The following is a 44,132-nucleotide window of genomic DNA, read 5'->3' as shown; positions in this document are numbered from 1 at the left end:
ATGTTACTCAAACAATAACTGTCGACGACACCACAGATCCTACTGCCAGTAATCCTGCAGGCATAAATGTGCAGTGCTCGGCTGATATTCCTAACCCAGACATTTCAGTAGTTACAGACGAAGCGGATAACTGTACTGCAAATCCTACCGTGACTTTCGTTTCTGATTCAAGCAATGGACAATCCAATCCAGAAGTCATTACAAGAACCTATAGCGTCAAAGATCAGGCAGGAAATTCAATTGATGTTGTCCAAACTATAACTGTTGACGACAATATAAAACCTGTCATAACTGCTGGTGCAGATATCACTATTTCTAACATAACCGGCCAATGCTATGCAGGAGTTTCCGGAGTACAAGCTACTGCTACAGATAATTGTAGTGTTGGAAATCCTGTTGGAGTGAGAAGTGATGGCCAGCCTCTAAACGCCACATATCCCGTAGGCATAACTACAGTTGAGTGGACAGTAAGCGACGCTGCTGGAAATGCTGCAGATCCTGTTGTTCAAACAATCACTGTAGAAGATAACGAAGCTCCCAATGTTCCCCAGCTAGAGGATATCCTTTGGGGGTGTGAATATACAGTTGAGGCTCCTACGACCATTGACAACTGTGATAACCAGATAACTGCAACTACTACGCAGTCGACCACCTTTACAACATCCGGAGAAATCACCTGGATTTTTACAGATATGGCAGGAAACAAAACAGAGGTTGCACAAAGTGTTACAATTGACCCGGTAAAAATTGAACCTTTAAATGTCACCCATGTTTTGTGTAACGGAAATGCAACCGGGGCTATAACTGTAGAAGCTTCAGGAGGAGTTGCTCCCTTCAGTTATGACTGGGGAAGTTTAGGTGCCGGAGACACTAAAACGGATCTTCCTGCAGGAAATTATTCTGTAAGGGCATCTGATGCCAACGGCTGTGAAACTGAAACAATAGAAATTACCATAACCGAACCAGATGCTTTTGTTGAAATTGTAAACCCGAAAACCACTTCTGGCTGTTTTGGGGAAAACAATGGCACTGCCTACGCAGAAGCAATTGGAGGAACACCCGGTTACACCTTTAGATGGAGTAACGGACAAACAACTCAAACGGCTACAGGACTTTCACCGGGCACTCATACTTTAACAGTAACAGACGCCAATGGTTGTGTAGCGGAAAGAAATGTAACAGTGTCCCAACCGACCGAACTCAATATTAATGGATTTCTCACCACTGAAACCACTTCTTATGGTTCAGCCACAGGTACTGCAACGGTTCAAATCATTGGAGGAACACCAAATTATACATATCAATGGAATGATTCCAACAATCAAACCGGCCAAACAGCAACTAATCTTTTGGCAGGGACATATTCAGTTACTGTTACCGATGCTAACGGATGTTCCGCCACGGGTACAGTGGAAGTAGTGGATGCACTATTTGCAAATATAATTCCTGTCTCTATTTGTGAAGATGATAATACTATCCGTACCTCATATTTTGAAGTAGAAGGGAAAAATGCCATAGGAGGTACTGCCCCCTATACCTATAGCTGGGAGTTCGGAGAAAACGCTAACCCGGCCACAGCTACTGGACCTGGAACTCACAGAGTTACCTACGGAAACATTGGGGACAAACTTATTACCTTAAAAGTAAAAGATGCCAAAGGAAGAGAATTTCAGCAATCTTTAATTCAGTATGTTGGAGGATGTTTTTCTGACGATTGTGGTTCAAGTGATCTCGGCTTGGACAGCTATTTTATTGGAGGAGCAGAAATTGACAACAATGGAAATCCCGAGAAAATAACTTCTGAAAATTGCACTACTATTGGTCAAAAGTATATTTACATTAATTTCCCTACCGAACCTCAACGTTATAGTCTTCAAATTGAACTGATTTATTCGGTAGAGAACATACAAACCAATACAATTACAAATTACAGAGTTAAGGATTGTTTCTATGATGAGGAATATATTCCCGATGTCGCTCAAACATTTGCCATAGACTATAATTGCGGAGACATTGTCAAAGTTGAAGGAATTTATCTGACCTTTCAGGTTAATAAAAACCGGAAATGTGGAACAACCCAGGGAATTGGTAATAATCCGAAATGTTACTCTACAAATAATGAAGCAACAGTTACTTCTCCTTTGTTTGGAGTAGCATTTCCAAATGCTCTTCTATGTTATGGGGGAGAGAATGGAATTATTAATTCGAGAGCTTCAGGAGGAACCGGTAATTATACATATAAACTTATTTCGGCTGTTAATGGTAACACGATAAAACAATTTCAAGATTCCAGTACTTTTACTGAACTTCTTGCCGGTAGATATAAAGTGGTTATATCTGACGGTGAGACCATTTATACCACAACAGAAATTGAAATTCTTCAGCCGCAGGATCCGCTTGAAATTGATTTGTACTCATCCACTAATGTAACATGTTTCGGTGGAACGGATGGATCTGCGACAGTAATAGCCACAGGAGGAACAGAGGCTTCTACAAATGAAAAATATATTTATGTTTGGGATAATGGACAAACTACATCTACCGCAACTAATTTAGAAGCAGGAGATCATGTAGTTACTGTAAGGGACGCAAATGGCTGTGAAGAATCTCTAACGGTTACCATCACTCAACCTGCAGAACTAATTGCCAACGCAGGACCCGATCAGATTTTGGAATGTGGAAACTTCAGAACTTATCTGGCCGCAGTCTTTAATCCTGAAGTTGCAGAAGGAGAACCGACTCCCGTAGGATCCTGGACCATTGTAAACGGTCCATCTGGTGGTGAAATTACTGATGTAAATAACCCTCATTCGGCCTTTTCGGGAAGCACAGGAACTTATACACTCAGATGGTCTGTTCCTTGCGGCACATCAGATGATGTTAAAATTTCTTTTACAAACTGTAGCACTCTGGACTTTGATGGTGTGAATGACCATGTAGTAATTGGGGACAAATTTAATTTACCTTCCTCTTTTACAATAGAATCATGGGTAAAACAGGATGCAAATAAAACTGCGGGTAAAAAGACAGTGTTCTCAAAAAGGGATAATTCTTCAATTAATTCAGGAGGATTTGACCTCATTGTGGAAAACGATATCCCGAAATTCCGCTGGAACGGAAATTCTATTTCTTCCCAACATCCCATTGGAACCGACAGGTGGTACCACATTGCAGTAATAACAGGAGGTGATAATGAAGGCCTATATGTTGATGGAATAAAGGTGGCATCAGGCATCCCTGGTACTCCATCGGCATCCACCTTCCCATTTATTATTGGCGCTGCCTATAATTCGGCAAATGCACAGCCCGAAAATTACTTTCATGGATGGATAGAGGAAGTAAGAATTTGGAAAAAAGCGCTGACTAAAGATCAGGTTCGATTCCTTATGAACCAGAGACTAAAGGTTGGAAGCATTCCTTTGGAGGGTACTGCTTTGCCACTGGCAGCTCCAGGGACCTTGAATTATACACAGGATATCCTCGCTTATTATCCTCTTATTACAAGTGAAATAACTAACGGAACCACCAAAGACAAAGGTCCGGGTGCATATGATGGGAAAATGGTAAATATTACCACCCTTCAGCAAAACACCGCACCCCTACCCTATCTTTCAGCAAGAAACGGCGTATGGACTGCAGATGACACCTGGTTAAGACCTGCTGTTTGGGACTACCCTAATAGTACAGGAATTGATGGAGATACCTTTATAGACTGGAATATCGTGGTAACCAATCACAATATAACTTCACATGCTAAAGACATAACGGTTTTAGGTCTGCGATCTGAAGCAGGAAGATTGACGATAGCCAATCCTTCAGGTCCTCAAAATGAATCGAATTCGGGTCAGAGTCTTACCGTTACTCATTACCTCAAATTGAATGGAGTAATTGACCTGGTTGGAGAATCTCAGCTGCTCCAAACAGAGGGAAGTATCCTAGCTTCTTCAAGTTCAGGATATCTCGAAAGAGATCAACAGGGAACGGCAAGTAGTTTCACCTATAACTATTGGACCTCCCCTGTAAGTGCCGGGCTTAATTCTAATTTCACTGTAAAAGGCACAATGAAGGACGGTACCATTACCACTTTTAGAGACCTTACCTTCGGCAGTCAATACCACTTTGCCGATGGACCTTTTACCAATCCGCGTAGAGTAAGCAATTACTGGTTGCATAAATTCAATGGAACTGCAGGTAAATATTCTTCCTGGCAACATGTTGGCAGCACTGGTAGTCTGGCAGTTGGCGAAGGTTATAGCATGAAAGGAACATCAGGTCATGCGAGCAATGATGCACTTCAAAATTATACTTTTGTTGGCCTTCCAAATAATGGAACGATTGAACTTCAAATCAATGAGACTTCAGAAGGAGAGAACTATTTAATAGGTAACCCTTATCCTTCGTCCATTGATGCCGATACTTTTATTACTGACAACATAGTTTCGGGTAACAACGCCAGCAGCTCCTTTAATGGAACCCTTTATTTTTGGGATCACTTCGCCAAAACAGATCATTATCTCCAGCATTACATTGGCGGATATGCAGTTTATAATCTCTCTGGTTCCATTGAACCTGCTTCGTCAGTGGACAGTCGCATTGATAATAGCGACCCCTCCAGGACAGGAAGTGCCCGGCCAGGAGATTATATTCCTGTAGGACAAGGATTTTTTATAAATACAGTAATAGAAAATAATGGAGACGAAATTATTTCCACAGGCGGAGACAAAATTACTTTCAGTAATCAACAGCGCATTTATAAAAGAGAAGGAATTGATCAAACTGACGGAAGGGATGACGTTGTTTTCTTTTCTGCTAACAAGAAGACATTAAATAGTTCTTCCTCTACTAAAAATAAAGAAGAACAGCAGAGAAAGATCTGGATCAAATTTCAATCTCCAGCAGAATATCACAGACAAATTCTGGTTACTGCCGATAGCCGTTCCACTGAAGGGTTTGATCTTGGTTTTGATGCTCCACTTATCGATAACATTTCCGAAGATATGTATTGGCTTATGGGAGATTCTAAACTTGTTATTCAGGGGGTGCCCGATTTTAATTCAGATCGTATTCTACCACTAGGAATTAAAACAGCCGAAGGCGGCAAATTCATAATACGTATTGACGACCTTGAAAATATCGATGGGGATTTCAAGATTTTTGTGAAGGATATTAAGGAGGATACTTATCATAACCTACAGGAATCGGTTTTTACTGCAAAGGTAGAAAAAGGTGATATCCATGACCGTTATGCCATTGTGTTTAGCAATAACGAAGAACCTGTAGATCCAGGAGCTGGTGATGGGGACGGAGATGTTGTAATTGAAGAGCCAGAAGAGCCTTTACCCATCCCTCCCGGTTTTGATTTGCAGTACTCCTCGAAGAACAAAGAAATAGTGCTAAGGAATCCGGAGTTAGTACCTGTAAAAAATATAATCCTATACAATTCTTTTGGACAGGAAATTCATTCTTATAACAATTCAGAAGTTAAAGCTGTAACCGAACTTCCCGTTTCAGTCACAAGTAAGGGCATGTATTTCCTAAGGGTGACTACAGAAGAATCAACATTAACAATGAAGTTTCTGGTAGACTAAAAAAACGGTCACGAATAAGCAGGCTCAAAAATGCCATTTTTGAGCCTGCTTATTTTTTATATTTCAGCGGTAAATAGACCACCTTCTTGGTTTCATAAAATTCCTCTTCAAAGAAATCCTGCAGATCATAAATTACAGCCGTTCTGTAATCAGCAAGCTCTTCAGAAAGATCACCTCCTTTCAGGTAAAGAATTCCATTTTTCAGTTCGTGCCTGCTTTCTTTAGCTATTTTCCCTTTTATCCAGTGCATAAATGTTGGCATCACAGCCACAGCACGGCTCACGATAAAATCGTAATGCCCGGGAACCTCTTCCACTCTGGCATTCGTGGTATGAACATTTTTTAAACCAAGTCCTTCAACCACTTCATTAACCACCTTGATCTTTTTGCCAATGCTGTCCACCAGGTGAAAATTTGTCTCAGGGTATAGAATCGCTAAGGGAATTCCCGGAAAACCTCCACCGGTACCTACATCAAGGATGGAAGCTCCGGGCAGGAAGTTTTGCACTTTTGCTATACCAAGGGAATGGAGCACATGGCGCAGGTACAGCTCATCAATATCCTTTCTGGAAACTACATTTATTTTCAAATTCCAATCGTGGTACAATTCCTGCAGTTTAAAAAACTTATTCTTCTGATCTTCTGATAGATTGGGAAAATATTTTTCGACTAGCTCCAAACTTCTTATTTTTCAGCAAAAGTAATTAATTTAAAACAGTTATTTGTGAGCAGGTATACTCACAAAGAATAATAATCTTATACCTTTGTCATTTACATATATATTTTTTAATGAATACACCTACAGTACGATTTTCCCGGACAGATTCAGCAAAATTCTTCCGAACCCTTAATAGCAGGGTAAACGCTTATTTTAAAGAGAACAACCTTTCAAAAACCGGAAATTGGAAGCTTCACCTTAAAGCTATCGTCATGTTTTCCCTTTTCTTAACCCCATATTTTCTTATTCTTACTCTTGATATCTCCCAGTGGTGGATGTTACTACTAACGGTAGTGATGGGAGTTGGGATGGCTGGGGTAGGAATGAATATCATGCACGATGGGAATCACGGTTCCTACTCCTCCAAAAAATGGGTCAATAATCTCATGGGCGGCACCATATATGTCCTCGCAGGAAATGTTTACAACTGGCAGGTACAGCACAATGTGCTGCATCACACTTACACCAATATTCACGGCCACGATGAAGATCTCGATGCCGGAAGGATTATTCGCTTCAGTAAACATTCAAAATGGCAAAGCTTCCACAGGTTTCAGCAGTATTACTCCATATTTTTGTACGGACTCCTTACTTTTAACTGGGCTCTTACTACCGATTTTAAACAGACTAAAAATTATTTATCAAGACAGCTCTCCTATGGCAAAATGCCCAATCCGGTGAAGCAATGGAGTATATTGGCCGTTACTAAATTAATTTATGTGTCCATCTGGATCGTTATTCCTATGTTGATCCTTTCGATCGCCTGGTGGAAGATTCTCATAGGCTTCTTTATTATGCATTACACTGCAGGTCTCATTCTTAGTGTGGTATTCCAACTTGCCCACGTAGTTGAAAAGACAGATATGCCTTTGCCAGATGATACAGGTTCCATGAAAAACACCTGGGCAATCCATCAACTGTTTACTACTGTTAACTTCGCAACCAGGAACAGAATTATTAACTGGTTTACCGGCGGGCTGAACCACCAGGTAGAACATCATATTTTTCCAAATATAAGCCACATTCATTACAATAAGCTGTCGAAAATTGTGAAGGAAACAGCAAAAGAATGTGAGCTTCCGTATAACGAGTACAAAACAACCAGAGCTGCAATTGCCGCACATTTCCGTCACCTGAAGGAAATGGGAATGAAGCCCGCAGTTTCAGCATAAAAATCAACCTCTTTCGCATGTACCAATTATCTGACCGCATTAACAACATGTCCACCTCTCAAACCCTGGCCATGGCAGCCAAGACCAGAGAGTTAAAGGCAGAAGGAAAAGACATTATAGGCCTAAGCCTGGGAGAACCCGATTTTAATACTCCCGATTTTATAAAGGAAGCCGCAATACAGGCTATTAATGATAATTATAACTCCTATACTCCGGTTGACGGTTACGTGGAACTTAAGGATGCTATTATCAACAAATTCAAGAGAGATAACGGCTTAACTTACGACAGGTCTCAAATAGTTGTTTCTACAGGGGCAAAGCAGTCCTTGGCCAATGTGGCCATGGTCATGCTTAATCCCGGCGATGAGGTGATCCTCCCCTGCCCATATTGGGTAAGTTATGCCGAAATTGTAAAGCTGGCTGAAGGAGTTCCGGTAGAAGTACCTACTTCAGTAGAATCAGATTTTAAAATGACACCTCAACAGTTGGAAGCTGCTATTACTCCTAAGACTAAGATGCTTTGGTACAGCTCTCCTTCCAATCCAAGCGGAATGGTATATAGCAAAGATGAACTCCGGGCTTTGGCAGATGTTCTGGTAAAACATCCAAATATCATTGTTGTGAGTGATGAGATCTACGAGCATATTAATTTTGTGGGAGAACATGCTTCCATGGCTCAGTTCGAAGACATGTATGACCGCGTTGTTACGGTTAATGGTGTGTCAAAAGCTTTTGCAATGACAGGGTGGAGAATTGGTTATATAGGTGCTCCTGCAGAAATTGCAAGGGCATGTAACAAAATGCAGGGCCAAATCACCAGCGGAGCCAACTGTATTGCTCAACGAGCCGTTATTACTGCTTTGGAAGCTCCTGTGAGCAAGATCCAGTATATGATCGACAGGTTTAAAAGTCGCAGAAAATTGATCATTGACCTGCTTTCAGATATTCCCGGCTTTACAATTACAGAGCCCGAAGGTGCATTTTATGTATTTCCCGATGTCTCCTATTTCTTCGGAAAAACCCTCAATGACTATGAAATAAAAGATGCGACAGATTTTTCTATGTTCCTTCTGGAAAGGGCTCTAGTGGCTACGGTTACAGGAGATGCCTTCGGAAGCCCAAATTGTATAAGACTTTCCTATGCTGCCAGTGAAACTGAAATAGAAGAAGCAATGAAGCGCATCAAAAATGCCCTTTCTGAAGCATAATTGATTAAAAAAAATTTATGGAAAATCCCTACTTAAGAAGTGGGGATTTTTTTTATAACAAAATCACCTTATTATAAATCCTGTAAATATCACTTTTAAAAAGTTTTTTGGGCCTTCGGGAAATGACTATCCAGACAACCATTTACCCTCCAGACCTCTCACTAAAATCGGGTAAAATCAACCTGAAAACTAAACCCTGGGCACTGATCACTGATCACTAAAATTACCTGTTTCTCCAGAAGAAAGGTGTGAGTAAAATAAGTACCGTAAACAGTTCAAGCCTTCCTATCAACATGAGAAAAGCACACCACCATTTACCCTGCGGAGGTAAGGAATCAAAATTATTTACAGGACCGAGATCCCCAAAAGCGGGACCAATATTTCCTAAGGAAGAAGCTGCTCCCCCAATGGCAGTTTCAAAATCCAGCCCCATTGCGGCCAGAACAACAGCTCCAATAATAAAAGATAGCATGTAAAGAATGAAGAAGCCCAAAATATTAAATACGATTTTTTTACTAATGCTTTTGCCATTGTAATGAACAGGCAGTACCGCATTAGGGTGCAGGGTTCTCTTAAACTCAATAAGTCCATTCCTAATCATGATCACATGTCGCATCACCTTCACACCCCCCGCTGTAGAACCCGCTGATCCTCCCAGGAAGAACATTCCGAAGAAAAAGACGGTTAGGAAAGTGGTCCACATGGTGTAATCTGCGGTTACAAATCCTGTAGTTGTGACGATTGCAAGAACCTGAAACAAGGCATGCCTAAAGGCACTCTCAAATTCACCAAGGACCATTGGATGTTCCACCGATGAAATTGAAGGATCGGCTTTAAAAAAGATAATAAGGGCAGCGATTATTGTGAAACCCAGCACAAAATAAGAATACCATTTAAATTCTTCATCCCGAAAGACTTTCCCAAAATTACCTTTGAACCCAAAATAGCTAATCACAAAATTCGTCCCTGCGAGGAACATGAAGAGGCTAACAATGTATTGCACCAGAGGGTTATCATTCCAGTATGCAAGACTTGCATTTTTGGTTGAAAATCCACCTGTAGACAATGTGCTCAAAGAATGGTTTACAGCATCAAAGAGCCCCATCCCGGCAATGTAAAGGAGAACAGTTTCAGCTAAGGTAAGCCCAACATATATGAACCAGAGTCTTTTTGCAGTATCTGTGATTCTAGGCTTGAGCTTATCGGCACTTGGGCCGGGAGCTTCCGCAGCAAATAACTGCATCCCTCCAATTCCCAGGAGCGGCAGGATAGCAATAGCCAAAACAATAATTCCCATCCCCCCTATCCAGTGCGTGAGACTCCGCCAGAAAAGCAAACCTTCGGGAACAGATTCAATATCGTTAAGAATGGACGCTCCCGTCGTGGTATAACCAGACATAGTCTCAAAAAAGGCATTTGTAAAGGAGGGTATCCCGCCACTCAGCACGTAAGGCAAAGTTCCGCTAAGCGCCATGAAGATCCAGCCAAGAGTCACAATTAAGTAACCATCTCTTTTTTTGACTTCCCGGGTATGTCCCCGGGTAAGCAACATGGCTAGGCCTCCTACGCCCATAGTTAAAAGAGCTGCTATAAAGATTTCCAGGGCAACTCCATCTTCATAATAAAAACTCACTCCCGAGGCAGTAAGCATAAAGCCCCCGTTACAAACCAGGAGCACACCCATAATATGAGTAATAATAGGCTTATTAAGTCTTGGCATTACAAGAAAAGTTTTTCAACCTTTTGGATGGCATGAGGTAAGCAACAAATTACAATTCGGTCCCCGGGTAGAATTTTAAAGTTCCCCAGTGCAATTACTCCAATTCCATCCCTTATCACTCCTCCAATAATTGCCGATCTTGGAAAATCAAGGTCAACAATCTTTTTGTTGGAGACTTTTGAGGTTGGCTTTACTATAAATTCAAGAAGCTCGGCATCCATATTGCTAAGTCGCGTCATGGCTACAACCTCTCCTTTTCTAATATATCGAAAAATATTACTGGCTGCCAAAAGCTTTTTATTTATCAGGGTATCAATACCTATAGAATGGCTTAGCTGGAAGTAATCCATATTTTCAACCAAAGCTATTGTTCGCTTTACATTTTTTGACTTAGCCACCAGGCACGTCATAATATTTGTTTCAGAATTTCCTGTTACTGCGATAAATGCATCCATATCCTGAATACTTTCTTCTTCAAGTAATTCAACATTACGCCCATCTCCATGTATGATCAATGCCTTTGGAAGTTCATCGGCAAGATCAAAAGCTGTGTCCTTATCACTCTCTATGAGTTTAACGTTCATCTTCTTTTTACACAGGTCCATTGAAGCTTTACGGCCAATTTTACTTCCCCCCAGGATCATGACATTTTTCATGTTCTGTCGTTTTTTCCCGGTAAGTTTGTAGAGATCATTTACTCCTCCCTTTGTAGTAACAAAATAGACCTGGTCTCCTTCTCTAAATGTCGTGTTACCACGAGGAATGTGTGTTTCAATAGTATCCCTCCTACGCAGGGCAATAGGCATAAAATGAATTCCCGGAAATATATTGGCAGTCTCCTTCACCGATTTTCCTATAAAAGCGGCACTTTCCGGCAGGGTGAGTCCAACCATGGTTAGAGCTCCGTCTTCAAATTCGTAGCTGTCGTTAAAAGCAGACTGGTTAAGCAATAGTTCTATTTCCTTTACAGCCAGAGCTTCGGGAGAAATTAGCTCATCAATTCCAAATTGAGTAAACCCAATTTCCTCTTTATTTTCCAGGAACTCCTGATTGGCGATCCTGGCAATGGTACGTTTAGCACCCATTTGCTTCGCAAGAACACAAACAGTGATATTGGTAGTTTCGCTGCTTGTAACCCCTATAAGCAGGTCCACATCTTTGACTTGTGCATCCTTAAGGACAGAAATTGATGTGGCATCCCCCCTAAGAGTACGAATATCGAGATGAGCATCGGCATAAATAAGATTTTCACGATTAACATCGATAAGAGTGATGTCCTGTGACTCATATGATAACAATTTCGCTAAATGGAATCCTACCTCACCGGCACCGGCAATGATTATTTTCATAAGGAACGAATAAGTTCAAGAGGCACAAAGCTAAGGTATTTCACTCAACCAAAATAAAATACCACTCAAGTATTTGGTTTACAGCCTCAGCATTTGGTAGATAAACTCGTATCTTTGGCGAAAATTTTTCCGAATGAGCAAGAATGTGACACCATATAAAGATTCCAATCTCAACAAAAAGAAACAGGTAGAGCAAATGTTTGATACCATCTCTACAAACTATGATGGTCTCAACAGGGTGATCTCTTTTGGAATTGATGTAAAGTGGCGCAAAAAGGTAATCGAAATGGTTTCTGCAACCAATCCCGAATCTGTACTAGACATTGCTACAGGGACCGGGGATCTTGCAATAAGCCTTGCAAAAACCGGCGCTAAAAGAATTGTAGGTCTTGATCTTTCTGAAGGAATGCTAGCTGTGGGAAGGGAAAAGATAGCAGACGAGAAGCTAACAGGAAAAATTGAAATGATACAGGGAGATTCTGAAGCCCTGCCCTTTGAAGATAACAGCTTTGATGCAATAACAGTCGCCTTTGGAGTAAGGAACTTTGAAAATCTTGAAAAAGGCTTATCCGAAATTTTTCGGGTTCTGAAAAAAGGAGGAATATTTGTCATTTTAGAGACCTCTGTTCCTACTAAATTCCCATTTAAACAGGGATATAATTTTTATACGAAGAACTTACTTCCTTTAATAGGAAAAATGTTTTCCAAAGACAAGGTAGCCTACAGCTACCTGAGTGAAAGTGCTGCAGCTTTCCCTTATGGTGAAAAACTCAACAATATTTTGAGAGAAACCGGGTTTATAGATGTACGGCATCATCCCCAAACTATGGGAGTGGCGACAATTTATTCGGCATCAAAATAAGCTTATGAAGAAGTATTTAATCCTGGCCCTTATTGTATTTGGCGCTTTGCCTGCCCGCGCACAGATCTTTTCGGGAGAAGACGTTATCAATAACCCCAATTTTGATAAGCAGCGTTTCTCCTATGGATATTTCCTGGGGTTCAACACCTATGATTTTGATTTTGATTATAAAAATTATATAGAAGGTGCCTCTCTTGGAAAAGATTATTCTGTTGACAGGACTATAGGTTTTAATGTGGGTTTGATTGGAAATATGAGGCTAAGCGACCATCTTGACTTACGTCTCGAGCCGGGAGTTTCTTTTAATAGAATCAACTTCCAATTAACAAAAGCAGATGCGGGAACTTTTAGAGAAATTAATTCCACCTTTGTTCATATTCCGCTTTTGCTGAAGTTCTCTACAACCCGAATCAACAACTTCAAACCTTTTGTGGTAGGAGGAGTTTCTACATCAATTAACCTGTCCAGCAACGAAAATAATCCAGAAGACAACGAGGATGGACAATTTCGAATGACCACCAATAATTTTTACTATGAAATAGGTTTGGGAATTGATCTTTACCTTTATTATTTCAAATTCACTCCTTCCATTAGAGGTGTTTTTGCCATAAATGATGAATTGGTAAGAGATGACAACCCCAACAGTTTATACACCCGTAACGTAGAAAAAATGTCTTCGCGAGCTATCTTTATCAACTTTACTTTCCAGTAATTTTTCTTCGGCTGAATTCACTTAAAAAGATCGCAGCCGCTGTGGCGACGTTAAGGCTTTCTGTTTTCTGAGAATTTCCGAACTTCGGAATAAGAAGTTTTTTGGAAATAAGCTGTTCAACTTGTGAAGAGATACCATTGGCTTCGTTGCCCAAAACAATGATTCCTTCAGGAGACAGAGTTTGGGTATAAACATTTTCACCTTCCAAAAATGTGCCGTAGACCGGAGTTTTTTCCTTAGCTATAGTCAGATACTCGGTGATACCAAGGTAATGGATCTTCACCCTTGAAATTGAACCCATTGTAGCCTGTACCACTTTAGGATTGTAGCAATCAACAGTGCCCGGGGAACAAATTAAATCTTCAACTCCAAACCAGTCGCACAAGCGAATTATTGTTCCCAAATTTCCTGGATCCTGCACTTCATCCAGCACCACCTGCAAACCATTTATTTTAGGTTGCGTTACTTCAGGCATATGAAAAATAGCCAATGCAGTTTGGGGAGTATGCAGGTTGCTAATCTTTTTTAGATCGGTTTCAGAAATAAGATTGATCTTTTCTTCCGAAGCATTGAAAATATCTTCAACAGTATAAAGAGAATGAAGCTCAAGAGAAGAATCAAGAAGCTCAAAAATGCCTTTTTTCCCCTCTATTAAAAACAGACGATGTTGGTTCCTAAACTTTTTTTGGAACAGGCTTTTTATAAGTTTAATTTGGCTTTTGCTAAACATACCAAAGTTGTATTTTTGAGCACATTAAATAGGCTACTTGAGACAATTCCAGGCAAAAATATCATTAATTCTTTTAATTGCTTTATTTCTTTCTTCCTGTAACGCTGTAAAAAGAGTTGAAGATGGACAAAGACTATTAACAAAGAACACCATTTATGTAGACGGAGAGGAAATCTCAACAAACACCATATATGATCAGCTCTACCAGGAACCGAATAAAACCTTTTTGGGCCTTCCCATACAGCTGTATCTCTACAACTTAGCTAATCCCAATCCCGATACCACCTATTTGAATTGGCTTCAGAAAAAACCTAAACGAGCAGAAAGATTAGCTGATATTCTTTCAGAAAAACAGGTAGTGAGGCTTGGAAATATATACGTCAACATAAATGAATGGATCAAAAATGTTGGAGAACCACCTGCAGTTGTGAGTGAAGGCCTTACTCAAAGATCGGCAGAAAGACTAAAGGCCTGGTACTGGAACAATGGCTGGTTCAATGCAGAGACAGGTTATGAGATCATTCCCACCAAAGAAAAACGAGCGAAAGTTAAATATTTCGTCACTCCAAATGAACCTTACATTGTTGACTCTATCACCCCAAGAATCGCTTCTATTGTAGCAGATTCCATTTATGAGGCTCACAAGCAGAATTCACTTATAGTTCCCGGGATGCAATATGAAACACAGGATTATGGTGCCGAAAGAGAAAGATTAACCGGACTTTACCGCAATAATGGGTTATACCACTTCGAGCAGGAGTCCATTAGCTTTGAAGCAGACACAATTAATACAGATCATAAGGTTAATACGGCACTAATAATTCAAAATAGAGAAGCGACGGTTGACGGCGTGCAGACCAGGATCCCTTACAAAGTTCATAAAATAAGCACTGTCAATATTTTTCCCGATTACAGGTATGAAAACCGAAATGAACCTATAACAGACACTGCCTCGAATGAAGGCTACAACCTGTATAGTTTTGACGAATTGCAATTTAAACCTGGCGCTCTTACCAATGCGATATTTATTACACCGGGTACTATATATTCAGATGCAAACAGAACGCTCACCTACAATCGCCTTAACCAGCTAAGGACCTTTAGGTATCCAAATATCCAGTACATGGAAGACCCTTCAGATACCACAGGAAATGCTCTTATTGCAAATATCTTTCTTACACCCCGTCAAAAGTATTCCCTTGGTTTCGAGTTTGACATTTCCCAAAGTAATATTCAGAAAATAGGAATTGGTTTTGGAGGTTCTCTCTTAATCCGGAATGTTTTTAGAGGCGCCGAAATTTTGGAGATTGCCGGCCGCGGAAGTATTGGTTCTTCAAAAGATGCCGCAAATGATGCCGATCGCTTTTTTGATATTACCGAAGTTGGTGTAGACGTAGATCTCACGCTCCCCCGCATCTTGTTCCCAATTGCGACAGAAAGGTTTATTCCCAAATATATGTATCCTTTTACTACTCTGGGAATAGGTGCCAGTACCCAAACCAACATTGGTCTGGACAAGCAAAGTCTTACCGCCGTAATGAATTATCGCTGGATGCCCAATGACAACCTCACACACCTAATGGATCTGGTGAATGTGCAGTATGTGCGTAACCTCAATGTAGATAATTATTTTAATGTTTACCGCAACTCCTATCTTGAACTTAATGAAATAGCTACTTCTGAAGATATTAGTGCCTCGGAACAATTTTACACCACAAATGAACAGAGTGAACGATTTCTTTCAATTCCTGAAGGAGCCGATGGATTTCTTCGTGCTGCCCGGTTGGGAGAGGTGGATGGACTATCCGTAAATCAAGACGAGATCCTGAACGATCTTAGGGAAAGAAAAAACCGGCTTACCGAAGACAATCTCATTTACGCCACGAATTTCTCATACATCCTTAATAAAAAGGAAAATATTTATGATGAAGATTTTTCCCGGCTCCGGGTAAAACTGGAAGCCGCTGGTAACATCTTGTCTGTAGCTTCAAAACTGGCGGGATTAGACAAAGATGAATCTGGCAGGTACAGCATCTTCGGAGTTAATTTCTCTCAATATGTGAAAACCGAAATTGATTATATCAAACACTGGGATCTTGGCGGGGAAAATGTTTTTGCTATTCGTACTTTTGGCGGAATTGCTGTTCCTTATGGAAATTCTAACAGTATTCCTTTTATAAGATCTTTTTTCGCCGGTGGGCCCAACGACAACCGTGCCTGGCAACCTTATTCCCTGGGACCTGGAAGCAGCGGTGGTCGCAATGAGTTCAACGAAGCCAACTTAAAGATCGCCCTAAGTGCCGAATACCGCTTTAACTTTTTTGGAAATCTCAATGGAGCTATTTTTGCCGATGCAGGAAATATCTGGAATGTTTTTGACGTGGTAGAAGAGGAAGCCTCTACCTTTACAAGCCTTTCCGATCTTGAAGAACTTGCTTTGGGAACAGGTGTAGGTTTCCGATATGACTTTGACTTTTTTGTCCTCAGGTTTGATGTTGGATTTAAAACATACAATCCTGCCCTTGAACCCGGAAACAGGTGGTTTAGTGGTTACAATCTTTCCAAAGCTGTATTCAATGTAGGCATCAATTATCCTTTTTAACCCGACTATTTTTCTTATTTTTGTTAACCTAAAAATAATACTTATGAGTCATAATATTAAACCCGGCGTTGCCACCGGCCAGGAGGTTCAGGAAATTTTTAAATATGCCAAGAAAAAGAATTTCGCTCTTCCCGCTGTCAATGTAATAGGTTCAAGCACTATTAATGCTGTACTTGAAACCGCAGCCGAATTAAATTCCCCCGTTATCATACAATTCTCCAATGGAGGAGCACAATTTAATGCAGGAAAAGGTCTTTCCAACAAAGATGAAAAAGCAGCTATAGCAGGAGCTATTGCCGGCGCAAAACATGTTCATGAACTGGCAGAAGCTTATGGTGCAACGGTTATTCTTCACACAGACCATTGCGCAAAAAAATTAACCGGATGGGTTGATGGAATGCTTGATGCAAGTGAAAAGCACTATGAACAATTTGGAAAGCCACTTTATAGCTCTCACATGCTGGATCTTTCTGAAGAGCCACTTGAAGAAAACATCCAGACCTGTAAGAAGTACCTGGAAAGAATGAGCAAAATGGGTATGACCCTTGAAATTGAATTGGGAGTGACCGGTGGTGAAGAAGACGGAGTGGACAATACAGATGTGGATTCCTCTAAACTTTACACTCAGCCCGACGAAGTAGCTTATGCTTATGAAGAATTGAGCAAAGTTAGTGACCAGTTCACCATTGCTGCAGCTTTTGGAAATGTTCACGGAGTGTACAAACCAGGAAACGTAAAGTTAACCCCGGTAATTCTTAAAAATTCTCAGGATTTTATTTCTGAAAAATACGGCGTAGAAGAAAACTCTATTGATTTCGTTTTTCATGGTGGAAGTGGATCTACAGTTGAAGAAATTAGAGAAGCAATTGGTTACGGTGTGATCAAGATGAACATCGATACCGATCTTCAATATGCTTATATGGAAGGCATTCGTGATTATATGAACGAAAAAGGAGAATACCTTAAAGCACAGATTGGAAATCCCGAAGGTGCAGATTCTCCAAACAAAAAACATTACGACCCAAGAAAATGGGTTCGTGAAGGAGAATTGACTTTCAAGAAGCGTTTAAAAAAGGCTTTTGAAGACCTTAATAATATCAATACCCTGTAATTAAATTAATTGGAGATATGGCCTGGAAATTTCCCGGGCCATATCTTTTTAATCTCATTCACCATGGCTTGGTTTAGAAGAACACAAAAGGGAATACAAACTGCAACCGAAGATAAAAAGGATGTTCCAAAAGGTTTATGGTATAAATCCCCTACCGGAAAGATCGTAGATGCAGAGCAACTGGAAAAGAATTTCTATGTTAGCCCAGAAGACGGTTATCACGTAAGAATTGGCAGCAACGAATATTTCAAGATCCTTTTTGATGATAATAAATATACAGAACTGGATAAGAACCTCTCCTCTCGCGATCCTTTAGATTTTGAGGATACGAAAAAATACACCGACAGGCTTGTAGCTGCACAGGAAAAGACCGGTTTGAAAGATGCGGTTAGAACCGCGGTTGGAAAATCAAAGGGAAAAGACCTGGTGGTAGCTTGTATGGATTTTGCCTTTATTGGGGGTTCCATGGGATCTGTAGTAGGAGAAAAAATTTCCCGCGCAGCAGATCATGCACTGGAAAATAAAATTCCGCTTATGGTGATCTCGAAATCGGGAGGAGCACGAATGATGGAAGCAGCTTATTCTCTTATGCAGCTGGCTAAAACTTCGGCCAAACTCGCACAACTGGCAGATGCTAAAATTCCTTATATCTCTCTTTGTACAGATCCTACAACAGGTGGTACCACGGCTTCTTTTGCAATGTTAGGAGATATCAACATCGCAGAACCAGGTGCACTAATAGGCTTTGCAGGCCCAAGGGTTGTAAAGGATACAACCGGAAAAGATCTTCCGGAAGATTTTCAGACGTCTGAGTTCCTTCTGGAACATGGCTTTCTTGACTTTATCACAAAAAGATCTGAACTAAAGAACAAGGTTAATCAATACCTTGACCTTATTCAAAATAAACCAATTAGAGCTTAAAAAAACCATTTCTGACTGATCTTCAGAAAAGTAAAAATTTAGACAGCTAGTATTTTAGAATATATTATATTTGCGCCCTGGCAGAAATACTGTCAATACATAAAAATCATTAAAATTAATATTGGAATGTATTTAACTAAAGACGCAAAAGAAGAACTTTTTGCAAAACACGGTAAAGGAAAGAACGACACAGGTTCTGCCGAAGGGCAAATCGCCCTGTTCACTCACCGTATTGAACATTTGACTCAGCACTTAAAAAACAATCGTCAGGATTTTAATACAGAGCGGTCTCTTGTAATGTTAGTAGGTAAGAGAAGAAGCCTGCTTGATTATTTAATGAAGAAAGATATCTTAAGATATCGTGCGATCGTTAAAGAATTAGGATTAAGAAAATAATTAAAAGGGGCTCTTGCGGCCCCTTTTTTTATACCATTTCTTCTTTAAAAGTGGTTTTTATAAAAAATTAGTGCGGGTTTTTCTTTTCCTTTAAAAAATCTACGTAATTTTTTACCTGAAAAAATTCAGTAATAAAAGCTCATTTTTGACACCTGTAGTTTTTCTGACTTAGCAGGTGAGAAAACAAAAGGTAGTTTTTCATTGGTCTTCACAACCCACAACAACAACACAACCCGTCCCGTTTAGACTCAACGGGAGACCATTGTTTAACAAACCTGCAAATGAGCAGGAGTAGAATTAAAAAAATTTATGATTCCAAAGACATTTAAAGAGGTCATCGAACTTGGAGATGGAAGAACCATTTCTCTCGAGACCGGAAAATTAGCAAAACAGGCCCATGGTTCTGTTGTAGTGCAAATGGGAGACGCAATGTTACTTTGTACTGTCGTTTCAAACTACAACAAAAGCACGGCAGACTTTTTCCCCTTAACAGTAGATTACCGGGAAAAATTTGCAGCTGCAGGTAGATATCCAGGTGGATTCTTCAAAAGAGAAGCTCGTCCAAGCGACGGGGAAGTACTTGTAATGAGAATAGTTGACCGCGTATTGCGCCCACTTTTCCCTTCAGATTACCGATATGAAACTCAGGTGATGATTCAGTTGATGTCTCATGACGAGGAAGTAATGCCCGATGCACTTGCAGGTTTGGCAGCTTCAGCAGCTATCCAGCTTTCAGATATTCCTTTTGAGACCACAATTTCAGAAGCACGTGTGGGAAGGATCAATGGCGAGTTCGTGATCAACCCAAGCCGCAGCCAACTGGCAGAATCTGATATTGATATGATCATTGGTGCCTCTGCCGATTCTGTAATGATGGTAGAAGGTGAGATGAAAGAAATTAGCGAAGAAGAAATGGCAGAAGCCATTAAATTCGCTCATGAAGCCATCAAAAAACAAATTGAAGCACAAAATAATCTTGCCGATGCCTTCGGAAGAAAACCGGTGAGAGAATATGCTGTTTCAGAATCTGATGAAGATCTTTACGCCAAAGTTCGTGAGACTGCGTACCAAAAGGTGTATGACATTGCTAAAGGTGCTCACAGTAAACACGAACGTAGCGATGCATTTTCAGCAGTAAAAGATGAGGTATATGCTTTGTTTTCTGAAGAGGAACTCGAAGAGAAAAAAGACCTAATCAAAAAGTACTACAATAAAGTTGAAAAAGAAGCAGTAAGAGAATTGACTCTTGCTGAAGGTTTACGCCTTGACGGAAGAAAGACAGATGAGATTCGCCCTATCTGGTGTGAGATCGATTACCTTCCTTCTGTTCATGGATCGGCATTATTTACAAGAGGTGAAACCCAGGCGCTTGCTACAGTGACCCTTGGAACTTCAAGAGAAGCAAATATGATAGACATGCCTACTCACCAGGGTGAGGAGACTTTCTATTTACACTATAATTTCCCTCCTTTTAGTACAGGAGAGGCCTACCCTATTCGCGGTACTTCCCGTAGAGAGATTGGTCATGGAAACCTTGCTCAAAGAGCATTAAAAGGAATGATTCCTGAAGACTGCCCGTACACTGTAAGAGTTGTTTCTGAAGTATTGGAATCAAATGGATCTTCTTCTATGGCGACGGTTTGTGCCGGAACTATGGCAATGATGGATGCAGGTATCCAAATGAAGAAACCGGTTTCGGGTATTGCAATGGGATTAATTTCTGACGGAGAACGTTTTGCTGTGCTTTCAGACATCCTTGGAGATGAAGATCACCTGGGGGATATGGACTTTAAAGTAACCGGAACGGCCGATGGTATCACCGCCTGCCAAATGGATATTAAAGTAAAAGGTCTTGCATACGAAATTCTTGTAAAAGCTTTAAAGCAAGCAAGAGCAGGAAGACTTCATATTCTTGATAAACTGACTGAAACAATTGCAGAACCAAAAGCATCTGTAAAAGCTCACGCTCCAAAGATGGAGAAAGTGGAGATCCCCGGAGAGTTCATTGGCGCTGTTATTGGGCCTGGTGGAAAAGTGATCCAGGAAATGCAGAAGGAAACAGGTACTACCATTGTTATCGAAGAAGTCGAAGAAATGGGAGTTATCGAGATCCTTGGGGTAAACCAGGAGATGATCGACGAAGTGAAAAAGAGAATTAAAGCTATTACTTTTAAACCTGAAGTTGGAAAGGTGTACGAAGTGAAAGTAGTTAAGATGCTTGATTTTGGAGCCGTGGTTGAGTATACCCAGGCTAAAGGAAATGAAGTTCTTCTTCACGTATCTGAACTTGCTTGGGAACGCACCGAGAATGTATCTGATGTTGTGAACATGGGAGATGTTTTTGAGGTGAAATACCTGGGAATTGATCCAAAGACCAGAAAGCCTAAGGTTTCCAGGAAAGCACTTCTTGAAAAACCTGAAGGATACCAGTCAAGACCACCACGTGACAGAGATAATAATCGTGACAGTGGTAGACGCGACAACCGCGATAACCGTGGCCGTGATGACCGTCCCAGAGGAAACAGAGACAGAAATGACAGGAATTAATTCCTGAAATTTTAATAAATTTAAATACCCTGCCCTCCGGCAGGGTATTTTTTTGCTTGAACCTCAATGATTTAAGCACTTCCGGTGATTTTTACTATTACTTTCTTTGTTTTTATTTAGAATGAATCTACATTTGTTATTATTTTAAATTAATCTAAATAAACATCAAATGAGAATTCTTTACCTTCTGTGTTTTATAGTTACCGGTATGATGGCACAGGCTCAAAATGCCACCCTGAGCGGGAAAATCACCGGCCCTCAAAATCAAGAAGTTCCCTACGCCACCCTTAGTTTTCAAAAAATTGATCTCGTTGCCACTGCAGGAGCAAATGGCAACTACAAATTTGAATCTATAGCTCCCGGAGTGTACTTGCTAAATATTTCTTCCCCGGGGTTTAATGCCACCGTAAGAAAGGTGAAATTAGAAGCCGGAGAAAATAAAATCCTTAACGTCACACTTGAAGAAGAACTCAAAAACCTCGAAGAAATCGTTATTACTTCCAACCGAAGAATAGAGACCCTTGATGAAGTACCTTCTTCTGTTTCGGTTTTAAATTCCCGTGAAATAGAAAGATTAAATCTTACCAGCAACTCCATTGCCGATGTGATGAATGAAGTTCCCGGCCTGGCAATAAGTACCAGCCAAACCAGCAGCACCGGCCAAACCTTAAGAGGTCGAAAAATGCTTGTTCTTATTGATGGAATCCCCCAATCTACCCCTCTTAGAAATGGAAGCCGTGATGTTAACACAATAGATCCAAATGTCATTGAAAGGATCGAGATCATAAAAGGCGCTACTGCCATATATGGAAATGGAGCCGATGGTGGTATTATTAATTACATTACAAAAACTCCAAAAGCTTATGAAAAAATTGAGAGTACCACCGAACTTAGCAGCGGGATTTCTCTTGTGAATACCGAGCACACCCTTAGTTCTAAACTGTCTCAAACCTTCTCGGGTCAGGTGGGGGATCTTGGTTATGTGGCAAACGCCAGCTTCGGCCAAACCGGGATCTTTAGAGATGCCAACGGGGAAGTGGTCTCCCCTTCCTATGGTCTTGGAGAAACCAACCAATACAACTTCTTTGGAAAGCTTAATTATGAAATAGACCATAATAACTCTGTGGAATTCATGTACAATTACTTCAGCAGTAATCAGGATACAGAATACGTGAACCAGCCGGGAATTTATGGAGAGCGTCCTGCCATTGGAGTAATTGGTGAGGTATTGGGTGTTGACCAGGGAAACCGCTACAACCATAACGGCCAGTTCACTTACAATTCATATGATCTTATTGGAGATACCGATTTTAATGCAAATCTTTATTTTCAGGATTTCAAGACCGTTTATGGATATTCTCCATTCTTCTTTAACAGTGAAACAGGGTATGAAGGAGGACAATCCATGATCGAGTCTGATAAAAAGGGAATACGTGCGAATTTCAGGACTCCTTACGCTCTTGGTTCAAATCTTTCAGGTGACATTCTTTACGGGATCGATATTCTAAACGATATAACTTCTCAACACCTGGTTGATGGACGCCTTTGGGTACCGGAAGTTGATATGAAAAATTTTGCGCCTTATGCACAGGTTAAGACAGTTTACCAGGATTTTGTTCTTAAGGCCGGCATTAGGTTTGAGAATATCAATATCGACATTCCAGATTACACTACAATTTTTATTATGCCCAACGGCGGCACACCCCAGGGAAATGTTCCTGTTGAAGGAGGGGAATTAAAATATGACGCTACTACTTTTAATGCTGGTCTTCGTTATAATCAATGGGAGCTGTTCAAGCCTTTTGTAAGTTTCTCTCAAAGTTTTTCTATTGCCGATCTTGGCCGTACCCTTAGAAGTGCTACAGAAAATACAGTAGGACAAATTTCTTCGGAAGCAGTTATTGCCAATAACTACGAAATTGGATTTAACAGCAACATTGGAAATACTTCCCTTAGCGGAGCTTACTTTATAAGCACTTCTGAACTGGGAGCTACTTACCGGGAAGTGGATGGGATCTTCCAGATTGCCCGGCAGCCAGAAAAAGTATACGGATTTGAACTGGCTCTTGACACAAGACTATTGCAAAATCTCACTTTTGGAACCTCAGTTTCTTACATAGAAGGAAAACTGGATTCAGAAGATAGTGGAGATTATGACCTCTGGATGAACGGGGATAGGATTCCACCCGTCAAAGTGGCTTCTTATCTCAACTACAACATTTTCAACAAGATGAACCTTCGTCTGGCCCACATTTACAGCGGGAGCAGAAAGAAATTTGACCCACGACCAAACGGAACATATGTATATGGACAGGGACCGGTAGATTCTTTCAACCTGGTGAACCTAACCGCCAACTACCATATGACAGGAAATACACTTTTAAGTCTTGGAGTTCAAAACTTACTTAACGAAGACTATTATCTTCCAATCTCCCAGTGGGATGCAAGACCCGACAATTACATCAAAGGAAATGGTTCCAGGCTTAACCTTTCATTAAAGGTCAATTTATAACTAATAATAACCGGCAGCTATGATAATATCATAGCTGCCTCTTTTATATGAACAACAGGAAAATTCTTAAATATCATTCTCTTGCCGGCCTCATCGCCGGAATTTTTCTAGTGCTCATGGGCCTGTCGGGTGCTATTCTGGTTTTTCAGCATGACATAGAAGAGTATCAATGGAAGGAATATATTGAAGTAGAGAATTATTCGGGTCTCAATATTGACCGCGGAATTAAAGAGACCCAAAAAGAATATCCCGGTTGGGATACCCGTCTCATGCATTTTGAAGAGCAGGAAGCGTTAATTTTTAACCTTCGGAAGCCCACAGAAAGACTTTTTATTTTTGTTCATCCTTCAACAGGAGAAGTCATTAAAGAGATCAATGAACTCACTACTTTTACTCGCTGGCTGCTTAAGTTTCACTATTCTTTCCAGGTTGGACCGGCAGGCAGAATTTTGGTGTTCATCATAGGGATCATTTTTTTATTTTCTCTTTTGACCGGCATCTATCTTTACAGAAAAAGCGTTCTAAAAACTATAACGTGCAGTACCCGCCTTAATCTAAAGACAAGACGGACTCTCTATTCTTCACTGCACCGCATCGTTGGCACATGGGCCCTGCTCTTTAATCTGCTTCTGGTCGTAACCGGAATTTTTCTCGCCTGGACTGTAGCTGCCTCCGGATTAAATCCACCAGCTGCACCCCAAACTCCGGCTGTCAATGCACCGGTGGGAAAATTGTTAGCACAAATCTCTTCTGAATACCCAGATTTTACTCCTACTTACATCCGCCTGCCTCTTAAGCCCGATGCAGAATTATCTGTCTACGGCTTGTTTGATGACGATGCATTCTTTTATTCCGAATTTTACAACAGTATTAGAGCAGATCACCGGTCTGGAGAAATTACAGGAGTAACACGTGTCCAGGAAGCAGATCTTATTACCAAATTTTCCAGCTCCTTAATCCCCTTACATTTCGGCCAATACGGTGGCATCTGGACAAAAATACTCTACTGTTTGATTGGCCTATCCGGCCCCTTTCTCTCCATTACCGGCTTCCTCATTTGGTGGCAGGGAAAACCCGCAAAAAAGTTAAAACAGAAAAAAAAATTTCATTATCTTTAATTCTTGTAACATTTTGAACCCTTCTTACGTATAACTACTACAAGAGTTATTCATAATTAAAAATCCAAGGAGACGTTAGATGAGACAACTTAAAATTACGAAGCAGGTTACAAACCGTGAGACTGCTTCGCTGGATAAGTATTTGCAAGAAATTGGTAAAGTTGACCTGATCACCGCAGATGAAGAGGTGGAGTTGGCGCAACGAATTAAAGCGGGTGATGACCGTGCTCTCGAGAAATTAACCAAAGCGAACCTTCGTTTTGTGGTTTCTGTAGCGAAACAATATCAAAACCAGGGATTGACCCTTCCCGACCTTATAAACGAAGGAAATTTAGGATTAATTAAAGCTGCCAAACGATTTGATGAAACCCGTGGTTTCAAATTCATCTCCTATGCCGTTTGGTGGATTCGCCAGTCTATTCTTCAGGCATTGGCAGAACAATCACGTATTGTGCGTTTACCACTAAACAAGATTGGTTCTATAAACAAGATCAACAAAACTTTTGCTTTCCTTGAGCAGTCACATGAGCGTCCGCCAAGTGCCGAGGAGATAGCAAAAGAACTTGACATGACCATTAATGACGTAAAGGAGTCAATGAAAAACTCCGGCCGTCACGTATCCATGGATGCTCCACTTGTAGAAGGTGAAGATTCTAACCTGTATGACGTATTACGTTCAGGAGAATCTCCAAATCCAGATAGAGAACTTCTACATGAATCACTTCGAACAGAGATTGAGCGCGCCCTTGAAACATTAACTCCTCGTGAAGCAGATGTTATTCGTCTTTATTTTGGACTTGGAGACCAGCATCCAATGACTCTTGAAGAAATTGGCGAGACTTTTGATCTAACAAGAGAGAGAGTACGACAAATTAAAGAAAAAGCTATTAGAAGGTTGAAACACACCTCCAGAAGCAAGATCTTAAAAACATACCTGGGATAAGACCCGGTAAAGAAGCAACAGTTGATTACTGTTCGTTTTTTGATTGATTGATGAGAACCCCGGCTGATTACCGGGGTTCATCTTTTTGTACAAATTCCTATTTTAAAAACGACTATGACTATAAGAAAAATAACTTGGACTTGGGCCTCTTCGCTAGTCAATAATTGAATCATTAAATATAGAAAGCAGTAAAATATGTTCTAATATTTTTCCCTATTTAATATTTAAAACTCCGGAAAATTAATAAGCCCCGAATAAATAGCTACAGCCACTATTATAAGAATTAGAACAGCAATAAAACATCCCATTTTTCCGTAGTTGCGCTTATTACTTTTTTCTTCTGTTTCCATAATTTTCTTTTTTGGTTGAGTGTTTAAATTTAAAGATACAAAATTCCTCCTACAGCAATTCGGTTGCAACCAGTTAAGTCTTTTAGCATAATTCTTGTTACTTTTGCCAAATAATAAAATCCTCATGAAAGACAGACTTATTGCCCCATCTGTTCTGGCAGCCGACTTCGGAAATCTCCAGCGCGACATCGAGATGATCAACAACAGCGAAGCCGACTGGTTTCACATTGACATCATGGATGGTGTGTTCGTTCCAAACATTTCTTATGGAATGCCCGTACTTGCCGCCATTCAGAAGCATGCAAAGAAGACTATCGATGTACATCTTATGATCGTGGATCCCGATAGATATATTAAAGAATTTGCTGCTCTGGGTGCCAATATCCTCTCTGTACATTATGAGGCCTGTACTCACCTGCACAGAACGCTACAAGCCATCAAAGCTGAAGGTATGAAGGCAGGAGTAGCAATTAATCCTCATACCCCTGTCGATCTTCTTGAAGATGTAATTCAGGACATCGACCTGGTGTGCATGATGAGCGTAAATCCCGGCTTCGGGGGACAGAGTTTTATTGAAAATACTTTTAAAAAGGTGAAGAAACTGAAGCAGATCATTGAAAGAAACAATGCACCCACTTTAATAGAAGTGGATGGTGGGGTGACCAATAAAAATGCTGCTCAGTTAATAGAAGCTGGTGCAGATGTATTAGTCGCAGGTAGTTTTGTCTTTAAAGCTGAAAATCCCACACAAACCATAAAAGAACTTAAGGCCCTTGTCAACCAGTAAGCAGGAAGAAATATTTGAAATAGTCATTGTAGGCGGAGGACCTATAGGCATAGCCTGTGCTCTTGAAGCAAAAAAGAAAGGTCTTTCCTATGTCATTTTGGAGAAAGGTACGCTGGTGAATTCACTGTACAATTACCCGTCAAATATGACGTTTTTCTCCACATCCGAAAAACTGGAACTTGACGAGATACCTTTTATAAGCACCAATCCTAAGCCACATAAACAGGAAGCTCTTGAATACTACAGGAGAATTGTCACCTCAAATCATTTAAAAATTCACCTTTTTGAGGAGGTTAAAAAAATTGAAGCTGAAGATAATCTACACAGGATTACTACTTCTAAAGGTCACTACCGCTCCAAAAATGTCATTATTGCCACAGGTTTTTATGACATCCCCAATTACCTGAATATCCCGGGTGAAGATTTACCAAAAGTAGCTCACTATTACAGAGATCCACATTTTTATACCACCCAAAAAACTATTGTCGTGGGCGCCAGTAACTCGGCAGTTGATGCGGCACTTGAAATCTATCGAAAAGGTGGAGATGTGACCATGGTTGTGCGCGGCCCGGCAATTGGAGAACGTGTAAAATACTGGGTTAAACCCGATATCGACAACCGTATAGATGAAGGCAGTATTAAAGCTGTTTTTAATGCCGAAATTAAAGAAATTAGAGAGGATGAGGTAGTAATTACTTCAAAAGAAGGAGATCAGGTACTGGAAAATGACTGGGTACTTCTCCTCACCGGCTACCGTCCAAATTTTGAATTCCTTAAAAATATTGGAATTACTACTTCCAATGATGGAAAAAGAATTCCGCAGTACAATCAGGAAACCATGGAATCCAACGTTAAAGGCATTTATCTCGCCGGAGTCATTTGCGGGGGTATGGAAACCCACAAATGGTTTATAGAAAATTCACGGGTACATGCGAAGATGATAATAGAAGATATAGTTAAGAGTTAGGAGTACAGAGTTATAAAACTTGTAGCTGTTGGCTTTTTGCTGTTGCGGGTTGTGAGGTGCGAATTTCAATTTGCAAGTTGTGTGCTGAAGTATTGTGGACCACCAATTTTCACTGTTCTCTGAAGAGCGGATTGCGGGTTCTAAAAAATTTGTCATTCCGAAGGAGCTTTTTGCGACTGAGGAATCTCATCATTAGCGAAAAGCAAGAATTTATTTCAAACGTCGTAACTCTACATTTAAAAAATGCCACCACAACATCATATTTGGACAATAGGACATTCCACTCATCCGCTGGAGGAATTTATAGAATGGTTAAAAGCTCATCAAATAGAGGCCGTTGTCGACATTCGTCGATATCCCGGCTCCAGGAAATACCCCCATTTCAACAAGGAAGCTCTTGCAGACTCCCTTCCCAAAAATGACATTTTATATCATCATTTTGAAAATCTTGGAGGAAGGCGAAAAGCAAAACCGGATTCTGTAAACCAGGTATGGCGACATCCATCTTTCCGCGGATATGCTGATTACATGGAAACTCCTGAATTTAAGTCTACCGTTGATGAACTAAAAGCTATTGCTATTGAAAAAAGAACTGTCATCATGTGTTCGGAAGCAGTTTGGTGGAGCTGCCATCGATCTATGGTAGCCGATCAATTAAAAGCTGACGGTTGGAAGGTCTTCCACATTATGGCACAGAACAAAACTACAGAGCACCCTTACACAAAACCGGCCAAAATTGAGAGTGGGAAGTTGGTTTATAAAAAATAATTTTTTTCTAAAATCTTCCAGGAGCCAAATAACTCGTTGATAAGCCTACAACTTTATTTAGAAGAATACTACCTCGATCTCTTATCGTACTTCAAATTAACCGATCATTGAAAGTTGTATCCGCTTTCTTTGTTCATCTACTTCCATCACCGTTACCTGTACATGCTGATGCAGTTTTACTACCGAATTCACATCGCTTACGAAATCATTTTTGAGCTTAGAGATATGGACCAGTCCGCTTTCTTTGACTCCAACATCTACAAAACACCCAAAGTTGGTGATATTATTCACGATCCCGGGCAGCTTCATCCCGGGTTTGAGATCTTTAATTGTTTTGATATTGGGGTCAAATTCAAATACCTTAGCCGACTTGCGGGGATCTACTCCGGGTTTTTCAAGTTCGTGCAGGATATCTTTAATCGTAGGTAAACCTACAGTGTCAAAAATGTAATTTTCAGGAGTTATTTTTGATATCAGGGCTGTGTTACCAATGAGCTCCTTCAGGTCCACCTTAAGATCGGCGGCCATTTTTTCTACTATGGAATAACTTTCAGGATGTACAGCCGAATTGTCCAAAAGATTTTCAGAATTGGGCACTTTGAGAAATCCAGCTGCCTGTTCAAAAGCCTTGGCTCCCAGGCGGGGAACTTTCAGCAATTCTTTTCGGGAGGAAAACTCCCCATTTTCACTTCGGTAATTGGTAATGTTTTCAGCTAAAGCAGGTCCAATGCCCGAAACATAGCTTAACAAAGAGGCACTGGCCGTATTAAGATTGACTCCAATTGCATTCACACAACTTTCCACTACGCGGTCAAGTTCATTCTTAAGCTTTGTTTGATCTACATCGTGCTGGTACTGCCCAACACCTATTGCTTTAGCATCTATTTTCACCAGTTCGGCCAATGGATCTGCGAGTCTGCGGCCAATTGACACAGCTCCTCTCACAGTGACGTCAAAATTGGGAAATTCGGCCCGGGCAATTTTTGAAGCGGAATATACCGAGGCCCCGGCCTCATTGACGATAAACACCTGTACATCCCGGTCGAAGCGTATGTTCTTGATGAAAAATTCAGTTTCACGGGAGGCAGTTCCGTTTCCTATGGCAATGGCTTCTATATTGTAAGAATTCACCAAAGATTTTACCTTTTTTGAAGCCATGGCAATTTCCTTTTGTGGCGGATGTGGAAAAATGGTTTCATTATGTTGCAAATCGCCTTTTTCATCCAGACAGACCAACTTACATCCCGATTTATACCCCGGGTCGAGCGCCAAAATTCTTTTTGAACCCAAAGGAAGTGCGAGCAATAACTGCCTTAGGTTATCGGCAAAGACTTTAATCGCATCTTCATCTGCTTTTTCTTTTGCAATGCTTAGCACTTCATTGGAAAGTGCGGGAAAAAGAAGCCTTTTAAGAGCATCCTCAATAGCCTCCTCCAAAATAGGCTTACAGGAGTTTTGCTGCGGCTTTAGGATAGCTGCCGATACCGCCCTAAAAGCCTCTTCCTGCTCCACTTCCACCTTTACCCTGACAAAACCCTCTTTTTCGGCCCGAAGAATGGCTAGTAACCGGTGAGACGGAATAAACTTCAGCTTTTCCTCCCATTCAAAATAATTCCGGAATTTCTGTGCTTCCTCCTCTTCCACCTTCTTTTTGATCACTTTTGAAGAGATCATTGCCTTCTGTAGAAACATCTTCCGAAGTTGGTTTCTCACACCTTGATGCTCATTGATCCATTCCGCTACAATGTCCTTTGCTCCGGAAAGCGCATCGGCTGCGGAAGCAACATCCTTCCCTGTAAATCTTTCTGCCGCAGCTTCAATATTAGGGGAATTTTGTGCCATGAGCATTTTCGCTAATGGCTCCAGCCCAAGTTCCCGTGCAGCATCGGCCCTGGTTTTCCGTTTTTTCTTGTAAGGCAGATAAAGATCCTCGAGATGAACAAGATCGCTTGTAGCAAGAATTTTAGATTCCAGTTCGGGAGTTAGAGCCTCCTGTTCAGAAATGGCCTTCAATATGCTTTTCTTTCGCTTCTCCAGTTCCTCAAATTCGCCTTTAAGTTTTACTATTTGTTCAATTTGCACCTCATCCAAATTCCCGGTCATTTCTTTGCGGTACCTTGAAATAAAAGGAATTGTAGCGTCTTCTTTCAACAATTGCAGTGTATTTTCTACGCTTTTTTGCGGAAAGTTTGTGCGGGCAAGAATATAGCTGGTTGAATTCATTGTTATAACTGAAGGGTATATTGGCAAAGATAGAAGCCTGAAAGTTTTTTCCATAAAAAAAGCTCCTCGAAAATTACTTCGGGAAGCTTAAGTTAAATTTGCAAATTATTGCTAGACCAAAACTACATCTTCAACCCTGGAAGAAGAGCCATAGCTCGCCAGAATTTTTCCATAGAATTTAAGATCAGAATCACTATTCCTAAAGGTCTTTTTAAGTTGGGCCACAGCTTTCTTAAGCGGGATTTTTTGAACCTGTATTTCAGGATAAGGTGAATTCTCTTTTTCATTTTCAATTCCCACTTCAATGCAATTGGAATGTTTATCATAGCATACGAAAGTGGCCTGGTAATTATGTTTTATAAGCTCTACAAGAGATTCGGGAAGTTTGTCACACTCCCTGCACTCCTCAATTTGGTGCGGCAACAGGTTAAGCACCTGGTTTTGAATGTCGTTTTTGCTCTGGTAAGAAATCATGTCTTGAATTTTTTTTATAAAAATAAATTAGATCTTCTTCTCCCAAATACAATTTAATTTAGGTTTAACTTAATTCTTTATCATTGTCTAAGCTGCTGTTAATTTTCTAAAGAAAATTCTTACTTTCTAAAAATCAGTTTCTCGGTTCTTGTAGGTTGAACAGCAGCCAACAGAAAATGCCCCTTCAGGTCTTGCTGAAAGTTTCGTATTTTGAGAAAAAATATTCCATGATTGCTATTTCAGAAAAAGAATTTGAAAATACCTTCACAAAGAGCTTTGAAGGAGATGACAGCGGGGATCGTACTCCACGTCAAACCCCGGGAAAACTTTACAGCCGGGCTGCCCCCACTCCTGTAGCAGCACCAAAGTTACTTGCCTGGTCAACCGATCTGGCCGAAAAACTTGAGGTCAAATATCCATCTCAAACAGATATTGAGATTCTCGCCGGCAATAAGGTCACATCTTCCATGGTTCCTTATGCAGCCTGCTATGCAGGTCACCAATTTGGGAATTGGGCAGGACAATTGGGAGATGGTCGCGCTATAAACCTTGGGGAATGGAGCACCAAAAATGGCATTTTTGAACTTCAATTAAAAGGTGCGGGTCCCACTGCCTATTCCAGGCATGCCGATGGGCGGGCGGTACTACGATCCTCTGTGAGGGAATATTTGATGAGCGAAGCTATGCACCACCTGGGAGTACCCACTACCCGGGCCCTTTCGCTGGTTTCCACAGGAGACAATATATTGCGCGACATGTTTTATAACGGCAATCCTGAATATGAACCCGGTGCGATTGTAACCCGCGTGGCTCCGTCTTTCTTACGCTTCGGAAACTTCGAATTACTGGCTGCACAGCGGGAAACCGAAAAGCTCCGACAACTTGTAAACTGGACCATAGACCGATATTACCCTCATCTTACAGGTGAAGAGAATATTTTAAAATGGTTTGAAGAAGTAGTTGAAAAAACAGCATTTTTGATGAGTGAGTGGCAAAGAGTAGGCTTCGTACATGGGGTAATGAATACAGATAATATGTCCATCCTTGGCCTAACAATAGATTACGGCCCTTTCTCTTTTCTCGACAATTACGATCATAATTTTACTCCTAATACCACAGATCTTCCCGGCCGTCGTTATGCTTTTGGAAACCAACCTTCAATAGGATACTGGAATCTTGGCAGGCTTGCCAATGCTCTTTCCCTACTCTTTGAAGATACAGAGGGTCTTGAAGCCGCACTGGGAACCTATGAAAAGTCCTTTTGGGACTATTATTATGGAATGATGGGTCGCAAACTTGGATTTGATAAAGTGGGGAAAAAAGAAAAGGAACTCATCTCCCGTTTCGAAAAAATGCTCTCCGTAGTTCAGCCAGATATGACCATCTTCTATCGCTTACTCGCCGATGTTCCTTCTGAAGCTGCTTCTGAACCAGTTTTACATTTCCAGCCCTCGTTTTATGACAACCTGGAGCCACAGGACGAAGAACTCTTTACAGCTCTTATAGCCGATTATTACAATATGCGAAAAAACAGCAGCCTTTCTGAAGAAGAAAGTAAGAAGCTCATGAACCTAAATAATCCCAGGATTATCCTACGGAATTACCTTTTACACCAGGCTATTGAAGAGCTGGAAAAAGGAGAGAACATGCTCTTCCTGAAGCTCCAGGAGGCGCTAAAGCAGCCGTATTCCTTAGCCGGCTTTGAGGAGCTGGTCGCCAAAAGACCGGAATGGGCAGCAAAAAAAGCGGGTTGTTCCATGCTTTCCTGCAGTTCCTGAATATTTTAGTTTTATTAACTCAATTTCAGAGAAAAATTAAAACCATAGAGGGATTTTTGTACTCTATTTCAGACATTTAACATCTAATAGTTTGCTGAAAACTTAAAATTTTCTAAATTAGATTTAATCCCTTTTAAGAGGATTTAAGAGATTTAGAACCTTAAAAATTTTTCATCATGAGCTCACATAAAAGAAATTCCGAAGAAAAAGAAAAGGTGTCTAATTTCGAGGTTTGGTCTGACCATTGCCTGGTTGTCGCCTTTTTCATCTTTCTGGTACTGCTGGGTTTTATCGTTTAGATAAAAACATTTCTCCTGAGATTTAACCTTAGAATTATCATCTAAACTTTAAGAGGTATATTTAACCTTGGATAAACTTCTGGCGCTGGAGTTATTAAAAAAATAAACAGATCCTACACTTCAAAATTAGCCTGATTCATTATATATAATTTTTCCTGCTCTACTATTTGTTGATTGATCTCTTTAATTCTCATTCTACTTCCAGTAATCTTTATGGCTCCCTAATGAAAGCTTAAATCTAAGTCCTAAAAAACAAAACTCCAGAAAACTAATTCTGGAGTTTATTGATTTATACGTGAAAAACAGGGAATTTACTTCACTCCTGTATATTAGAAACCACGAGCTGTCGCCCTGGCTCTTTATTTCATTTCGAAATTTCAAGCGCAGCTTGATTTCTTTATAAAAAAAACCACGCCTGTGGCGTGGTTTTTTGACTGATGTGACCCCGGAGGGATTCAAACCCCCAACCCTCAGAGCCGAAATCTGATGCGCTATTCAGTTGCGCCACGGGGCCTTTTAAGAAGGCGCAATTTACATAAAAACTTTAAACTGCGACAAAGAATTTCCCAGACTTTAGAACATAATAAGACGTTCTTAAAAAGTCCGATGAGTCCTAACTTTCTCCCCCCCCCTCACTCTTAGTTAGGAAACCTGTAACCATCTCAATACTCAATACTAACTACTAAGTTTCCTCTTCACCACCATAGAAATAGTCTTTCCATCTGCCCTGCCGGCCAATTCTTTGGAAGCTAATCCCATTACTTTTCCCATATCCTGCATCCCGCTGGCTCCCGTTTGCGAAATTATCTTATCAACTTCGGCCTCTATTTCCTGCTCACTCATTTGCTCGGGAAGGAAATTTTCTATTACAGCTGCCTGGTCCAGTTCGGGTTGAGCCAAATCTTCACGGCCCTGCTCCTTATAGATTGCAGCACTTTCTTTTCGCTGTTTTACAAGGCGCTGTAAGAGTTTCAACTCTTCATCTTCACTTAGTCCATCTTTTCCCGAAGCATCGGTCCTTGCTAATAATATTGCACTCTTTACCGCTCTCAAAGCTTCAAGTTTATTACTGTCCTTAGCTCGCATAGCCTCTTTCATCTCGGCCATTACTTTATCCTGTAAACTCATTTTTAATGGGATTTTATTAGTCCTGCGAAGATAACGAAATAGGTCAAAGAGAGAACTTCCCGGACACAAAAAAACCCGAAACCGGGGGACTGGCTTCGGGTTTTAAATAGTTGGGGGACTACTTAATCTACATTATCGTGTAAAAAAGAATTGTTGGTCCTAAATCTCATTTCATCATCATCACCGCTACCTAAAGTAGTTCGGGATAATTTTCCCTCTCCCGGTTTAGTGTTGTCAAGATCTATTCCCTGTCTTTTATAAGCCGGTTGTCTTTCATACTCATCCACCTTAAGGTTATTCCTAAACTTATAGTTGAACTCCTTCATTTTAGCCCGTCTTTCAGCCGACCTTTTTACCAGGCTTTCATTGATTGGAATATTAAATGGATCTGCCTCCTCTTCGGGAGCCTGTTTGGATTCTTCGGGTTTTGGGGCAACTCTGGAAACAGGTGGTTGAACAGGCGCAGGCGTTCTTCTAATTTCCGGTTCCGGTTCGGGTTTAGATTTCTGAACAGGTTGTGAACTCTTCAGCATTTCCTCTACCTCCATATAATCGTTCAGAGAATAACGGGTTACTCCATTGTTGGTGTTCTTGGTCTGATTGGACAGCTCCTTCTTCACCTGGTTTTGCCCCTCCACATCTTCGGAAAGGGTATGGATTATTCTTTGTTCCCTTACAGGTTCCTTTTGCTCCTCTGCGGGTGCTTTAGGCTGCTCTGCTTTTGGTGCTTCTTTTTCTTCTGAAGCAACATTTTTAGGCATGTCAAAAGTAAACATGAACTGTTGCTCCTGCGGGTCGGGTTTGACAACCTCGGGTTCAGAAACCTCTACTTCCCTTACACTATCTGTGATTACAAATTCGGTTTCCTCAGCAGGTTTTACCTCTTCATAATCCACTTTCATTTCCCTCACAGCTTGTAAAGGATGGCTACTCTCCGGCTCCTCATCAACTTCGTCTTCTAAAGAAAGCGTATGAACGATCTTATTCTCTTCTTTTGGTGCAGGCGCAGGCCCATCATAAGCCGAAGATGTCTTCCTGGGAGAAAGTTCATGCTCGGCCCTTTGCTCATCTTCAAGAGTGTGAATGATCTTCTTGGTTTCGGTATTAACAATATCGTTTTGTTGCTCAATATCAAAACCGGTTGCTATAATAGTAACCGAGATCGCATCGTCAAGACTTTCATCTTCACCAACACCCATTATGATATTTGCACTGTGCCCGGCTTCTGCCTGGATATGGTCACTTATTTCCCCTATTTCATCTATAGTGATCTCCTCGGAACCGGAAATGATAAGCAGCAACACATTTTTGGCTCCGGTAATTTTATTGTCATTAAGCAGAGGGGAATCCAGAGCCTTTGAAATGGCATCCTGGGCACGGCTTCCGCCAGATGCCTGTGCAGATCCCATTATTGCAGTACCACTGTTACTAAGAACCGTCTTAGCATCCCGCAAGTCAATGTTTTGCGTATAGTGATGAGTTATTACTTCGGCGATACCGCGCGAAGCAGTTGCCAGTACTTCATCGGCTTTGGAAAACCCGGCTTTGAATCCAAGGTTTCCATAAACCTCACGCAATTTATTGTTGTTGATTACAATAAGTGAATCAACATGGCTTCGCAGGTTTTCAACTCCCAGTTGGGCCTGTTCATTTCTGGTCTTGCCTTCGAACAAAAACGGGCTGGTCACGATCCCCACCGTGAGAATTCCCATGTCCTTGGCTTGTTTGGCAATGATGGGAGCAGCTCCTGTTCCTGTACCACCACCCATCCCGGCGGTGATAAACACCATCTTTGTGTTGGTATCCAAAAGGGCTCTTATCTCATCAAAACTTTCTTCAGCTGCTTTGCGACCAACTTCAGGATCGGCGCCAGCTCCAAGACCTTCGGTCTCTCTCACTCCCAGCTGTATCTTGTTGGGTACAGGACTGTTTTCCAGGGCCTGTGCATCTGTATTGCAAACCACGAAATCAACTCCCTTGATCCCTTGTTGAAACATGTGGTTGATTGCGTTACTACCGCCTCCACCTACACCAATAACTTTTATAACGTTCGATTGATTCTTGGGGAGATCGAATGTAATGTTTCCGAATTCTGTGCTGCTCATAAATTCTGTTTTACTGGTTTTCTACTTTTTTATTCTTTTTCATAGCTTATTTCTTCGCCGAACCTACTCGGCGTTGTCTAAAAAATCCTTGAACTTTTCAAACCATTTTTCAAATATCGTTCTGCGGGGCTGACTTACTGTGGTACGTTCTTCCCGCTCTTCTTCCTCTTCCTGAGGTACTGCCGTAGGCGTCACTCCTCCTGCCACTTCCTCCTGTCCATGTTCTTCCTCCTCCTCTACGTAAGGATGTTTGCTGTTGATCTCAAGGCTGTTTAACACCAATCCTACTGCCGTAGCAAAAACAGGACTTGTTGTTTCTGTATCACTATCCCCGGCAAGGTGTTCATTGGGATAACCAATCCTGGTATCCATTCCTGTAATATATTCCACCAGCTGCTTGATATGCTTAAGCTGTGCACCACCTCCGGTTAAAACTATTCCCCCAATTAATTTTTTCTTCTGCTCTTCGTGACCGTAATTTTTGATTTCCAGGTAGACCTGCTCAATGATTTCCACTACTCTGGCGTGGATGATCTTTGAAAGGTTCTTAAGAGTTATTTCTTTAGGCTCTCTTCCACGTAATCCCGGAATAGAGACAATTTCATTATCCTTATTCTCTCCCGGCCATGCAGATCCAAATTTTACTTTAAGCAACTCTGCCTGCTTTTCAATGATCGAACAGCCTTCTTTTATATCTTCGGTGATCACACCACCACCAAACGGTATGACAGCAGTGTGTCTAATGATCCCATCTTTAAATATGGCAAGATCTGTCGTGCCTCCTCCAATATCCACAAGGGCAACTCCCGCTTCTTTTTCTTCCTGACTAAGCACTGCATTAGCAGATGCCAGAGGCTCCAGAGTAACTGCCGATAGTTCCAGGCCGGCACTTTTCACACATCTTCCTACGTTCCTTATTGAGGAAACCTGCCCCACTACTACATGGAAGTTGGCTTCCAAACGGCCGCCATACATTCCAATAGGCTCTTTAATCTCGGCCTGCCCGTCCACCTTAAATTCCTGAGGTAAGACATGGATGATCTCTTCTCCCGGAAGCATTACCAGTTTATGTACCTGATTGCACAGGGTTTCAATATCTGTAGCATCTATTACCTCATCAGGATTGGGACGCGTGATGTAATCGCTGTGCTGTAAGCTGCGAATGTGCTGGCCGGCAATGCCCACCACTACATCTTTGATCTTCATTCCGCTATCTGCCTCTGCCTCCTGTATCGCCTGCTGGATGGACTGTATTGTTTGTGTAATGTTATTCACAACCCCACGGTGCACCCCGAGACTCTTTGCCTTTCCAATCCCAATGATCTCCATTTTGCCGTAGTCATTCTTACGGCCAATCATGGCTACGATCTTAGTAGTACCAATGTCTAATCCTACTGCGATGTCGTTCTGTTCCATATTTTACTTTTTAGTGCATACAACCTGATCGCCAAATTGTAAATCCACTTTTTGATATGCGTCAAGCTTCTTATCCTTCAATGCCTTTTGATAAAAAGCTTTAAAATTTTTAAATTTTTCTTCAATGTTCTTCACTTCGCCAAAAACCACCACAAAATCAAGTTGCCTTAGATAAATTTCAAACTTGCCGTTTGGTAAGCGGGTAATTTGGGTTACATGTTGCGTTAGAAATTCATCCTTATTGATAAAATCTATAAGCGGGTGTAACTCTGCCAGTTGCTCTTCATTCACTCCGGTCACTAACGGCACCCGTGCAGAATGATATTCTGAAAGCGGCATTTTCGATCCCTGCCTGTCAATATAAAATGGTGCACTCGCCATCACCCTGGCTAACGGCTTCCTCTGGGTGATCTCTGCTCCCATCTTCCCGTCAACCGTGAGAAAGACCTCGGCGCTCTCAACCATATCATGAGATTCGACAAGGGCTTCCACCCTACTCAAATCTAAAGTTTCTTTGCCTATACTCTTAACCCTCACCTCATTTTGTATTAACAATTTATTAACCGCTTCTTCAGTGAGATACAGGTTTTCGCTGTTGGTAAAATGCAAATTTACTTCGGAAAGAACCCGCGCATGATTGCGCTTTTCGGCGAATGCAAATAAAAAGAACACTACGCCAATGAGCAAGAATGTTTTTATGTAATTCCAGTTAATTTTCACCTGCCAGTTCTTTACGTATTTTCTCTACTTCATTGCCTATATCACCGGCTCCCATAAATACCACAACCTCAGCATTTTTACTCTTTATTACTTCGGAAAGTTCTTCTTTTGAAACCATCTCTTTTTTGTCATTTTTGATCAGCTTAAGAAGCCATTCTGAAGTAATTCCCTCAATAGGCTTCTCTCTCGCCGGATAAATATCCAGCAGCAGCAACTCGTCAAAGAGGCTAAGGCTTTCAGCAAAAGCTTCAGCAAAGTCTCTTGTCCGGCTAAAAAGGTGTGGCTGAAATACCGCCAGAACCCTTTTCCCGGGATGCATTTCCCGAACCGCCTGATGCACCGCCATAATTTCTGAAGGATGATGTGCGTAATCATCTATAAAAACAAGATCATCTCGCTTGATGCGGTATGAAAACCGACGTTGCACGCCATTAAATGAAGCCAAAGCTTCGGCAAGGAACCCGGGGGGGGCACCGAATTCAATTGCCATTGCCAAAGCTGTGACTGCATTTTGTAAATTATGTTTCCCAGGAAGGCTTAATTCAAAGCCTTCGAAAGTTTTTTCTTTTGTCCTTAAATCGAAGTGATAACTGCCATTTTTGACCCTTATGTTCACGGCGGCCACATCTGCATCATCATCAACCCCTACAGATGTTCCCAGTAGCGGCAAACCATTGGCATAAAATAACTTTCCGCCTTCGGGAATTAAAGCCGCGAAAGCTTTAAACGATTCCTTGATCTGTGCATCTTCCCCGTAAATGTCAAGATGATCTGCATCCATAGAAGTGATGGCAGCAAGGTTTGGTGACAGGCTTAAGAAGGAGCGATCGAATTCATCGGCTTCCACCACCATGGCCTCCTCTCCGTCAAGAATTAGGTTGGAATTATAATTCTCTGCTATACCTCCCAAAAATGCAGTTATTTTAAGACCGGATTGTTTCAACAAATGCGCAAGCATTGAACTTGTAGTGGTCTTACCATGAGTACCCGCCACTGCCAGTGTGAAATGCCCTTTTGTAAGGTTCCCAAGCACTGCAGCCCGCTTCTCCATGGTGTAGCTATCGGCTGTAAAATGAAGATATTGTGGATGGTCTTTTGGAATGGCAGGAGTATAAATTATAAGAGATTCCCTGTCTTTTTGAATAGCTTCAGGAAGGTCTTCTACCTTATCTGAACTAATGACTTCAATTCCTTCCTCCTGTAATTGCCGGGTAAGTTCGGTGCGGCCACGGTCGTAACCGGCTACTTTTTTCCCTTCAGCATTAAAATAACGCGCAAGGGCACTCATCCCGATCCCGCCGATGCCTATAAAATAAAAATTTTGTATGTTATCGTAATGCCCCATTTACCTCCAGGTAGTCAATAATTTTTCTACTTCGTTTACAATATTTGCCGTAGCGAACGGCTTCTCCAGTTTCTTAATGTTCTTGCCCAAACTTTTCATCTTCTCATCTGATTCGACCAGCGGAAAAAAGATCGATCTAAAGCCTTGTTCCAGGTGACTTTCTGAAAGGATTACTGCAGCGTCTTTTTCGGCCAGCGCCATCGCGTTTTTGGTTTGATGATCTTCGGCTACATTTGGTGAGGGAATAAAAACCACCGGCTTTCCAATTATGCATAGTTCAGAAACTGTTCCCGCCCCGGCCCGGGAGATAATAATATCGGCCGCTGCATAAGCAAGGTCCATTCTGTTCAAAAATGCGAAAGTCTGGATGTTTTCCAGTTCGGCATATTTGCTGTAATCTTCAAAATAAAGACTTCCGGTTTGCCAAATCACCTGCAGGTTGTGTTTCTCAAACTCCTTCAGGTTGTCCTCAACCAATTGATTGATCTTTCTTGCTCCCAGGCTTCCACCCAGGACCAGCACGGTCTTTTTTGTTGGGTCAATTCCGAAGAACTTAATGGCCTCCTCTCGTTTTTCATCAACCGTAAGCAAATCCTGCCGCACGGGATTGCCGGTTAGGACAATTTTCTCTTCAGGAAAAAACCTTCCCATATTGGGATAGGCCGTACAAATAGTGTTTGCACCCTTGGCCAGGAGTTTATTAGTGATCCCGGGATACGAATTCTGTTCCTGGATCAAAGTGGGAATGTTTTCCCTGTTTGCCATTTGCAGCAAAGGCCCACTGGCAAAACCACCGGTACCTATCACCACATTAGGCTGAAATTTTTTTATTATATCCCGGGCCTTCCACAAACTCTTCACCAATTTCACCGGAAAAAGTAAATTCCTGGCAGTCATACGGCGTTGAAAGCCACTTATCCAAAGACCTTCTATTTTGTAACCCGCTTCGGGAACTTTTTGCATCTCCATTTTATCCTCTGCTCCCACAAAAAGAATCTCGCAAGTCGGGTATCGAAGTTTTAATTCGTTGGCAATAGAAATTGCGGGAAAAATATGTCCTCCCGTACCTCCGCCAGAAATGATCACTTTTAGTTGATTTTTCATATTGCCTTGCTTAAAATTTCCAGCGGATTATCTTGCTCCGCATCGTTTTGTTTTTCCATTTGTTGAAGCTCTTCCTCACGCTTCACACTAACACTAAGCACCATTCCCAGTGCAAGACAAGTCATCCAGATCGAAGAACCCCCACTGCTTATAAGTGGTAAAGTTTGTCCTGTTACTGGAAATAATTCGACCGCAACGGCCATATTGACCAGCGCCTGAAATATTATTGGCAGGCCTACACCTATCACCAGTAATTTTCCAAACACCGAATTGGCTTTTGTAGCCACAATAATTATTCTAAAAAAGAGCATGAGGTAAGCCAGCATTACTCCAATCCCTCCAATAAGCCCCATTTCCTCCACAATAATGGCATAAATAAAATCTGAAGAGGACTGTGGCAGGAAATTCCTCTGCACACTTTTCCCAATACCCTGGCCTGTCACTCCACCACTGGCGATAGCAATCTTGGCTTTTTCTATTTGATAATCGGCTTCAGTAACTTCATCATTGGTGAAGTTCTCCACCCGACTTATCCAGGTATCCACCCTGTTGGGGAAGAGTCCCGGAAATGCCTTTGCGGTCAACATAAAGATGGATAACATCACAATGCCCGCGCCTATGATTGCCAGTAAATATTTCCAGGGATAACCGCCAATAAAGGTCACCAGCAGCACCATTAGAAACAGGATGGCGGTAGTCGAAAAGTTAGCGGGCAGGATAAGCCCCATAACTACTGCCACCGGCAACCATAAGGGTAGTATCGTTTGTTTAAAATTGTACTCTTTATCCTTGACCTTGGCCATATATTTAGCCACGTAAGTAAGCAGCACCACCGATGCCAGAGTTGATGGTTGAAAGGTCTTGTTCAGGATAGGAATATTGATCCATCTGCTTGCATTGGCACCATCTATCACTACACCCTGGGAAACTGTAAACAACAGTAACAGTATCAACAACGGCAATGTGATGATAGAAAGACCTACAAAATAGTGATACGGCACCTTGTGTACAAAGAACATAATAACAAATCCAAGGAACAAGTGAATAAAATGACTCACCAGGTACGGCAGGGTACTCCCATCTCCATACAGGTAGGCCAAATTACTACTGGCGCTGTACACCGGCAGGAACGAAAAGATCGCCAGCAGCGCAGCCGAAGCCCAGATAGTTTTATCACCTTTTATCCTTGAAAAAATTTCTGTCATTTAATGCCCTTTTTGAAACTTTAGTTTAAAGATTCCTTACTGCTTCTTTAAATTGTCTACCCCTGTCTTCATAGTTCTGAAAAAGATCAAAACTTGCACAAGCCGGAGACAGGAGAACAGTATCTCCTTTTTCTGCAATTTTGTACGCCTGCTTTACAGCATCTTCCATGGAACGTGTTTCAAAAATCTGATCCACACAGTTCCCAAAAGCATTTAAAATAGGAGTATTATTTACCCCAAGACAAATAATAGCCTTTACCTTTTCATTTACCAATGGTAATAACTCTGCGTATTCATTGCCTTTGTCCACACCCCCAACGATCCAGACGGTTTCAGACTCCATACTTTCAAGCGCGTAATAAGTCGCGTTTACATTGGTAGCTTTGGAATCATTTATGTACTGGACATTATTTATTTTAAGCACTTTTTCAAGCCGGTGTTCCACCCCTTGAAAACTTTCCATGCTTTGTCTTATTGTCTCTTTTCTAATGCGTAATAATTGTGCAACAGTAGCTGCGGCCATCGCATTCTTGGCGTTGTGTTTTCCCTCAAGGGTTATGTTTGATGTTGGCATGGTCATTTCTGAATTATCTGTGCGAATAATAAGTTGGTTATCTTTAATAAAAGCTCCTTTTTCAAATTCCTCCCGGAGTGAAAAAGGCAATTTTTGGGACTGTATAGGGTTTTCTTTTAGCCATTTCGCGATCACGGGATCATCGGCATCATATATAAAATAATCTTGTTCTGTCTGGTTCATTACGATCCTGAACTTACTGGCGATATACTGATTAAAGTCATGCCTGTAGCGGTCAAGATGATCTGGGGTTATGTTGGTCAAAACGGCAATATGTGGCCTAAATTTCTCTATGCCATCAAGCTGAAAACTGCTAAGCTCCAGTACGTAATGATCTGCATTAGTTTCGGCAACTTGTTTAGCAAAACTCTGTCCCACGTTACCGGCCATTCCTACATTCAACCCGCCTTCTTTTAACAGGTGATGAGTAAACATGGTAGTAGTGGTTTTACCATTACTCCCTGTTATTCCCACCAACACTGCATTAGTAAAGGCATAGGCGAATTCAATTTCTGAAATCACCGGAATGCCTTTTCCTCTAAGCCGGCTGACGAGGGGGGCATCGTCAGGTATCCCCGGACTTTTCATTACCATGTCGGCTTCAAAGATCTTTTCTTCGGAATGTTTTTCTTCTTCCCAGTCAATTTCGTGAGCGTCAAGCTGGGCCTTGAAATGCTCCT

At 41.3% G+C, this 44,132-nt stretch carries 33 protein-coding genes and 1 tRNA gene (1 of these 34 running past the window's edge); 18 read left to right on the top strand and 16 right to left on the bottom strand.

Annotated elements, in window-relative coordinates:
• Window positions 1-5,588: DUF8693 domain-containing protein (locus OU683_RS03125; RefSeq protein WP_268135032.1), on the top strand; the 5,588-nt coding region annotated here is incomplete at its 5' end.
• Window positions 5,589-5,637: 49 nt separating this feature from the next.
• On the opposite strand, the gene rsmG is transcribed toward OU683_RS03125, so the two are convergent.
• Entirely contained in the window at window positions 5,638-6,267 is a 630-nt protein-coding gene (gene rsmG, locus OU683_RS03120) for a 16S rRNA (guanine(527)-N(7))-methyltransferase RsmG (RefSeq protein ID WP_268135030.1), read from the bottom strand.
• A gap of 110 nt (window positions 6,268-6,377) precedes the next feature.
• Here rsmG and OU683_RS03115 point away from each other — a divergent pair, with 110 nt between their 5' ends.
• The gene (locus OU683_RS03115) at window positions 6,378-7,478 is read left to right on the top strand and encodes a fatty acid desaturase family protein (RefSeq protein WP_268135028.1); all 1,101 of its coding nucleotides are present in this window, start codon (window positions 6,378-6,380) and stop codon (window positions 7,476-7,478) included.
• A gap of 17 nt (window positions 7,479-7,495) precedes the next feature.
• Window positions 7,496-8,686, top strand: coding sequence for a pyridoxal phosphate-dependent aminotransferase (locus OU683_RS03110; protein ID WP_268135026.1), 1,191 nt, complete (start codon window positions 7,496-7,498; stop codon window positions 8,684-8,686).
• A gap of 223 nt (window positions 8,687-8,909) precedes the next feature.
• Here OU683_RS03110 and OU683_RS03105 read toward each other — a convergent pair whose 3' ends face one another.
• The gene (locus tag OU683_RS03105; RefSeq protein WP_268135024.1) at window positions 8,910-10,406 is read right to left on the bottom strand and encodes a TrkH family potassium uptake protein; all 1,497 of its coding nucleotides are present in this window, start codon (window positions 10,404-10,406) and stop codon (window positions 8,910-8,912) included.
• Window positions 10,406-11,755 (bottom strand): Trk system potassium transporter TrkA, encoded by a 1,350-nt coding sequence (gene trkA, locus OU683_RS03100; RefSeq protein ID WP_268135022.1) that lies wholly within the window; start codon window positions 11,753-11,755, stop codon window positions 10,406-10,408. Before trkA ends, OU683_RS03105 begins: the two co-directional genes overlap by 1 nt.
• A gap of 133 nt (window positions 11,756-11,888) precedes the next feature.
• Here trkA and ubiE point away from each other — a divergent pair, with 133 nt between their 5' ends.
• The gene (gene ubiE / locus OU683_RS03095) at window positions 11,889-12,617 is read left to right on the top strand and encodes a bifunctional demethylmenaquinone methyltransferase/2-methoxy-6-polyprenyl-1,4-benzoquinol methylase UbiE (protein ID WP_268135020.1); all 729 of its coding nucleotides are present in this window, start codon (window positions 11,889-11,891) and stop codon (window positions 12,615-12,617) included.
• Window positions 12,618-12,621: 4 nt separating this feature from the next.
• Window positions 12,622-13,329, top strand: coding sequence for a type IX secretion/gliding motility protein PorT/SprT (porT, locus tag OU683_RS03090; RefSeq protein WP_268135018.1), 708 nt, complete (start codon window positions 12,622-12,624; stop codon window positions 13,327-13,329).
• Here porT and OU683_RS03085 read toward each other — a convergent pair.
• On the bottom strand, window positions 13,316-14,059 hold the full coding sequence (locus tag OU683_RS03085; RefSeq protein ID WP_268135016.1) for a TrmH family RNA methyltransferase: 744 nt from the start codon (window positions 14,057-14,059) through the stop codon (window positions 13,316-13,318). The genes porT and OU683_RS03085 overlap by 14 nt on opposite strands.
• Window positions 14,060-14,096: 37 nt before the next feature.
• Here OU683_RS03085 and tamL point away from each other — a divergent pair, with 37 nt between their 5' ends.
• The 8 genes from tamL to OU683_RS03045 all read left to right on the top strand — a co-directional run bounded on the left by tamL (window position 14,097) and on the right by OU683_RS03045 (window position 26,209).
• A complete protein-coding gene (gene tamL / locus OU683_RS03080) occupies window positions 14,097-16,661 on the top strand; it encodes a translocation and assembly module lipoprotein TamL (RefSeq protein ID WP_268135014.1) in 2,565 nt (854 codons plus the stop codon).
• A 43-nt stretch (window positions 16,662-16,704) separates the two neighbouring features.
• Window positions 16,705-17,772 carry a class II fructose-bisphosphate aldolase gene (gene fbaA / locus OU683_RS03075; protein WP_268135012.1) on the top strand — a complete coding sequence of 356 codons (1,068 nt, stop codon included), beginning with the start codon at window positions 16,705-16,707 and terminating at the stop codon, window positions 17,770-17,772.
• 63 nt (window positions 17,773-17,835) lie between these two features.
• Window positions 17,836-18,693 (top strand): acetyl-CoA carboxylase, carboxyltransferase subunit beta, encoded by an 858-nt coding sequence (gene accD / locus OU683_RS03070; protein ID WP_268135010.1) that lies wholly within the window; start codon window positions 17,836-17,838, stop codon window positions 18,691-18,693.
• A 126-nt stretch (window positions 18,694-18,819) separates the two neighbouring features.
• Window positions 18,820-19,089 (top strand): 30S ribosomal protein S15, encoded by a 270-nt coding sequence (gene rpsO / locus OU683_RS03065; protein ID WP_228912558.1) that lies wholly within the window; start codon window positions 18,820-18,822, stop codon window positions 19,087-19,089.
• A 309-nt stretch (window positions 19,090-19,398) separates the two neighbouring features.
• Window positions 19,399-21,636 carry a polyribonucleotide nucleotidyltransferase gene (locus OU683_RS03060; protein ID WP_268135006.1) on the top strand — a complete coding sequence of 746 codons (2,238 nt, stop codon included), beginning with the start codon at window positions 19,399-19,401 and terminating at the stop codon, window positions 21,634-21,636.
• 169 nt (window positions 21,637-21,805) lie between these two features.
• Complete coding sequence (locus OU683_RS03055) at window positions 21,806-24,148, top strand: TonB-dependent receptor (RefSeq protein ID WP_268135004.1); 2,343 nt, start codon at window positions 21,806-21,808, stop codon at window positions 24,146-24,148.
• 47 nt (window positions 24,149-24,195) lie between these two features.
• The gene (locus OU683_RS03050; protein WP_268135002.1) at window positions 24,196-25,266 is read left to right on the top strand and encodes a PepSY-associated TM helix domain-containing protein; all 1,071 of its coding nucleotides are present in this window, start codon (window positions 24,196-24,198) and stop codon (window positions 25,264-25,266) included.
• A gap of 79 nt (window positions 25,267-25,345) precedes the next feature.
• Entirely contained in the window at window positions 25,346-26,209 is an 864-nt protein-coding gene (locus OU683_RS03045; RefSeq protein WP_029035204.1) for a sigma-70 family RNA polymerase sigma factor, read from the top strand.
• 224 nt (window positions 26,210-26,433) lie between these two features.
• Here OU683_RS03045 and OU683_RS03040 read toward each other — a convergent pair whose 3' ends face one another.
• Window positions 26,434-26,559, bottom strand: coding sequence for a hypothetical protein (locus tag OU683_RS03040; RefSeq protein WP_255702444.1), 126 nt, complete (start codon window positions 26,557-26,559; stop codon window positions 26,434-26,436).
• Window positions 26,560-26,683: 124 nt separating this feature from the next.
• Here OU683_RS03040 and rpe point away from each other — a divergent pair, with 124 nt between their 5' ends.
• From rpe to OU683_RS03025, 3 genes are all read left to right on the top strand, one after another.
• Window positions 26,684-27,346, top strand: a complete 663-nt coding sequence (rpe, locus tag OU683_RS03035; protein ID WP_268134993.1) for a ribulose-phosphate 3-epimerase — start codon at window positions 26,684-26,686, stop codon at window positions 27,344-27,346.
• Window positions 27,333-28,313 carry a YpdA family putative bacillithiol disulfide reductase gene (locus OU683_RS03030; RefSeq protein WP_268134991.1) on the top strand — a complete coding sequence of 327 codons (981 nt, stop codon included), beginning with the start codon at window positions 27,333-27,335 and terminating at the stop codon, window positions 28,311-28,313. Before rpe ends, OU683_RS03030 begins: the two co-directional genes overlap by 14 nt.
• A gap of 243 nt (window positions 28,314-28,556) precedes the next feature.
• Entirely contained in the window at window positions 28,557-29,081 is a 525-nt protein-coding gene (locus tag OU683_RS03025; RefSeq protein WP_268134989.1) for a DUF488 domain-containing protein, read from the top strand.
• A 96-nt stretch (window positions 29,082-29,177) separates the two neighbouring features.
• Here the strand turns inward: OU683_RS03025 and OU683_RS03020 are convergent, their stop codons facing one another.
• Together OU683_RS03020 and OU683_RS03015 are read right to left on the bottom strand one after the other, a co-directional pair.
• Complete coding sequence (locus OU683_RS03020; protein ID WP_268134987.1) at window positions 29,178-31,304, bottom strand: Tex family protein; 2,127 nt, start codon at window positions 31,302-31,304, stop codon at window positions 29,178-29,180.
• Window positions 31,305-31,415: 111 nt separating this feature from the next.
• Window positions 31,416-31,778 carry a hypothetical protein gene (locus OU683_RS03015; protein WP_268134986.1) on the bottom strand — a complete coding sequence of 121 codons (363 nt, stop codon included), beginning with the start codon at window positions 31,776-31,778 and terminating at the stop codon, window positions 31,416-31,418.
• A gap of 227 nt (window positions 31,779-32,005) precedes the next feature.
• Between OU683_RS03015 and OU683_RS03010 the strand changes: the two genes are divergently transcribed.
• Both OU683_RS03010 and OU683_RS03005 read left to right on the top strand, forming a co-directional pair.
• Window positions 32,006-33,556, top strand: a complete 1,551-nt coding sequence (locus tag OU683_RS03010) for a protein adenylyltransferase SelO (RefSeq protein ID WP_268134984.1) — start codon at window positions 32,006-32,008, stop codon at window positions 33,554-33,556.
• Between the two features lie 176 nt (window positions 33,557-33,732).
• The gene (locus OU683_RS03005; protein ID WP_268134982.1) at window positions 33,733-33,855 is read left to right on the top strand and encodes a hypothetical protein; all 123 of its coding nucleotides are present in this window, start codon (window positions 33,733-33,735) and stop codon (window positions 33,853-33,855) included.
• Window positions 33,856-34,295: 440 nt separating this feature from the next.
• On the opposite strand, the gene OU683_RS03000 is transcribed toward OU683_RS03005, so the two are convergent.
• The 9 genes from OU683_RS03000 to murD all read right to left on the bottom strand — a co-directional run.
• Window positions 34,296-34,369: transfer RNA gene (locus OU683_RS03000), tRNA-Arg, on the bottom strand.
• A gap of 161 nt (window positions 34,370-34,530) precedes the next feature.
• Window positions 34,531-34,983: a GatB/YqeY domain-containing protein gene (locus tag OU683_RS02995; RefSeq protein ID WP_268134981.1), complete on the bottom strand. Its 453-nt coding sequence runs from the start codon at window positions 34,981-34,983 to the stop codon at window positions 34,531-34,533.
• Window positions 34,984-35,105: 122 nt separating this feature from the next.
• Window positions 35,106-37,088 (bottom strand): cell division protein FtsZ, encoded by a 1,983-nt coding sequence (gene ftsZ / locus OU683_RS02990; RefSeq protein ID WP_268134979.1) that lies wholly within the window; start codon window positions 37,086-37,088, stop codon window positions 35,106-35,108.
• Between the two features lie 63 nt (window positions 37,089-37,151).
• Window positions 37,152-38,504, bottom strand: coding sequence for a cell division protein FtsA (ftsA, locus tag OU683_RS02985; protein WP_268134977.1), 1,353 nt, complete (start codon window positions 38,502-38,504; stop codon window positions 37,152-37,154).
• A gap of 3 nt (window positions 38,505-38,507) precedes the next feature.
• On the bottom strand, window positions 38,508-39,224 hold the full coding sequence (locus OU683_RS02980; protein ID WP_268134975.1) for a cell division protein FtsQ/DivIB: 717 nt from the start codon (window positions 39,222-39,224) through the stop codon (window positions 38,508-38,510).
• Complete coding sequence (murC, locus tag OU683_RS02975; RefSeq protein ID WP_268134973.1) at window positions 39,214-40,569, bottom strand: UDP-N-acetylmuramate--L-alanine ligase; 1,356 nt, start codon at window positions 40,567-40,569, stop codon at window positions 39,214-39,216. Before murC ends, OU683_RS02980 begins: the two co-directional genes overlap by 11 nt.
• Window positions 40,570-41,673: an undecaprenyldiphospho-muramoylpentapeptide beta-N-acetylglucosaminyltransferase gene (gene murG, locus OU683_RS02970; protein WP_268134971.1), complete on the bottom strand. Its 1,104-nt coding sequence runs from the start codon at window positions 41,671-41,673 to the stop codon at window positions 40,570-40,572.
• Complete coding sequence (locus tag OU683_RS02965; RefSeq protein ID WP_268134969.1) at window positions 41,670-42,878, bottom strand: FtsW/RodA/SpoVE family cell cycle protein; 1,209 nt, start codon at window positions 42,876-42,878, stop codon at window positions 41,670-41,672. The genes murG and OU683_RS02965 overlap by 4 nt, the downstream gene beginning before the upstream one ends.
• A 25-nt stretch (window positions 42,879-42,903) precedes the next feature.
• Window positions 42,904-44,132 carry the 3' portion of a UDP-N-acetylmuramoyl-L-alanine--D-glutamate ligase gene (gene murD / locus OU683_RS02960; RefSeq protein ID WP_268135048.1) on the bottom strand. It continues 115 nt past the right edge of the window, so the window shows 1,229 of its 1,344 coding nt (coding positions 116-1,344); the start codon falls outside the window, past its right edge — the gene reads right to left on this strand; it ends in the stop codon at window positions 42,904-42,906.

The sequence above is a fragment of the Salinimicrobium sp. TH3 genome (assembly GCF_026676115.1).
Taxonomy (GTDB): Bacteria; Bacteroidota; Bacteroidia; order Flavobacteriales; family Flavobacteriaceae; genus Salinimicrobium.
The sequence above is the reverse complement of the archived record's forward strand: the minus strand, read 5'-3'. Positions and strand labels throughout refer to the sequence as shown.

What these genes read in the sequence shown, in the direction of transcription:
- OU683_RS03115 (WP_268135028.1), top strand. Translation starts at nt 6,378, where the DNA reads ATGAATACACCTACAGTACGATTTTCCCGGACAGATTCAGCAAAATTC.
- OU683_RS03110 (WP_268135026.1), top strand. Translation starts at nt 7,496, where the DNA reads ATGTACCAATTATCTGACCGCATTAACAACATGTCCACCTCTCAAACC.
- OU683_RS03105 (WP_268135024.1), bottom strand. Translation starts at nt 10,406, where the DNA reads ATGCCAAGACTTAATAAGCCTATTATTACTCATATTATGGGTGTGCTC.
- trkA (WP_268135022.1), bottom strand. Translation starts at nt 11,755, where the DNA reads ATGAAAATAATCATTGCCGGTGCCGGTGAGGTAGGATTCCATTTAGCG.
- ubiE (WP_268135020.1), top strand. Translation starts at nt 11,889, where the DNA reads ATGAGCAAGAATGTGACACCATATAAAGATTCCAATCTCAACAAAAAG.
- porT (WP_268135018.1), top strand. Translation starts at nt 12,622, where the DNA reads ATGAAGAAGTATTTAATCCTGGCCCTTATTGTATTTGGCGCTTTGCCT.
- OU683_RS03085 (WP_268135016.1), bottom strand. Translation starts at nt 14,059, where the DNA reads ATGTTTAGCAAAAGCCAAATTAAACTTATAAAAAGCCTGTTCCAAAAA.
- fbaA (WP_268135012.1), top strand. Translation starts at nt 16,705, where the DNA reads ATGAGTCATAATATTAAACCCGGCGTTGCCACCGGCCAGGAGGTTCAG.
- accD (WP_268135010.1), top strand. Translation starts at nt 17,836, where the DNA reads ATGGCTTGGTTTAGAAGAACACAAAAGGGAATACAAACTGCAACCGAA.
- rpsO (WP_228912558.1), top strand. Translation starts at nt 18,820, where the DNA reads ATGTATTTAACTAAAGACGCAAAAGAAGAACTTTTTGCAAAACACGGT.
- OU683_RS03060 (WP_268135006.1), top strand. Translation starts at nt 19,399, where the DNA reads ATGATTCCAAAGACATTTAAAGAGGTCATCGAACTTGGAGATGGAAGA.
- OU683_RS03055 (WP_268135004.1), top strand. Translation starts at nt 21,806, where the DNA reads ATGAGAATTCTTTACCTTCTGTGTTTTATAGTTACCGGTATGATGGCA.
- OU683_RS03050 (WP_268135002.1), top strand. Translation starts at nt 24,196, where the DNA reads ATGAACAACAGGAAAATTCTTAAATATCATTCTCTTGCCGGCCTCATC.
- OU683_RS03045 (WP_029035204.1), top strand. Translation starts at nt 25,346, where the DNA reads ATGAGACAACTTAAAATTACGAAGCAGGTTACAAACCGTGAGACTGCT.
- OU683_RS03040 (WP_255702444.1), bottom strand. Translation starts at nt 26,559, where the DNA reads ATGGAAACAGAAGAAAAAAGTAATAAGCGCAACTACGGAAAAATGGGA.
- rpe (WP_268134993.1), top strand. Translation starts at nt 26,684, where the DNA reads ATGAAAGACAGACTTATTGCCCCATCTGTTCTGGCAGCCGACTTCGGA.
- OU683_RS03025 (WP_268134989.1), top strand. Translation starts at nt 28,557, where the DNA reads ATGCCACCACAACATCATATTTGGACAATAGGACATTCCACTCATCCG.
- OU683_RS03020 (WP_268134987.1), bottom strand. Translation starts at nt 31,304, where the DNA reads ATGAATTCAACCAGCTATATTCTTGCCCGCACAAACTTTCCGCAAAAA.
- OU683_RS03015 (WP_268134986.1), bottom strand. Translation starts at nt 31,778, where the DNA reads ATGATTTCTTACCAGAGCAAAAACGACATTCAAAACCAGGTGCTTAAC.
- OU683_RS03010 (WP_268134984.1), top strand. Translation starts at nt 32,006, where the DNA reads ATGATTGCTATTTCAGAAAAAGAATTTGAAAATACCTTCACAAAGAGC.
- OU683_RS03005 (WP_268134982.1), top strand. Translation starts at nt 33,733, where the DNA reads ATGAGCTCACATAAAAGAAATTCCGAAGAAAAAGAAAAGGTGTCTAAT.
- OU683_RS02995 (WP_268134981.1), bottom strand. Translation starts at nt 34,983, where the DNA reads ATGAGTTTACAGGATAAAGTAATGGCCGAGATGAAAGAGGCTATGCGA.
- ftsZ (WP_268134979.1), bottom strand. Translation starts at nt 37,088, where the DNA reads ATGAGCAGCACAGAATTCGGAAACATTACATTCGATCTCCCCAAGAAT.
- ftsA (WP_268134977.1), bottom strand. Translation starts at nt 38,504, where the DNA reads ATGGAACAGAACGACATCGCAGTAGGATTAGACATTGGTACTACTAAG.
- murC (WP_268134973.1), bottom strand. Translation starts at nt 40,569, where the DNA reads ATGGGGCATTACGATAACATACAAAATTTTTATTTTATAGGCATCGGC.
- murG (WP_268134971.1), bottom strand. Translation starts at nt 41,673, where the DNA reads ATGAAAAATCAACTAAAAGTGATCATTTCTGGCGGAGGTACGGGAGGA.
- OU683_RS02965 (WP_268134969.1), bottom strand. Translation starts at nt 42,878, where the DNA reads ATGACAGAAATTTTTTCAAGGATAAAAGGTGATAAAACTATCTGGGCT.